35 protein-coding genes, 1 tRNA gene and 2 pseudogenes are annotated in these 57,671 nt (G+C 39.5%); 17 read left to right on the top strand and 21 right to left on the bottom strand.

All coding sequences use genetic code 11. The annotated features are described in order from the left end of the window. Window positions 1–263 precede the first annotated feature (263 nt). Both ABFV72_RS08705 and ABFV72_RS13105 read right to left on the bottom strand, forming a co-directional pair. Window positions 264–1,936: pseudogene (locus ABFV72_RS08705) on the bottom strand (DUF927 domain-containing protein). 297 nt (window positions 1,937–2,233) lie between these two features. Next, the gene (locus ABFV72_RS13105) at window positions 2,234–2,452 is read right to left on the bottom strand and encodes a helix-turn-helix domain-containing protein (RefSeq protein WP_431192093.1); all 219 of its coding nucleotides are present in this window, start codon (window positions 2,450–2,452) and stop codon (window positions 2,234–2,236) included. Between the two features lie 423 nt (window positions 2,453–2,875). On the opposite strand from ABFV72_RS13105, the gene ABFV72_RS08700 reads away from it, so the two are divergent. The 3 genes from ABFV72_RS08700 to ABFV72_RS08690 all read left to right on the top strand — a co-directional run bounded on the left by ABFV72_RS08700 (window position 2,876) and on the right by ABFV72_RS08690 (window position 4,798). Then, window positions 2,876–3,523: a hypothetical protein gene (locus ABFV72_RS08700; protein WP_347163206.1), complete on the top strand. Its 648-nt coding sequence runs from the start codon at window positions 2,876–2,878 to the stop codon at window positions 3,521–3,523. 118 nt (window positions 3,524–3,641) lie between these two features. Then, a complete protein-coding gene (locus ABFV72_RS08695) occupies window positions 3,642–4,088 on the top strand; it encodes a DUF1810 domain-containing protein (RefSeq protein WP_347163205.1) in 447 nt (148 codons plus the stop codon). A gap of 92 nt (window positions 4,089–4,180) precedes the next feature. Continuing rightward, window positions 4,181–4,798, top strand: coding sequence for a hypothetical protein (locus tag ABFV72_RS08690; protein ID WP_347163203.1), 618 nt, complete (start codon window positions 4,181–4,183; stop codon window positions 4,796–4,798). A gap of 335 nt (window positions 4,799–5,133) precedes the next feature. Here the strand turns inward: ABFV72_RS08690 and ABFV72_RS08685 are convergent, their stop codons facing one another. The 10 genes from ABFV72_RS08685 to ABFV72_RS08640 form a co-directional block, all read right to left on the bottom strand. Further along, window positions 5,134–6,432, bottom strand: a complete 1,299-nt coding sequence (locus ABFV72_RS08685; protein ID WP_347163202.1) for an McrC family protein — start codon at window positions 6,430–6,432, stop codon at window positions 5,134–5,136. After that, window positions 6,432–9,194, bottom strand: a complete 2,763-nt coding sequence (locus tag ABFV72_RS08680) for an AAA family ATPase (protein ID WP_347163201.1) — start codon at window positions 9,192–9,194, stop codon at window positions 6,432–6,434. Before ABFV72_RS08680 ends, ABFV72_RS08685 begins: the two co-directional genes overlap by 1 nt. 290 nt (window positions 9,195–9,484) lie before the next feature. Next, window positions 9,485–10,636: a PD-(D/E)XK nuclease family protein gene (locus ABFV72_RS08675; protein ID WP_347163200.1), complete on the bottom strand. Its 1,152-nt coding sequence runs from the start codon at window positions 10,634–10,636 to the stop codon at window positions 9,485–9,487. 118 nt (window positions 10,637–10,754) lie between these two features. Next, window positions 10,755–11,852: a PD-(D/E)XK nuclease family protein gene (locus ABFV72_RS08670; RefSeq protein WP_347163198.1), complete on the bottom strand. Its 1,098-nt coding sequence runs from the start codon at window positions 11,850–11,852 to the stop codon at window positions 10,755–10,757. Window positions 11,853–12,014: 162 nt separating this feature from the next. Further along, on the bottom strand, window positions 12,015–13,226 hold the full coding sequence (locus ABFV72_RS08665) for a hypothetical protein (protein WP_347163197.1): 1,212 nt from the start codon (window positions 13,224–13,226) through the stop codon (window positions 12,015–12,017). 174 nt (window positions 13,227–13,400) lie between these two features. After that, window positions 13,401–13,829: a DUF3293 domain-containing protein gene (locus ABFV72_RS08660; RefSeq protein ID WP_347163196.1), complete on the bottom strand. Its 429-nt coding sequence runs from the start codon at window positions 13,827–13,829 to the stop codon at window positions 13,401–13,403. 54 nt (window positions 13,830–13,883) lie between these two features. Beyond that, window positions 13,884–15,275, bottom strand: a complete 1,392-nt coding sequence (locus ABFV72_RS08655) for a GIY-YIG nuclease family protein (protein WP_347163194.1) — start codon at window positions 15,273–15,275, stop codon at window positions 13,884–13,886. After that, window positions 15,229–17,430: a DEAD/DEAH box helicase gene (locus tag ABFV72_RS08650; RefSeq protein ID WP_347163193.1), complete on the bottom strand. Its 2,202-nt coding sequence runs from the start codon at window positions 17,428–17,430 to the stop codon at window positions 15,229–15,231. The genes ABFV72_RS08655 and ABFV72_RS08650 overlap by 47 nt, the downstream gene beginning before the upstream one ends. Window positions 17,431–17,513: 83 nt before the next feature. Beyond that, window positions 17,514–18,131, bottom strand: a complete 618-nt coding sequence (locus tag ABFV72_RS08645) for a hypothetical protein (protein ID WP_347163191.1) — start codon at window positions 18,129–18,131, stop codon at window positions 17,514–17,516. Window positions 18,132–18,187: 56 nt separating this feature from the next. After that, a complete protein-coding gene (locus ABFV72_RS08640) occupies window positions 18,188–20,977 on the bottom strand; it encodes a DNA methyltransferase (protein WP_347163190.1) in 2,790 nt (929 codons plus the stop codon). Between the two features lie 159 nt (window positions 20,978–21,136). On the opposite strand from ABFV72_RS08640, the gene ABFV72_RS08635 reads away from it, so the two are divergent. The 11 genes from ABFV72_RS08635 to ABFV72_RS08585 all read left to right on the top strand — a co-directional run bounded on the left by ABFV72_RS08635 (window position 21,137) and on the right by ABFV72_RS08585 (window position 40,868). Next, on the top strand, window positions 21,137–22,252 hold the full coding sequence (locus tag ABFV72_RS08635) for a hypothetical protein (RefSeq protein ID WP_347163189.1): 1,116 nt from the start codon (window positions 21,137–21,139) through the stop codon (window positions 22,250–22,252). Between the two features lie 456 nt (window positions 22,253–22,708). After that, entirely contained in the window at window positions 22,709–24,769 is a 2,061-nt protein-coding gene (zorA, locus tag ABFV72_RS08630) for an anti-phage ZorAB system protein ZorA (RefSeq protein ID WP_347163188.1), read from the top strand. A gap of 18 nt (window positions 24,770–24,787) precedes the next feature. Continuing rightward, window positions 24,788–25,519, top strand: coding sequence for a type I Zorya anti-phage system protein ZorB1 (gene zorB1, locus ABFV72_RS08625; RefSeq protein ID WP_347163186.1), 732 nt, complete (start codon window positions 24,788–24,790; stop codon window positions 25,517–25,519). Window positions 25,520–25,524: 5 nt separating this feature from the next. Then, window positions 25,525–26,955 carry an EH signature domain-containing protein gene (locus ABFV72_RS08620; RefSeq protein WP_347163185.1) on the top strand — a complete coding sequence of 477 codons (1,431 nt, stop codon included), beginning with the start codon at window positions 25,525–25,527 and terminating at the stop codon, window positions 26,953–26,955. A gap of 9 nt (window positions 26,956–26,964) precedes the next feature. Then, the gene (locus ABFV72_RS08615; RefSeq protein ID WP_347163184.1) at window positions 26,965–30,201 is read left to right on the top strand and encodes a DEAD/DEAH box helicase; all 3,237 of its coding nucleotides are present in this window, start codon (window positions 26,965–26,967) and stop codon (window positions 30,199–30,201) included. Window positions 30,202–30,254: 53 nt separating this feature from the next. Next, the gene (locus ABFV72_RS08610) at window positions 30,255–31,454 is read left to right on the top strand and encodes a hypothetical protein (RefSeq protein ID WP_347163183.1); all 1,200 of its coding nucleotides are present in this window, start codon (window positions 30,255–30,257) and stop codon (window positions 31,452–31,454) included. A gap of 1,438 nt (window positions 31,455–32,892) precedes the next feature. Then, complete coding sequence (locus ABFV72_RS08605) at window positions 32,893–33,570, top strand: hypothetical protein (protein ID WP_347163181.1); 678 nt, start codon at window positions 32,893–32,895, stop codon at window positions 33,568–33,570. Window positions 33,571–33,727: 157 nt separating this feature from the next. After that, on the top strand, window positions 33,728–34,300 hold the full coding sequence (locus ABFV72_RS08600; RefSeq protein WP_347163180.1) for a hypothetical protein: 573 nt from the start codon (window positions 33,728–33,730) through the stop codon (window positions 34,298–34,300). 437 nt (window positions 34,301–34,737) lie between these two features. Beyond that, complete coding sequence (locus tag ABFV72_RS08595; RefSeq protein WP_347163179.1) at window positions 34,738–35,184, top strand: hypothetical protein; 447 nt, start codon at window positions 34,738–34,740, stop codon at window positions 35,182–35,184. A gap of 451 nt (window positions 35,185–35,635) precedes the next feature. Next, window positions 35,636–37,471: a hypothetical protein gene (locus tag ABFV72_RS08590; protein WP_347163178.1), complete on the top strand. Its 1,836-nt coding sequence runs from the start codon at window positions 35,636–35,638 to the stop codon at window positions 37,469–37,471. Window positions 37,472–37,613: 142 nt separating this feature from the next. Continuing rightward, on the top strand, window positions 37,614–40,868 hold the full coding sequence (locus ABFV72_RS08585; protein WP_347163176.1) for a site-specific integrase: 3,255 nt from the start codon (window positions 37,614–37,616) through the stop codon (window positions 40,866–40,868). A 122-nt stretch (window positions 40,869–40,990) separates the two neighbouring features. On the opposite strand, the pseudogene ABFV72_RS08580 reads toward ABFV72_RS08585, so the two are convergent. From ABFV72_RS08580 to ABFV72_RS08545, 8 genes and pseudogenes are all read right to left on the bottom strand, one after another. After that, window positions 40,991–41,950, bottom strand: a pseudogene (locus tag ABFV72_RS08580) (tyrosine-type recombinase/integrase). Between the two features lie 417 nt (window positions 41,951–42,367). Further along, a tRNA-Ile gene (locus ABFV72_RS08575) sits at window positions 42,368–42,444 on the bottom strand. Between the two features lie 96 nt (window positions 42,445–42,540). Then, the gene (locus ABFV72_RS08570; RefSeq protein WP_347163175.1) at window positions 42,541–43,353 is read right to left on the bottom strand and encodes a pteridine reductase; all 813 of its coding nucleotides are present in this window, start codon (window positions 43,351–43,353) and stop codon (window positions 42,541–42,543) included. A gap of 37 nt (window positions 43,354–43,390) precedes the next feature. Further along, complete coding sequence (locus tag ABFV72_RS08565; RefSeq protein ID WP_347163174.1) at window positions 43,391–44,572, bottom strand: tRNA nucleotidyltransferase; 1,182 nt, start codon at window positions 44,570–44,572, stop codon at window positions 43,391–43,393. Window positions 44,573–44,850: 278 nt separating this feature from the next. Further along, entirely contained in the window at window positions 44,851–47,169 is a 2,319-nt protein-coding gene (locus ABFV72_RS08560) for an NADP-dependent malic enzyme (RefSeq protein WP_160021186.1), read from the bottom strand. 366 nt (window positions 47,170–47,535) lie between these two features. Beyond that, window positions 47,536–49,002 carry a protein adenylyltransferase SelO gene (locus ABFV72_RS08555; protein WP_347163173.1) on the bottom strand — a complete coding sequence of 489 codons (1,467 nt, stop codon included), beginning with the start codon at window positions 49,000–49,002 and terminating at the stop codon, window positions 47,536–47,538. 335 nt (window positions 49,003–49,337) lie between these two features. Beyond that, window positions 49,338–50,516 carry an acyl-CoA desaturase gene (locus ABFV72_RS08550; protein ID WP_191115423.1) on the bottom strand — a complete coding sequence of 393 codons (1,179 nt, stop codon included), beginning with the start codon at window positions 50,514–50,516 and terminating at the stop codon, window positions 49,338–49,340. A 471-nt stretch (window positions 50,517–50,987) separates the two neighbouring features. Further along, the gene (locus tag ABFV72_RS08545; RefSeq protein WP_347163172.1) at window positions 50,988–51,716 is read right to left on the bottom strand and encodes a glycerophosphodiester phosphodiesterase; all 729 of its coding nucleotides are present in this window, start codon (window positions 51,714–51,716) and stop codon (window positions 50,988–50,990) included. A gap of 330 nt (window positions 51,717–52,046) precedes the next feature. Between ABFV72_RS08545 and ABFV72_RS08540 the strand changes: the two genes are divergently transcribed. Continuing rightward, window positions 52,047–52,985: a hypothetical protein gene (locus ABFV72_RS08540; RefSeq protein ID WP_347163170.1), complete on the top strand. Its 939-nt coding sequence runs from the start codon at window positions 52,047–52,049 to the stop codon at window positions 52,983–52,985. A gap of 140 nt (window positions 52,986–53,125) precedes the next feature. Here ABFV72_RS08540 and ABFV72_RS08535 read toward each other — a convergent pair whose 3' ends face one another. Continuing rightward, a complete protein-coding gene (locus tag ABFV72_RS08535; RefSeq protein ID WP_347163169.1) occupies window positions 53,126–53,722 on the bottom strand; it encodes a cob(I)yrinic acid a,c-diamide adenosyltransferase in 597 nt (198 codons plus the stop codon). A gap of 231 nt (window positions 53,723–53,953) precedes the next feature. On the opposite strand from ABFV72_RS08535, the gene cysS reads away from it, so the two are divergent. Beyond that, window positions 53,954–55,414: a cysteine--tRNA ligase gene (cysS, locus tag ABFV72_RS08530; RefSeq protein ID WP_347163255.1), complete on the top strand. Its 1,461-nt coding sequence runs from the start codon at window positions 53,954–53,956 to the stop codon at window positions 55,412–55,414. A gap of 153 nt (window positions 55,415–55,567) precedes the next feature. Then, a complete protein-coding gene (locus tag ABFV72_RS08525; RefSeq protein WP_347163168.1) occupies window positions 55,568–57,553 on the top strand; it encodes a mechanosensitive ion channel family protein in 1,986 nt (661 codons plus the stop codon). The last annotated feature ends 118 nt before the right edge of the window (window positions 57,554–57,671 follow it).

Genomic DNA, 57,671 nt, shown 5'->3' with positions numbered 1-57,671 from the left:
AATATTATGGTAGGTCATCATAGAAAAGTTTGGGTTACTGTAACAGGTAATGATGATAGAAAATATTATGGAATAAGAGTAGGGCAGAAGGTAAAGTGGTGATATTTAAATACAAAATATCTAAAATTAAAAAAATTACTTTAGATAGAAAAGATGATTCTCTGAGATATAATCTTAGAGAACCAAAAAATTAATTGCTTATACTGTATTAGTATTTACTAATGATTCACTTAGCAGTATATTGAACACTACCTTAAGATATATCAAATATCATAGCGCATGATTTGACCTCTAACAGCATGAGCGCGACCAATTTTAATATTTTTATTGTTGAGTTTTAAAGTTACTCGTTTTGGTTCATTGTAATGAACTAAGTCGTGGTCTTTTAGAACATTAAGGACTTGTTGTTTGCTATAAGGAAGGCATATTTCTTCAAATGTTTCGATGCCAAAAAGATAGAGATCATCATCCGATTTATAATAGCCAGATTGTTTATTGATTTTTTGCCTACAGTTACCAACAATCTGGAAACGACTACCTGCGTATTTTTCCAGATAACCAGCAATCTGACCAATTATCTTTCGGTCTTCTTGTTTGCCATCATGCCCATAATTATAAATCCAGTTGTTAAAGCATGTTTTTGCTGCAGTCGAAGCTTGTCCATCCTGCCAACCTGTAATGCCGGCTTTTGTAGCTAGCTCGCCAGCAGCAGCGACAACTGCAAGCCGTTTGCCAACTTTGTAAGCCTGAGATTTAACATGATTGTAACCATGCATAAATTTTTCAATTATATGGTTTGCTTCGGCGATTACTGAATCTTTATTTAGAGTAATATAATTTAGCCAACTAGTACCAGCAGTCCCATAATACTGATTCGTTAGTTTTGTTAATATATCTGCTTGTTTTTCAGGTGTAGTGGCTAAAACCAAACTATCGAAAATACCTAAATTTTTTCCTGCGTCAGCATCAATATGACATAACCGGACTTCCATACCAGGGTTATGTCGTTTACGAGAGTGCCTGAGCATAGACTGTAGTGTTTCTTCACCGCTTGATAAAAGTAAGATTCGCCAAGTTTGTACGACTCTATTACCTCCATCAGCTGTACTCCTGCTTTTACCCATCCCATTTGAAAGCATATAAAATATGTCCTCTAATGAGTTTTTCTCAGCCTGACTAATTTCATCCATAATTAAAATACCATCGTTGCACATAGCTGCTAAGTATTCAGCGGCATTTTTAGTTGCATTCCAGTTTTTAACATAGCCTCTTTTGCCCCAAACGCTAGCTGCGACGTATAAACTAAGTGATTTTCCAATACTAGATTTACCTAGCATATGAAAGCCACCGCCTTCGATATCTAAGATTTTGAGTAGTGGACCGTAAATGCACAGCTGATAGCAAAATTTAATCTACTTTGAGAACCTAGTGGAGAACACAAATTTTCTCGCCACTCTTCTAGAGTGCCCTTTTGACTATATCCGTGATTTAATGAACTATCTGGTTGATACATTATTTTTTCATTTGTTTTTCCATAGATTTTATTAGGCGTAACAAAAATGTTGTCATGCCATCCAACCTTATTAGTAAAAACCAACAATCTTTCAGTTGGATGATTGTTTAGGTAAAAGTCTAAAGCATCTTGTAGATACTTTTTCGTGGATACGACTAAACCTCTTCGAGCAAGCTCCCGACGATACTTACGACTATCGCTCTGTATAAGTTCTATCGGTACTGACCAATTGTGTAATGTATTTGATTTGTCTAACCACTCCAAAACTATACACCATTGTGTATTTTCAATATTTCGGCTGCGGGCTACAACTTTAATGGGGGAACAAATTCGTTCTCTCTTATACCCTGATCCAGTCTTATTATCAGCAATATAGTACAAACCATCGATACATTGCTTGATATATCCTTTATCATATTCCATGTCTAGTGCCGTCATACCATCGTCTGCTACAATAGCAGATGATGATGCACTCAGATCATCTATCAGTAAGGTTTGATTTACCTGCCCACTTTGCAGAGTGGGTAGGTTTTTTTTACAGTGTTAATGAGCTTAATATCTTTTTTAGTTTTCCCAAAACCTAACGCACTATCTCGATTGTTATTAATCATAATGATTTTTCCTTTAAAATAAAAACTACATAGTTCATCACTGCAACCTCCAATCCCTTTTAGAAAAAGTTGAAAGGTGATTGTTAATAATCTATTGAATTTGATAAAACTAATAACGAGCCGTGCGAGACTTCTCACATCTATCTAAATATTCATCAAGATGTTTTTTTCTATAAAGGATATGTCCTCCAATTTTGCTATAAGTAATACCGTCTGATTGGTGACAGCGCATATATTGTAAAGAGCTAGGAGACCGCCCGAGGTAGCTGGCAGCGTATTCGGGTGAAAAGGGAGTGTTCGCAGAGGCATTGGCTACGGTATTTTTCATTAAAGCTAGTTTATCATGGCTGTAGTCGGACCAACGTTTTTTCCTAGCAAGCATATTTTTCTCTTCTATTTATGAATGCTTTTTGAAGATATACTGGATAGCAACAAATAGATATAAGTAGCAAGAGAAAGAAATTATGACAAAACCTTAATATAAGTAAAAAGCAAGATTTTTACTTATATTAAGGTTTTTTGAATTAATAAACAGTTTAAGATTCTATAAGGGGGTAACGTAAAATAATTGTTATGCCTGGGTATCAAGACCTTTAACTCATACTGGTTAAAGACAATCATTACTACGGTAATGATTATCTCTATCGTAATAAACAGTTGAATTTCTAAGATAGTTATTCTGGAGCGCCTAGAAAGTGGGATGCAGCTTTATAACAGTAATTAACGATTTCACTTTAAAAAGGAGCCGAGTATGACAGTAGATAGTATTTTTAAAGATAAACAGACTATAAAAAACGATATAAATGAAAAATGTAAGGATGAGCTTCAGATAGAGCCCATACCTTTAGCTACTTTATATACGCCACAATCAGATAGCTACCTCTTGTCTGAGGTTGGGTTTATCGTTATCGAAGATGGCTGGGATGAACAGTCATTGCTAAATCTACAACAACAAGTCGGTTGCACATTGTTTGCGCTACAAACCACAGATAAGCAAATTGATAGATTCGAGGTTATAGACGGGATTATTATTTGCAAAGCGGATGAAGTTGCTCAGGTAATAACTGTATTTGAATCAGTATTATCTGATCGGGATAAGGTTGGTATAGATGTTAATGATATCAAAAGATCCTGCGGGGCTGAAAAGCCTGCTAAATTTATACAAGCTAGGGTAACGGGCATACCAGATGCAGAACAAATAAAGAGTACCGTTAATCATCTGCTCAATCAAATTCCTGAAGGTCTTAGTACCCAGTATATGATGCTTGATATTAAAAGCGATCATAAACTATCTCTTGATGAGTTTTTTAGTATCACAACTGCGGTTGAAAGTCGGATTTCTGACGATTCAGAAGTGTTTTACGGCAATAGGATGATTGATAAACCTGACCATTGCTGAATGGGGACGATATATGTGACAGGTTAGCCTAGCATTAAATACAAATATAGTTTGAGCTACGTTGTGAGTGTGGCAGGTAGGCAAATGATCATTAATTAAATCATAAGGAGTGTGAAAAATGACAACAATAGATAAAGATTTGTTTGATGATTTTATCCAAGCTCAAAATGCTATCTATTCACAAGTGATTGAAGAGCTGACCCAAGGTCGTAAGCGCACGCATTGGATGTGGTTTATCTTTCCACAGGTTAAAGGGTTAGGGCATAGTAAAATGTCTCGACGATTTGCAATAGGGAGTCTGGAGCAAGCGAAAGCGTATTTGCAGCATCAGGTCCTTGGAGCACGGTTAATAGAGTGCGCTGAATTACTACTATTGCACCCTGACAAAAGCGCTTTAGATATCTTTGGTTCACTGGACAATCTGAAGCTGCAGTCTTCGCTAACGTTGTTTGCCTTTGCAGCTGGTAATAAGTCTGTATTTGAGCAGCTTTTATACCAGTTCTTCGCTGGCAGTTACGATATAAACACTATCAAGATGCTAAAGCAAATCAATGGCCAGCAATAAAAATGAATATGATTTAACTAGTGCTAAAGTTTGATACTTCTAACCATACCAAGAAATATTAATTATCAGTGAGTATAGCAATGAAATATCATATGGACGAATCATATATAGATGACACACCTAATGCATTCCTCTACCAACGAATTATGGATCGTTACCCTAGGTCGGTTATTGGTTGCTTTATTATCAGCGAGGATTGGGATGAGCAGGCGCTACTAGAGCTAAAAGAGAAGTCAGAAGCTTGGTTTTTAGTGGGATTACAGATAGATGATATGGATTTTGATCGCTTAGATATTATCAAGGGTATTGTTAAATGTCAGCCTGATGAAGTAAAAGCTGTTACCGATCTACTCAATGTGAACGCTGCAAGTACCATCATCGGTATAGATGTTGTAGATATCAAAAACCTACTTGAATGTAGTAATTTATTCCAATTCGTTCAAGCAAGTGCCATAGGTAACTCTGAATCAAATTTAGTAAAAGTAACGACACATAAGCTTGTGAATCAATTATCAAAAGCACACCATACTAAAGGGTTGTTTATTGGAATGGAAAGCGTTCAAAGCTTACCAATAGAAGTTTTTGCCTACATAGCAGATGCTGTTGAAAGATTATTACCTAATATTGGTGAAAATATATATTACTGCTCAAGTATGACTGATGAGCCTAACTCTTTTCATTTAAAAGCAATATATGCTGAGGAGGAATAAATTTATATTATATTTAGGAAGCTCTCAGAAGGGCTAAACAACTTAAGCTGTCTTATTTTTTCGATCAATCCTAGTATGTATCAACTTTTATTCTGTAAAGTATGGACAGGCCACTAAAGTCTTGATTTAGCATAAACTTATAGTGGATTAGCTTTTCATCAAGTAGACGATTTGTTGATGTATCAGAAAGCATGTCGATTAGGTTTTGAACAAATATTGAGGTCTTTGTAGAATTAGAGAGCTTAGCCTAGGTTTTTATTCACTTTTGTCGCTAGCATACCTGCAGAGCATTACCGATTATTTTAAATGTACTAACAATACTTTTACTGAAAGAATTAAGATAAAGTTAATGTCAAAAAATGATTCATCCATTCTCCACTAATCAAATTATTAGACTCTACACAAAATGGAATTACCCAAAGTCGTAAATCACTATCTAGCTTAAAGTAAGGCATGGGTAAGGTAAACTTATCATGCTTAGGATAAATAAGCACCAAATCACCATTACCAGATAGATACTTATGGCCGTAGGCAAACATTTGATAAATATCACTTTGGCTCAGATCAAAGTTTTTTTGACTATTAGAGCTATTAATTAACTTCCATTTTGTGTCCATCACGTAGCGGTGCTCACCACGATGATCAATCAGTAAGTCTGGTTTTAAATAGAAGCGGTTTTTATCTGTATCAGACAGCTTGTCTCTTGCTTCAATCATGTGCTTACTAGAGGCTTGAGTTTTAAGCTGCCATGGAGACGTAACCATTTTTTTCAGACAAGCAGCAACGTGTTCTTCGAATAAACGTTCCATTGGAAACAGTAGAGAGATACCTCTATGTAAGCCTTTTTGGAAGTGAGGGTTCATTTTTTCCAGAATTATTTCACACCAGGGTTTTATATCCCTATAGTTATCCAATGTTTTGCTATTGGACCATCTAGGCATTAGATTCAAGGGATTGGTAAGGCTTTGAACAGGGTCTAATATATGTGATAGCTCATTTGCCAGACGCCAGTTTTCAGGACTACGACAGTTATCTTGGATGTAATCTAGTGCAGATTTCATAAGACGGTTTTCTAAACGATTAGGATGATAGATATCATGTCTTATATGAAAAAGGTGGGCACGCTCAGCAGGTTGACGCTGCTGAGCAGTAACGTTCAACTGACCACGTATGAATCGACTTTCTTCTTCTATTCTTAGATAGTCAAACCGCAAGCCTGAAGCAACTAATCCGTTTAGTTGAGCTAAGAATTGATGATAAATCCACTCATGTATAGGTAGGTTCATGCGGGTGAGCTGAGCTGCATGAGCTTCCTTGTAGGGAAGGTTCAAGGCTGAGCACAGCATCTTACACAATACAGTTCTGCCGTTTTGTAGGTTATACTCTGAATTACTTATCTTAGGTAAGACTTCTATACCTTCACCAGCAGGACTTTGTAGATACCCTACATAAGAATGCAGCCTCAGGCAGTCAGGTTTTTCAAAGCTAATAAATCTACCAGAATTTGGCTGTTCGCTTAAGCTCACTAGCCAGTTAAAAGTATCGGGTTTTATGACCGCTAAATCTGGGGTAGGACTAGCCGAGGTGTCAGTAGTGAGCCTAGCGTATTCTCTGACCTGAATATGTTTTAGCATTATTCAGCCTGTAGATTAGAAGAGACAATCCCTGCATATGCTTTGGCACGATTGAAAGCCTCATTATTGATACGATAACGTCTGTCCATAATTTGGTCGGTCACACTATCATGAAACAGCGATTTAACATCGGGTGTTAAGTTATCAACTTGAATGAATTTATCATTACTGTCTTTTGCAGGGTCGTTAAGCACCCAGCCAATACGCTCCCAATCTGAGAAGAAATACTCCTGTAGTAAAGGAATAATACGGTTCTCAAATATACTGGCGAGCTCTTCTTCTCTTTCTTCATCTGATTGTAGGCCCATAAGTGACCAGAAGTAAGCATGACCTATAGTGTGCTCTCGATCTAATAATACTTCGATACGTTGATTTATCACTTCAAGTAGTTCAGATACTGAAACGTTATAAATTCTTACTTTCTCCAAGCGCTTAGGTTCTGGTAGTAGCTCAATAAATTCAAACCTACGGCGTAGCGCGAAATCAATTTGCGCCAACGATTTATCCGCAGTGTTCATCGTACCAAGTACGTATAGGTTTGAAGGTACTGAGAATTTCTCCTTAGAGTAGGGCAACGTAACTTCGCGGGCATCGCTCCCGTCTTTGCGTTTATCAGCTTCTAATAATGTAATCAGCTCACCAAATATACGCGAAATATTACCTCTATTTATCTCATCGATTATGATTAAATGAGGTTTATTAACTGAGCTTTCAGTTGAATGTACAGTAAGTAGCTCTTTAAGTTTATCTCGGTTAATCGTACTGTCTTTAAGATTATACAAAGTCATTTGAGAGAGCGCTTTTTCAAATAGCTTTTCTTTCGGAAGGCTTGTTTCATACACTCGTAGCCATTTAACCTTTCTTGACTGTTGGTAGCCTATACGATCAGACAAGTCTAGAAATTCATAGTTTCCAGTTACCTCTGCTATTGCTCGAAATTTATGATTACCATCGGAGATGATTACTAGGTCGCCAGTTTTAATGACGTTCTTAAAGCTATTAACGGCAGTTGCTAGATAATTGTAAGGGTCATCCGAAAGAGAGATGTTACGGGTAGACTCAAACTTTGAAACGACCTGCTTTCTATTCTCACAACCCGTAAAGTTAATATCTTCGCCCCAGCCTAGAAGGATATAGTTATTCTCAATACACTCATTGAAAATATCTTCACCCTCGTCTTCTAGTGTATTACCAAGGGACAACTTCCAAATTTTCTTACCATCAATATTAACTGACTGCGTTGATCCAGTTCTTTCTTTCGCATTGGTATCGGCCAAACTGCATATACTCCTGAAGATACCTGGTATAACATCATAGCTGATTATTGATTGGTTATCAGGTCCTTTATTGACGGTAGGTCTAATGCCCTCAATAAAGTCTTCGTAGGCAAAGCTTTGATGAAAGGTTGTGAATGCAATGCGCCCTTTACTAGTTAGCTCATCATACTTTTGCTTCAGCAGGATACGCTTTTCATCATCTGCTAGGTCCTTAAGCACCAACGTTTGATACCATTCGGGCTCAACACACTCCACAGCAAGTTCTGTTGTTTTATAGGTTTTACCTGTACCAGGAGGGCCGTATAAGATTCTGTTTAGTGGCTGTGGTATATAATCGTCATCGATCCCATATTCAGTACTTTTGGATGAAACAGTATTAGAGGTTTTAGCTTTATTCTTATTTTTATTTAATAACCATGCTTCATACGAAATCTCATAGAAAGTCTGATCGGTTTTTGAGGCTACGTTATCCATGGTTTCTTGATAGTTAAGCCAACCGTCTTTAGGGGCATCAATGTTCTTAGAAATAAGCCAAGGACGAGTTTGACTATCAACAGGTAAATACTTTGATGGGTCTATGTAAAATAGATTTTGGGTAAGTTTGGTAAAAGCAGTACCTGGAATATCCATAGCAGAGTTGAATAAGTCATCATCAACATTATGAGCGCGCGCTTGATGAAATATCTGCCAAAGCATAGGGATGTACTCTGGCTTTCGTATATAACCGTATGGAAACATCCAGACCTTCTGTGGATTTGATCTAGGCAAACCATTTAAGTCAGTTGGTATAAGATTTTGTAGTTCTAGCTTAGTAAGTAATTTTGTAAGGATTTCAAGGCTTCGAGTTTCACCATACTTCATTATTAACGAAAAAAATGAGAAGGGATCCATGACCTTGACTTTGCTTTTTTCGTTTTTTATTGATTGATCCTGAAGCCCATTATCTATCCCAATCGCTATGAGAATGTCGACTAAATCTTCTTGCTTGTTTTCAAAATCAACCAGCCAATCCGAAATTGCTTTGAAGGCTGGTATCCAAGTAAATTCATATTGTTTGTTTTGACTCAATGTCATCTCCATATCTTTATAGTTATTGTCTACAAAGTTTAAGTCTTCCATTGCATCTACCAGCTCATCTCGCATTTTCCACTCAAATAAATTGCTAGAGTCATATCTACCTGTCATGACAATACGCCAATAAATTTGACCACCTTCATTGCTGACAATCTGAAATCTATTCAGTTCTTTTTGAACCTGTTTACCGAATTGAGTAATAGCACCATTGAACGTATTGTGGTGTAGATCGTACTTATCACCAAGAGCTTTACAGGTGGATTTATGACCAGGTTCTAAATAAAACGCTATTAAGACATCTAGATAGCTACGCTTCATTATATTTTTATTAGAAAGTAATTGCTTCCATTCATCTTTGGTAACAAAGGCTGGAGATACGTAGTCACCTTCTTTGACAGTTATTATTTCCATTGATAGTTCCGTTAGCATTTAATGATGCATGGTGAAAATTGATACTATTTATTAAGGATGTATCCTATTGGATTAGGTTGTTTAACTATCGCAGCTATCTTCCTGATAGCTGCTATTTTTTCAAATAAAACTTTTAGCCATGCTATCAAGTTGAGTCTTAACTTTTTTCTAATGTGGCATGATCTGAGTGAGCAAGTGCCAGAATCATTCACTATAGTTGTATTCAGCAATATGACACGGCTCATGCAATATCACGTAGTCGATGCTTAAAGTAGATACAACTAATATATTTATTTAACCAGTATTGGACGATGATTTAACTCTAGGTTGTTTAGGTGATCCATTAACTCAACCATTTTGGCTGACAGATCATCTAAATCAAAAGTTTTAAATGACCAAGATATACCCCAATAAGTATTGTTCACTTCATACCAGGTTTCATTAGGCAAGCTCAACCATGAATCACCAATGATAGTTTTGAACTCTTCTACCAACTCATCAGACTGCTTGGCAATATGCAAATTAATCTTATGCGATATATCATTATCGCTAGCCTTCATCCAGAGAACGATATCAGAGCCTGTTGTCCAATTAAGATTAGAGAATTTAATGACAGGCTCATAGTAATACCACTTAGCGTGTTTTACTTTACATTCAAAGTTTTGTAGGCCACTAGTATTTAAGTCTGATGAAATTCTTGCTCCAATCTTAGGCATTAGATTGTTGTAGATATAATCATTTAATTGGGCAAATTCATTTAAGTTTTCAGTTAAAAAAGAAATCTCATTTGTATTGATATCAGTCATTGTGTTTAAGCCTTTTAAATGTAATAGGAACTCTCTGGCAAACAAAGTCCATTTGTTATAAGGGTTGTCGAACATAGTTTTTGATAAGCGTTTTTCAATATGCTCAACCAGTTCGTTGTATGAGATACCATGCCAGCCATCTGCTGCCAGATCTGCACTGACGCTACCATTGAGGCAGAGAACCAATTTAACGAGTGCCTTTAGAGTTGAGCCTTCAGTTCCATTATTGATACGTTCATTACCAAAGGCTGTGTATTCATCAAAAGGGTTGTTTTGATGATGGTAGATTTTACATTCGATCACTATGACTGCTGTGTCGGTCTCTATGAGTAAGTCAATACGCTTGCCAGTTTGCGTAGATACTTCTGTTTCTACACTCTCAAAAGTACCTAAGTCAGATAGTATGTTCTTTTTAGCGATAGCAGATTCTAGACCTCTAAAGAAACTGTTACCTAAATTATGGTGGTTGGCTGAATTTAAAAAGAAGCTGAGTAGCTCAGTTGTTGGGTTCTCAAAATGCCCTCGTGTGCCAACATCAAATAGATTTAACTCCTCATCCGTAAAGTCTAGTGCTCTGAACTTATCTATAAGGGCTTGAAACCTGTCAAGGTCATAGAGGGCTTGCGCTGATGTCATTGTAATTCCTTTTATTGGTCGTTTTTATATTGTTGGCTTAGAGCTTCTTAGGGATACCCTTAAATTGATGCACAGCGTAGTGTACATCACTGCTAATGTTCACTACGACAATCCGAAACTACCATTGGCTACGTACTTGCGTTTCAAACTCATCAAGCAAACTTAGTTTTTCAATGAGAAACTCATGTGCAGTATCTTTGTCAAAAGACTCATAAGGTGATTTATAGCATTTAACTTTGCCTGAACCCTCACTCCAAGTTGAGCTACAATCTTCCTGCTTTAAAAAAGAATCTGCTATTTCACGTTGCTCTGGTGTGTTGATATCAAATGCATAGTAATTTATACAAAATTTATTATTTTTACGCCCATCAAGGAATAGAACAGCATCTGTCTTGGTTTCCCAAGATTCGAATGAGAAACGAAGGGCAGGATAACCATGCCAATGATGAAGCCTGGTGCGCACCTTCTCATTTGGGAAAGCCCCTTGTAGTTTTTCTAATAGTTCTTTCTGATAAGCATTAATGACCTTTTGTTTAATATCCTCTGCTTGTTTTATTTCAGCCAGATTGTCCAAGATGTACGATACAGTCTCATGAGGCATGGTTGAATCAGACATAATACCTTCCAAATGTAATATAAATTCACGAAGCAAGACCAACCATTTATTAAGTGGCTGAGTAATAAAGGCACGTGCTAACTTTTCTCTAATGCTATCAAGAAATATGGGGTAGCTTAAAGAAAGCCAATTATTAGGCGCTTTACCATTAGGCGATAGTACAACATAGATATGCTGTTTATTTTTGAACTTATTATTGGACTCTATATGTTTCTGATAAGTTGTAAATGGATTCACTTGCTGGTGATAGATTTTATTTTCAATCACCATCACCCAGTCATTACCCTCTAACAGTAAGTCAATTCTTTTATTACTCTTGGTGGTTACTTCACGCCCAGGCTCAGTGATGACAGAGAAATCGCCAAAGTCAAAATTTGCTGACTTTGGATTGGCAACAGTTAGAGCATCAAATAGAGCCTCCATCATCAGGTTGCCTAAGCCATGCGCACCTTCACTGTCACAGAAAAAGGCTAGCACATCAGAGGTTGGGTTTTCGTAGTAACCACGGCTACCAATGCTGAATATCGTCTGTTCAGATATTTCTGGAATAGGTAAGCTCTTGATATGTTCTATTAATTTTATTAACTGAATAATATTCATTAATTGACCTTAATTAGTTTATTGCTTTTTAATAATTGCGATGTAATAAAACATCCGCTATTGATATCAATTTTGAAACTATAACTATAGACTGGTTCAAACAATCACAATGGTCAAAGCTACTGATCGAGCAACTAATGCTTTTCGAGTTTTTTTGAGAGATTATTTCCTTTTTACTCTTTTTAAGTAATCAAGATATTGAGTTGTAGAATCTTCTTTGACCTTGAGGTTCTGAGCAGTATTATCTGTGCGTCGAGTTCTTATTGTTCGTGGTTTGGATTTGGTTCTTAATGTGTTTTCACTTATAGTATTAGCTGTGGCTATTCTTCCGTAGGTGTTCGATGGCACTTTATCTCTTGGGATGCGGACAAATTGTTCTTTAGTGACTGGTTCAACCTTACTTTGAGAGTTGGTTTTATCTTCATTAACGAGTTTTAATTCAGAGATAAGATGCTCATTACTTTGTTCTAAGATACTGATATGTGTCTGACCTCTTTTAATAACTTCTTTCAATCTGCTTATTTCATCATTTATCTCTACAAACGATTTACTCTTTTTAATTAGCTGATTCTCCAATTCAGTTTTTTCATAAGCTAGGTTATGGTAGATGGATAGAGTTACTGGTTTTCTTTTTTTGTTCTTTCCTATTCGTTGGTCTGTTGCTATCTCAACAGGTCGCTTTCCTTCCATATCAAGTTCTAACTCCAACATTTCGCACCATTCATTCAACATCATTAGTTCATTTTTGAGTTTATAAATCTTATTGTCTTTATTTTCAAGTATATTGAACGGTTCGAAATCAGGCTTTAACATTGAAGTTAAGGATAAGATTCTTTCATCTTTATCTGCTACTTCAGTAGTTAGTTGCTGGTTAATAAGAAGTTGGTTGTGAAAGACGCTTTCATAGTGACTGCGACTATTTTTAGCCGCGATCATCTCAGATTTAGTTTCTTCCATTCTGTATTCTAATTTTTCAATTATTTTATTTAAGTTCTCAATCTTTTTATCTCTGTCTTGAAGAGTCTCTAGCACATTAGTTGTTGTACCATGTATTGATTCAAACTCAGACCTGTACTTCGCAACTGCTTCACGCAACAAGTCTATGACTTTTTGCTTGTTTTTTAACCGCTTTTCCACCTTTAAATGTTCTTCATACAGCTCGACAATTTCATCAAAATTAGGATCGGTAACAATTTTAAGTACTTTCTCATACTCTACTTGGACTAGCTCTAACTCTTTGGAAACCTTAATTTTAATAAAACCTAAGTCTTTATTAGAGCTTTCCTCGTCAATAGCGTTCACCTGACGCTTAGATTCTTCTAGGCTTTCATATAACCGTTCTAGGTTGTCTTCTAAAAACTTTGCAAGACCCATGTATTAACTCCTCAAGTAACTAAGTCGATAGTAATCCAGTTGGTAAATAGGAGGGGTTATCAGAGTTTGATGACAGACTAGGTTGGATAGTGAAGCCTGACTAACGATAAGTTAATTTAGCTTAGCTTCAACATTTAATTATTCAAAGCGTCTTTTGGAATACTACAATTAATTCTACCCAAAGTATTTTTGACAAGAAAATTCAGGGTGTAGTAGTAATTCAGGCGCCCCCTCAAAGCTTACATATACCACAGCATTTTGATGGAAGTCGCAACATAACTTAAGACTGGTTTCTTTATTTACTGGATAAGCAAAGAAACTGTCTTCTCGCCACTTAGCATCTTTACTTTCACCGTAGCCGTCAATTACATTGAGACCTTGTTTAAGTAGTTCTGCTTTCAACTTTTGATTAGCTATCTTATTGTCTTTAACCGTAAGCTCTTTCCCCAGTGGATTCCAAGCTGTAATAAATAATCCACCATCAGGAGTAAATGGCTGTAAAAGAGAGACAGCTTTAGAGCATGGCTTATCAACATTAAGTAAGGTGTTATCAAAGCCATAATTGGTTTGACGATAAGCTTCTAAAAGGGAAGGGTCTAACATAAATCGCTCGCTATAGTAATGGTTTAAGGGGTTGATGAAAGTAGAAAGCGTTTGTCACTTCAGAACCACCTTGCCAGCCGCACCATCCATTCGATAGTCTTTAATATCCCCAGCGATAACCAAGTTAATGGCCTTTTCTATTTCAGCAAGAGGAACATTGAACCATTCAGTTGCTTTGTAGAGATTATCGTTTGCTGCTTTTAAGGATACTTTGACTCTTTGATCATAGAAGAAGGCATGTAGTACACCTTCCACGCTTCGGGCATTGGCGTCATACACTTGCCACTCAGCAATGATATCTACGGGCTGTTGCAGGAATGCGGTATCCCTAACTGAGTGTTTGGTTCGCGCCTCACCTGTAAGGGTTGAGAAACCAACTTTATGAAGGTCTCTATAGTGCGCCAAGGTGTTTGGGGTTTCAGTCAGCTTGGCAACATAAATGACCCCAGTAAGTTGCCGATTATCGCCAAAGTTTTTGGCCAGTTCATCATCCATCCAGTCGGGATCAGTAATTAATAGCTGGTAACTGTTTTCATATTTATACTGAGCGGTAGCCAATGAATAAGTGAGCATATTTGACTCTGTACCATTAGAGAATATTAAGCGTAGTCTCTCTTGGCTACGAGCATTCTTTCTAGCTTCTGCTTTATAAATATTAGCCACATAGCAAAGCATGCCATTTAAAACAAAGACACTGCCGATGTTGATTGCTTTCACTGATGAAAAGTTAGTTTTAGTAAAAGCACCCGTTTGAATAGCTTTAGATATGCGCTCAAACGTCGCTTCAAATTTATAAAAGTCCTTACATTCGAACCGGCTGGCTATATCTTCGTCATTATATTGATCGTAGCTGGCACGTGTATTGCTCTGATGGTCATTGACTAAGATTTCAGAGTGGATGTTGTCAAAAATCCCTAGGTCATCACTATCAAAAATATCGTCTAGACTATTAATAACAGCTGGCTCGCTAACAGCCTCGATGGCCGGCTCAGCTTCTTTACTGCTATCGCTGATCGCCTTTTCAGACCCATCACCCTTATTAATTATGCTCTTGCCTGAGAGTGTCGGTTTGTCGTCAGATAGGGTATAAGTATTGCTTTTCACGGCTAATAGGCCATGCTTATCTAAAGCTAGCAGTTCTTGCGAGTTTGCGTGGTTGGTTTGTATGGTAGCTAAGAGGCGAGCACTTATTTTTTCATTAATGTCGCTGGCACTACTACTAGGCACGCGTCCCTGTTGATCGATAAAAAGGTTGATAGTGTCAAACTGCTGCGCTAAAACGCTATTATTTGCCGAGCTTTTAGTAATAGGCTTTACATCATCTAATAGCCCCGTACTGTCATTAGAAAAAATATCTTCTAGCGTTTTGTACTCACGACTTTGATAGATCTCATCGAGTTTAATCATGACTATTGGCTTCTCGTTTGGCTTTTTGGTTCCTAACATAGGAGATAACTTCAGCCATACGCCGCTCGATAGCGTCTTCTGAGTTTCTGTTTGGCTGACGGCCTTTGTTTTTCATGAATGCAACTATTTTTGGCCACATCAGTACGGCTTCTGCTTCAGTTACGGTAGAACGGCCGGCATGTACAACATCATTTATGGTTTGCAGCACTTCTTTATCGACGGTTCTAGAGAGAACTTCATAAGCATCATGAAATGGGTTGACCGATTTCACAAGGTCAATGGGAAGGTTGTTCACATTGACGAACTTACTGCCCACCTTCACAAAGCCGTTGCTAGGGTTCGAGTCGTTGCTACTGCTTGATTGGGTTTTGGGATTATAAATTTTTGCATCAGCTGGCAGGTGGCGCTCTTTAATAATGTCACTTTCGTTGAGCTGATTTTTGCGCTCTGCATTTAGCGTATTAACATCTAGATACTCATGACCTTGCTTAACGAAAAATCGTTCATTTTCAATAACGGCATCTTCAGGAATATCTTTACCTTCAACCACACCGCCTTGACGGTTGATGGCCATATACTGCATGACACCTTCTTGCACTTGCCGTACTTCATTGGTATCCAGCGCTGGGTACTTACTACGAATAATACTTGGAATAACGTTATCTGACACGGCTTCGGTTTCTACGTTATTGGTTTCAGCGGCGATATACTTTTTGATGTTCTCTGTATTTTGGGCTAACTGTGCCAATATCTCATCACGGTCTTGGTTGAGTATCTTCATGACTTGATCAGAGGGAGGGTTTACTGTATCGTCAATGATAATGGTACCTGCCGGCAAGTCTGCCTTACCTAATATATCCAGCTCACTACGGCGTTTAAAGTTAATGTTAGGTTTGAGCACTTGCTCCATCAGTAGCGATAAAGTAATGGCTTTTAATAAATCATTAACAGAGCTTGTCACTTCAGATTTATCAGCTTCTGGCTCAGCGATTAGATTGGTAAATTGAGCATGGTGTTTGCCCGCGCTATCGCGTGTTGAACGTCCAATAATCTGTACCACCTCAGTCAGAGAGCCTCGATAGCCAATGGTCAATACGTGCTCACAATACTCCCAGTCAAAGCCTTCTTTTGCCATGCCAAGAGCAATAATGATATCCATCTGATCGCGAGAGGTAATATCAGCCAAATAAGCCTGAGTATTAGCCCGCATAGCGTCATCAGTCACTAGGTCTGCGAGTAGCAATTGCTTACCGTCATGTGTGCGTATTGTCATAACACCCGTAATATCATCACGAGACTCAACTTCACCAATGACATCTATGATACGGCCAACGGTCTCATATTTGTCTGTTTCAGCAGTGAGACTATTGACGTTAGGAATGTGGATGATGGTTTTTTTACTGGTATCCAAGCATTCATCTAAGGCGTCAAAGAATGATTTTTTATAAAAATGATAGCCGAGTCCCAATGATTTCAAGTGTTCATAACCATTAAGCTGTTCGTAGTAGGTGTAAGTTACCTTATCGAACTTTTCTTCGTCGCTATCTGACAAGATGGGCACTGAGTCACCACGGAAATATGAACCCGTCATTGCCACAATATGTGCGCTAGTCCGCGTCATAATGCCATCTAGTATGGCACCTAAGCGGTTTGATTCACCTGCTGATACGTGATGGAATTCATCAATACCAATAAGAATATCGTTAAATAGCTCAATACTACCGCCGTCCTCGATTATCTTATCAAAGCCATATCTAAAACTGTGATGAGTACAAACTAAAACCTGAGGTAGGGAGTTGTCATCTACGTTTGAAGTGAGAAACTCTGAAAATATAGCACTCTTGCTCGTGTCACTTTGAGCAATATTTAAGCATAAGTTATAGCGATCTGCTACTTGCCAATCTGCAAAGAAACCATAGTTACTGAGCGCTGTTGACTTAAAAGACTTGCCAATACTCATCTCTGGTACAGTAATAATAACTTTCTTGATACCTTGGTTAATAAGCTTATCCAAGGCCAAAAACATCATGGCGCGTGACTTACCAGAGGCAGGTGGTGATTTGATGAGCAAATACTGGCTATTACGCTTCTCAAATGCACGTGCCTGCATTTCACGCATGCCAAGCTCGTTATTTTTTTTACTTTGACCCGTGCGGGCGTAATTTTGATTTAGGATATTAACAGTGGCAGTCATAGTAGATTCATCATAGGTAGAGATGCTTGTAAGGCTGTAGCGTCGTAAAAATAAAACTCATTTGTCATAGCAATAGTGTGAAATCAATAGACACAAGTTATCGTATTATCATTACGGTCAAACCTAGCTTTTGAATCATACAAACCGTCACTCATATAGTCTGATGTTTGACGTGTTTTGAAGTGCTTCCACACACTTTGCATGTCTGCATTTTTAGCAAACTTCAGAACGTGTGCACCACCTTCTGACTCAGGCCTAAACTTATATTGATACTCTGTTATAGGTTGTTCGCGGTATTTGACACCATCTGCAAATTTAATATGGTATTCGGTATATTCATAATTAGTATGAATGCTGATATCCTTCATGAGTGCGCTATAACCAGGAGTCCATTGAGATCTGGGTGTTATAGAAAACTCATAAATATCATCATTTGCATTCGGTTTTGCAAGCGTCTTCATTTTCATCGTTTTATCAATGAATTTATTATGATGTTTATTGATAGAGCTATAAATAGGACCATCACCGATACAGCCATCTTCCATCCACGCAAACAATATAAACATATCGCCTTCAGGAAGGTCTTGACCATTTTTGCCTTTTAGCGATATGAGATCACTTTGTGACGCAGCTGATGCTTGACCTGCAGAAAACACGAGTAGGGCAGCAATTGCTACGCTTGGTAAGATTTTGGAAATCATAATAGAACGCTCTTTATAATGTGTTTGATGTTGTTTGTCATAAATACTAAAGGACGCTACTTACTTTTCTTTTGGGCTTTCTTGTTACCCTTACTCTGCTGCTCTGCCTCGATAAGCTGCTCATAACGTGCCAGCAAATGTGCCAATCGCTCTTCGGTATTGGCAAATCCTTGCGGACGATATAGCTTGTCCACCGCATCATCAAGCGTGCTATGCGCTTGTTTTAAATCCTCAGGCATCTTATCTGGATCGTATAGCTCAGCTAGGGTCATGCCAGCATTACTGGCGCGGGCAAGTAGGATTTCTTCCGCGAGGTTTTCAATACTCTTCTTCTGCTCATCAGTGGCATCAGGGAAAGGGAAGGTATTGTAGACGATAGTGCCAGAGTAGTTATAACGGCTTTCCAGCCTACCAGTTACTAAACGCATCCAGTCATTATGAATTAGCGAATTAAGTATTCCAAAGTCATATATATCCCCTTGAGGTATTATCTGATTTCTGTCTGTACAAATAGAATTTTCATTCATAAAGCCTATTGGTATATATCTTCTTCTCTCAGAAGACACCCTCGGAATTAAGAGATAATTTTTAGGATTATTGGTCTCACGAAACTCATGAGGGCGTTCTGCTAGTTTTCGAGTCCCTTTATCACTACTCTTTAATCGCATTTCTTTAACTTTATCAATTCTTTCTTTAACTAAAGGTGATTGCTTAATTTCATCTTCATTAACATTAACTAGCCACAAGCACCATCTATCTTTAGAATTAACGAATTCATCAGAACCAACTAGTTTTTTGATCCATTTTTTTGATATAGGGTTTTCCTTAATTAATTCATTTTTATCTTCTTCCGAAAGTATTAAATTACCACCATCTGTTGGTTGATTTCCTCTAAGAATAGGTTTTGTTTTTTCAGAAAAAGGTTTATTCCGGCTTTTTACTGCAAGGTTTGAACCGTCAACTAAGTAAGGACTTATATTTTTAACTGAGTTACTATGCCAAACTTTGTCAAAAAACGTGTATATAGTATTTCTATGGCTTAGCTTTGTAGATAGTCCTACTATGACTACATGAACACCTGCATTATGTTTAGCGCTATTTTTCCAAGGGAAACTTTGGTACGCAAAGCTAATATGGATACCTAAATCAAAAATATAGGGGAATAGCATTGCTACTTGCTCGCCTTGCGCAATCGAGTTCGTCGATACCAATGCAAGTTCAGCATTAGAATTAGTAATATACTGAGATCCTTTCCAAAACCATGAACTTACATAATCAAGAGATTTGAATTTTTTAAAACCTTTAAATACGCGCGTCATATCCTCCGTTTGTTCATCTGTACGATTACCAGTGCCTCCAAATGGAGGATTACCAATAATATAAATCTCATCACTGACATTATTCGGACAGACCTCATTCCAGTCGATACGTAAGCTATTGCCATAAACGATGTGCCCACTGTCTTTGAGTGGCAGCATTGGCTGAGATGCACCGAATTCTTGCTCGAACAACACATTCATTTGATGTTCAGCGAGCCAGAGTGACAAACGTGCAATTTGACTGGCAAAGTCGTCATACTCGATACCGTATAGATTATCCAAGCTGACCACACTATCAAAGCCTAGACCTAATAGATTGTCATTAGAGCCTAGTAAGTCGCGTTGTGCCTTTAATACATCAATCTCTAGCTTACGTAGCTCTTTATAAGCAATGATCAAAAAGTTACCTGATCCGCAAGCCGGGTCAAATACTTTGATTTTGCTGATACGCTTAAGCAGGGCATCTAGGCGTTCGGCTTTATTATTCTTATGGCGATTGTCATGACTCAATGCTATGACTGTATCTAGCTCTGTACGTAGCTCGTCTAAGAATAGCGGCTGTATGACCTTCATGATATTACTAACACTGGTGTAATGCTGTCCTAAGCTGCCGCGCTGTTCAGGGTCGATTACTGCTTGAAACATGGAACCGAAAATATCTGGGTTAATCTCGGCCCAGCTCAAACGTGCGCACTCTAGCAAGATACGGCGAGTACGCGCATCAAACTCAGGAATGGCGAACTGATATTCAAATAAGCTGCCGTTCACATAGGGGAATGCACTTAGGTGAGTGGGCTTGGCATCACGCTCTGGGCTAGACTCAGGTAAGTCTAGAACTTCAAATAGCTCATATAAGATGCTATCGACGTCACTGCCATCTATATTGGTAGTTCTGTCAATCACGTCATAGAACTGGTCTGCTTTAAAAATACCAGTGTCTTCTGCATAAAAGCAGAACAGTAGTCGCGTCAAAAATATATTGAGAGCATGTAAGTCATCAGCAGTATTAAACTCATTGAGCTTGCGGATGTGGTCAAACAAGCGCCCCATTTTCTCCGACGCTTGCACATCAGCCGGATGCTCTGAGTATTCGCGAGCACGCTCTAGGCCGGCAAGTGGCAATAGGAAGTGATAGTTCTTATAAAGATCAGCAAAATCGCAGTCAAGCGTCTCATCATACTTAGTATCGTTAATCAGTACGGTGTTGAAGTCTGTCACCATTACCATACGGATTTTGTGCTGATTGATGATTGGGCCGCTTACCACCTCACTTAGGGCTTTAGCAAGGTCTTGGCCTGCATCGATAGGCTTAAAGTAGATGCGATGCTTATTGGCAACCTCGCCAGCTTCAGGATTGGCTGCGACATTGAAACGACCGTCATTTTTTTTGAGTGATGTGATAGTAGACTTAGAGACATCTAGCAGCGTTAGGAAGTCAAAGATAAAGTCTTCTTTTTTATGCTTATCAATGACTTTGGTGGTTAATTTTTCTAAATCTTCAAAAAACTGGGTTTGGTTAAATGCCATGGTTGTCTCTATAGATGATTTACTAATGTAAAAAAGTAGGCTAATGTGCAATTATAGCGCTATCTTAGAATATTTAAAGGCTTAGTTGCTCTGAATAAGATGATTTTGATCTTATCAATTGCAATATTAAGGCTAGAATTTTGTTAATGAGGCTTAGCAATGATAGTTGGTAGTTATTTTCACGGTGACTCTACCCGTATTGGATTGATACAGCATAGTTGCTATGGAGAAGCATTACATATCATCGTTAATTTTGCTAGCGCTAAGCATCGTAAAGCTGAAAGGGTAGTTTCTGTTCGCACTGAACTGAGCGACTTGCGTGATGAGCTTATAAGTTTTGATCATAGAACTTTACAGTGGTTGCATGATCGTATAGCAGCCGCGTTCCGTATGGAGTATTGTCCTAATGCGGATTTTTTTACTTATAAGATACCAGACCCGCATACGCCCGACGAGACTGTGACACTTTGGTTTGACTTTCTTAGAAAAGAGCTTGAAAGAGTGTTTGCTGAGTACTTGCAGCTTCCTCGATTAATTCTTACTGCAGCTCTCTACCCAAATCCTGATCAAAAGGGTAAAGATGCAGAAGATGAGCTTTATGAAATGACAATGCAGTTATATCCCGATATAGAAATTAATCATACTGAGGGCGAGAAAGGTACAGTCGATCTGTATCAAAGCAAGACAATTGGTTGCGATTGCATAAAGCCCGAACAGAGCCAAACAGAATCTCAGTTCGATCATGAGCTATTGCTTGATGGTATGACTCTTGCCGGCGCGTATTTTGAGATTGGTGTTCATGACTTTAGTGATTACGCTGCAGCGATGATTAATGATTTGGGTACTGAAATAAAGCCCTACTTGCTTTCATTTTGGGAGGGTATTCGTGCTTGGGAAGACTTTGACACTCAGGAAATGACCAGTGTAGAGAGTAGTAAAAGAATGTATGAGAAACTACTATTAGAGCATGAGCATGGACTTAGCACACAAATGGTAGCTAATATTAGAAAAGAGCGCCAAAATTATGAGCGCGAGGAAGTAATGCATAACCAGTCTCTACACAAAGAGATACTGGAAACGTGGAGACAGGACAGCCCACAAATGACAGCACGATTAAACAAGCAAAACTTACTGGACGATCTAGCGTTCGTGGTACAGGAAAGAATGTGGCAAGCGAAGGAATTGTACCAAGCAAGCGGAATGCCACGGTCGGACGCAAAGGAACAAGCGTACAAGGATCATCTGATGCTAGAACCTGAAAATCTAAAACAGTAGATAAACTCTCGATATAGCGACAACTTCAACCCATCATTAACAAAGTTATTAGTACCTAATAAATGATTAGCCACCCTATGAATCTGCCATTACAGGTCAACATTCTTATTTAGATGAGCGTTTTAATTCTAAATCAAACCGAAAACCTCATCTATCCATCTAATATAATATAGCCGCAAACAGTCTATTATTTCTTTAATATCAGCTGTCAACAAGTTTCCAGCCATTTGTTTGTTATCTCCAGTCTGATTAATTTTGATAAACAATAATTGGTTTATGTTACTATTCTCTCTTTTAAGTTACAGCTTGTAATTAAGGGTATGTAATACCGTCATGAATACTTATTGACGTACCTATTTCCTATAAATTTAAGCTGACATTAATTTAGTAACATTTAGGATTGATAAGTTAAATAGTTAACTGTCAATCTCTTATTTGATAGGATAGGTGATATTGATGGATTGGTTCAAAACGGCGCAATTCGTGCAAGAGTTTTATATATTCCCTATATTGGTTTCTATCTTATTGATATTAATATTTTTAATTTTTATTTTCAGTTATTTGATACCTGCTGTACGATTAAATAAAAAACTATCACAATTGGTGGATAATTTAGAAAAAATAAATCGTGATGTCAATAAAGACTCATTAGACGACAAGTTTGATGGCAATCCTTCTTTGAAGCAAGCTTGGATAAGTTATAAACAAACCTTTCATAATACTTATGAAACAGTGGATGGCGAAGCTAAGGTAGCTTATTCACGGGCAACGGTGCCCAGTGAGGTGTTTTTTAGCGAAGCCATCATAGTCGATACCCCCCTAAAAGTAGAGTTTTATAGGCACTTACCCGGTATGATTACGGGTGTCGGTATTATCGTGACATTTGCGGGTCTGTTGATTGGATTGTTAGCGTTCGACCCTGCTGGCAACCCTGACAAGGTTCAAGACAGCTTGACATTATTGCTAAAAGGCGTGGGAGAAGCTTTTATGGCTTCTGGATTGGCTATTGCAGTCGCTATGCTGATTACACTTCTTGAGAAGTTTTGGTTAAGAAAATGTTATGAGCGGCTACAGCGCTTACATGCCGCCATTGATGATACCTTTACCTTTGATGACAGTGGTGAAGAGTATCTTGCAAAATTGCTTAAATCTTCGGAAGCCAATGAAACCAATGCGCGCCAGCTAAAAGATAGCTTAGTTAATGACTTAAAAGCCATGATGACTAACTTGGTTGAAGAAAATAAAAGAAATCAAGCTGCCTTCGCAACTCAGTTAACTGATTCTTATGTTCAAACAAGTCAATCGATGGCAACCCAGATTGGCGATTCGATTAAGGATAGCCTTCAAGATCCTTTAGATAAGATTGCCTCGAGCGTGCAACAGGTAAGCGGTGATCAAGGTTCAGCCGTACAAGAACTTATGACTGATGTATTAGCCGCTTTCATGAATAAGCTAGAAACAACATTCGGTGGTCAAATGGCAGGTATGAGCGAAATGATGACTCAATCTGTGACGGCCATGCGTGAAATGCAGTCAGGATTTTCTCAGCTAATCACAGATATGCAAACTAACAGTGAAGTGTCGACCAAAACGTTAGAGATCCAAATGGCAAAAATGATGGATGATATTCATCAAAAGCAAAATGAGATGTCTACCCAAATGAATGAAATGGTAGAAAATCTATCTGCAGGTTCGGCCAAAATTGGCGATCAAGGACTGCATGCTGTTGAGCAGCTGAATAGTAAAGTGTCAGAAATGGTGTCGGGTTTAGGTACTTCAATGTCAGGTCTGTTATCAAATGTGGCAGAGCAACGTATCGATCAGGATCGCCAAATATTAGACAATCAACGAAAATTGCATGAGCAGTCATCTGTATTGATTGATAACTTAGGTAGTGAAATTAAAGAGCTGATTGTTCATAGCCAAAATGCAGTTCAGAGTCATAAAGAAAATATCCAAAAACTGTCTCAAGTGACCACCGATAGTATTACTGGTATGAATACTGGCGCAGACAAGATGCGCTTAGCTTCTGAGCAGTTTACGACAGCTGGTAGCTCACTAGTCACAGTGACTGGTAAAACCTCAGAACTTATTGCAGAGGTGAATACCACTTCAACCAACATGACCAGTGCAAGTAGTAACCTTATTGAGTTGATACGAGATTATAAGAACTCTCAAAACAGCGTTAATATTGCTATTGAAACACTAGAGAATCTTATTCAGCAGTCAAAGTCTGAAGCTGGCATGAGTAGTAAAATGCTTAATGACATGCAGAATATGACCACAGCTTTAGACAAAGTGAAGATGGAAATGCAAGAGTATCTATCAGAGGTAAGTGATGTTTTGGTGAAGAGCTTTGATAGTTTTGGCACCTCCGTTGAAAGCAGTCTAAATCATTCGTTATTGTCTTTTGATAATACACTTGACCAAGCTGTCAAACGTCTGGCAACTGGTGTTGAAGGTCTAGGTGATGTAGTAGAAAACCTTGAAGATCTTACGCAAAAAACCAGACGCTAATTCGGGAGTGTATCGCTAATGATTGGTAATAGGTACGCTAAGAAGCATCGTTCAAAAGATGAGGGTGAAAAACCTTTTTGGATTTCATTTGCTGATTTGATGACAGCGCTAATGACACTCTTTTTGGTAGTGATGGCAGTATCTTTAATGGTTGTCACTAAGAAAATTAATGAAGCCACACAAGCAGAAAAAGAACGCAGTTCAGAGGTCTTAGATATCTGTACTAGTATTAAAGACGATCCTACTTTAAAGAATCAGTTGATCACCGTAGACTGCAAAGAAAACCGTATAAATTTTGGTGAAGCGGGTCGGTTTGGGTACAACAATTATCGATTGAATGAAGAGGGTATAAAAGCGCTAAGTGCCTTGGTGCCAGTTGTCTTAGAAGCTGCTAATAGTGAGAATGGCAAAAAATGGTTTAAGCAAATTGTGATTGAAGGTTTTACAGACACAGATGGATCGTATTTATATAACCTAAATTTAAGCTTGCGTCGTTCGGAGTGGGTGATGTGTAGCTTGTTGGATCCCACATTTAATCAAGATCTGGATTTAACTGACACGCAAAAAAATCAAATTAAACAGCTGTTTCTAGCGGGCGGTGTGTCATTTAATTCAGCAAAAGACAGTAAAGAAGCCTCGCGCCGTGTAGAGCTACGAATGCAGTTCTATGGTTTAAAAGAAAAAGACAGTGCTGAGGCGCAGCCTATTTTTGTTTCTGCTCCTATTGAAACCTGTCAGCTGGCAAGGTGAATGTGATGAGTATCGCTATATTAAAGCAGAGGCTGAATCAGAGTGTCGACAATTTTTCTGAAGCCGACCAAGTACATAATAAATTTGTCAAACCGACCAAATTAATGAAGACGTTAGCGCTCATTGAACGTAAGTTTGATGATATGGAAAATACGCAGCCTATCGAAGAAAAGATTGCCAAATCAATTTTAAAGTTAGAAGAGCATGGCACAGACTATTTGACAAAACGTGATTGGAAGAATCTAGCTTGGTCGCTCAGCAAAAAGCTTTTAAATTATGAGGATAAGATACTTTTCACCTTTATAGGTGGCCAACTCATTGAGCAGTTTAGCAAAATGGAGCCTGAGTCTCTAAAGTCTGTCTATTTTCCGCTGCTGTACAGTTATTTTGCAGTAGAACAAGATGAGATAAATAAACGGCCTAATAACTGGATTCAGCTTAGAAATATCTTAAATAACAATCGCTCTACGTTGTTTCAGGCCACTCTTAAGCCTAAAAAATGGCTTACCACGTTAACGGATCATCCTGAAGTACTCTCACTAGATCCTTCAAAACGATTTATTCGTGATTTTTTACAGAATAGCGATGACAGCAGAGTCAGTAAGCAGTTAGAAAGTTTGAGCATTGCACCAAACAGCTGGTTTTGGGACAGTTTGGTCAACTCATCTATCAAGTCTGTTAAGACAATGAAAGAAGAGGATTACTTTAAAGTAATTCCACGTTTCTTACTGCTATTGGAAAGAAATCCAATCTATACCACCGCTATTTTAACAGCTTTACTTGAACGTTATGCCTCTACCTCAAAACGCGCAGTCGTACATGAAGCATTAAAGCACACCTGTTTGACGCAATGGGATAATCCGCAATACGATTCATCAGCAGGCTGGCGGAATGTCAGTTTAGACACTAAAAAAATGGTAATTCAGTGGTTTGTCCGAGCTGACTTAGAAGCTTTCTTCAAATTATTTAGCCAAACAGCTGATGTCGACCGATTTGATTATTGGATTAAATTTATTGATAAAATCTCATTTTCTCAGATATTTTTAGGCCCAGCAGCCGTGCAATCTAGACATGCTGAGCATAGAAAGTTCAGAGAGCTAAACCGCGGCAGATTAAAAAATATTACGGGTTCTACTCCTAGTAATAATGCTTTTCTATTAAAAATTGATAACGTCCATATTGTTGATTTTTCAGATACTGGGAATGCCTGCTATGGATATAGTGACTTACCCTTTAATCTTAGTAAGAAAAACATCACGGTTCATGAGTTAAAGAATAAGCCTCACTCAATCTTTAGGAATGGGTTTGGTGATACGATAGGGTTAAGCCATGCAGGAAATTGGGAAGCGCGGTTTGACAAAACACTTGCTGAATTAGGAGTTTTCTCTGATCAGCCTAACGGCGGTTTGAGTAAGAGAAGACGTAATCGTTATTAAAGAGTCATTATGAAACTAGCATTTTGGAAAAGGAATAAAAGCAAGCAGACTCCAATGTCAGAAACTGTAGTCAATAGTGTCGAGCCTGAGCCACTACAATATGATGACATTGGTTTAAAGCATAGCTATAGCTCAGAATCTAAAATAGATGCCGACTTTTATTGGGAGAGCTTGGTGGATGAAGAGCTCGCTTATCAATCAGATGATGGCTATGTCTTGCCATGGGAAGCGATTTTTGAGATACAGCAAGACCCTGAACATACTATAGACAGTAATGCCATTGAATGGCTCAACCTGCCGTTATCAAATGATTTATGCCCGATTATTCGTAGTGAAAATGGTATAAGCGATTCGGATTTTCAAATTATTTTGGATGGCTGGTGTGATAACAACAAGGTTAAATTCAAAGGCTCAGTCAAGCGTACAGGGGCAATCATTACTCTTGCCGGTGAAGAGTATCTGTTGAGTGAGGCGACTTGGAAGCTATTAGAGAAAATCAAAGGATTTTCTCGTGTCACGGATAAAAACAAATCATTAAATCAAAAATATTGGGCGCAAATACGCAGTTTAGCGAATAAAAGTGAAGCGAACTTAGATGAGTTTCTGCGTAAAACCATCGTACTTGCTCCAGAGCAGCTGCAGCTTAATCTTCGTAAAAACTTAGTGAGCACAGAATCAATAGTTGAGGTGCAGCCTGACTTTAAAGACGCGCCTGCAAACTGGCTAAAAACTTTCGATAGCTATAATGACGTTCAAAGTGAATATACAATCAGCTTACCAGAAGGTGGTCTTGCGCACGTCATCATTGAGCCACAAGTCAAAAGCGTACTCAGTGAAATCAAAAAAATGCCCAATCGGCGTATCTCTGGCGAGCGTGCACAGACTTTTTTGCACAATCCTTATGCTCAGTTAGGAGAAGATGCCGTAGAGGTTATCTCTTCAGAGGGTTTCGAGCAATCGAAAGAAGAGGCAGAAATCTATAGCTATCGTATGAGTATAAATAAAGCTTACGATGAATCATCATATTTTATTTCAGCTCAGCTGACACTGCATGAAAACTCAGATCGAGAAACAGACCCTATTTTATTAGCGCTCTCCAATGTAGTGCAGGCTGAACATTTTATTGCTGCTTATGAGAAGCCATCTCCCGTTTTTCTATGGGCAGGCTATAACATCGATATAACCAGCTATTTAGATGAGCAAGTAGCCGCGCTTAAAAATGATCTAGAAAATATTAAGCAGTACGAAGATGATTTACAAGCTAAAAACGTACTGGACTTGAGCAATTATAGCTATAGGGTTATAGGAATTGGGGAAGCGGAGAAGCTTAGCCCTAGTATGATACAGAAATATAGTGGTGAATCCACATGGTTGCCACAGAACCTTATTGATGAGTCAGCCAATTTATCTCAGTTTACTTCCGAAAATATTGATGCCAGCACTGAACTGCTTGAGCAGCGTATCCAGAATGCAAAGGCAGAGGGGGAAAGTTTTGTTCTACATCCAGACAGCAATGTATCTATTGCATTAGAAGATGCAAAAAACTTACTTGATGAGCTTCGTGAGTCACGAGGTGAGAGCGCAGCTGAAAAAGATATTGAACAAGAGCAGCTAGATACTGATGAGAAAAAGAAAAAATCCACTTTGTTGATTGCCAACAATATCGATGAAACTAACTTTACGAAGAAGCGAACTGAAATTCTGAATTTTGATGAAAGTAATCAACCTCCGGCCAGATTGCCATCAAGTTTTAGAAGCCAAGAATTTAGTCTAAAAAAGCATCAAGAGTATGGTATCGCTTGGCTACAAAACCTATATCAGTATGCACCAACTCAAGTAAGTGGTTGCTTGTTAGCGGATGATATGGGGTTAGGAAAAACGCTGCAGTTACTTTGTTTTATTGGTGAGTATTTAGAAACTGCAGATTCTAAAAAACCTGCACTGGTCGTAGCGCCAGTTTCTTTACTAGAAAACTGGGAATCTGAAATCAATCGATTTTTTAGTGCCAAGTTTGGCAAAGTGTTGAGTCTATATGGTGATAATTTAAAACAGCGAAAAATACCTAAGCACTTAATATCTTCTCAATTAAGAGATGATTATGGCATTACAAAGCTACTTGAAGATCATTGGTTGGGCGGTGCAGATATTGTGCTCACCACTTATGAAACCATGCGAGATCTTGAGTTCTCCTTAGGGAGGGTGGACTGGAGCGTTATGGTCTGTGATGAGGCGCAAAAAATAAAAGCACCCACGGCGATGGTGACAAAAGCTGCTAAAGCGCAAAAAGCTGACTTTAAGATTGCTTGTACCGGCACACCTGTAGAAAACTCACTGGTAGATCTGTGGTGCTTATTTGACTTTATACAAGAGAACTTGCTCGGCTCTTTAACTGAGTTTAACAAAGAGTATCGTCGTCCTATTGAAAAGAAAGACGATGAAGATAGCGCAATAATAGATGATCTACGTCAATTGATTGAGCCACAAGTGTTAAGACGTATGAAGCATGATGTCGCTGAATTACCAGCGAAGCACGAGGTGGATGATTGTAAGGATATTGCAATCTCACAGTTACAACGTACGTTATATAAGCAAGTATCCAATGATACTCAGAGTTTATCTGAGCAAGGCAATAAAGGCGTGATGTTAACTGCATTACATAAAATGCGAATGATTTGCGCTCATCCACTCAAGCTACATCGGCAAGCAACGATCAATGACTCGCCTAAAGCTAAATGGCTAATAGATACTTTAGAGCTCATAAAACAAAAAAATGAGAAGGTTATTATCTTTACTGAGTTTAGAGACATTCAAGTATTTATAAAGCGTCTTTTACTTGAGCGATATGGTTTAAATGTGACGACTGTAAACGGCGACACAAATACCGACAGTAAAAAAGGGTTAACTCGGCAGGCGACTATTGATAAGTTTCAAGAAATAGAAGGGTTTAATGCGATTATCTTATCTACGGTAGCTGTTGGCTTCGGGGTGAATATCCAAAAGGCAAATCATGTGATTCACTATACAAGGAGCTGGAACCCCGCTAAAGAAGATCAGGCGACAGATAGGGCGTATCGCATTGGACAAGATAAGGAGGTCTATGTGTACTATCCGTCTATCTCAGCACAAGATTTTGAAACCTTTGAAATCAAACTGGACAAACTGTTATCTAGTAAGCGTCGACTTGCTGATGATATGTTAGAACCAAACACTGAGATCACACAAGAGCTGATTCAGTCAGTTTATTGAGTTGAGCGCTTATGAGGAAAATTGCTTAACCCCTATAATGAGAGATGTTAGCTATGCTAGACAATAGTACTGATATTTATGTTACCGACGATGAAAAGCAGCGTTATGCATATAATATGCTACCAACTTACTTATTGGTGAAAGGGTTGCCCGAGGGCAAACGTCTTATCAAACAAGCAGCTAAAAATATATCTAAAAAACCTTATAGGCAGAAAATTCATTTTGCTCATATTTTTAATGAATTGGCAACTACGCAGACATACTCACACATTGGTATGAATGATATCAAGCTTGAAAAAGGCGAGTTATCCAATCATCCTTATGAAGGTCTATTACGCTCATTTGGTGCTGAAACGGCAACTGAACTATTAAGACATACGAAGCTTATAGACGCATGCTTAAGTCAGAAACTACATGACCAGCTTATTACAAACTTTAAAGACTATATGTTTGAGACGTTTGGCTACGAAGATAATGAGCTAAATATTAACATGTCAGCAGAATCGTTTTATCTGCACTTAGTTTTGAGTTTTATCGCACATCTTGACGCTTGTGTTCATCATGCAGCCTATTCAGAAAAGGTTGCACCGATCAGTCTAGGCTGGTTATTTATGCAAAAGCTAGACCCAGATAAGTGGCAGTATAACCATGAACAAGACAATTATTACTTAGTCAATCATAACGGTAGCCCTTTTAGCTGTACCTCTCGATCATTTATTGACTTCATGCAAACGGTATTTTACTGGCAAATATATGGTGATATGCCTACAAGCTTATATGGTATCGATAATGAAATCATTCAAAAGGAATTTGAGCGTACTGATTCTAGATCAGATAGTTTTATCCGCCGCAAAAGAGAAGGGGGTTGGCTCACTCTGGAAGACGTTTTTTGGTTTGTTGGTATCCAAGGTTCTAAGGAAGATGAGGTCAATGAAACGCTGGCAAGCTGGCAAGAGTCGATGATCGCATATATCAAAACGGATAACGTTAATGACCTTGGAGGTCTGCCTCCTAGTGCGGAGGGCTTGATATGGCTAATTTATGCCTTTTATCAAAACATTTATGAGCATACGGATAAAAGCAACAAAGCAAATAAAGAGCAAAGTTGTGTGACCTATGACGATTATTATGGGCTATGGGAATCAATAACAGACTATTATGAGTTAAGAATAGATAAAAATGTAAAAGCGGAACGCGTTCAGTGGCCACAGTATTTAGTAAAGCAAGCCATGCCCGTTAAGCGCATGACTTGAAATGAAAAACGAGACTATATACTACTTAGACGTTTATTTATTGCTACGTCCTTTACCGGACTTCTTAGACGGTTGCATGCTAGGTTTGTTTTCTGGGTATTGAGGGCGAGATTTTGTATTCTTAGACATTGTAGTTGCCTTCTTGTTAATTGATTTACTTACTTGGTGGGTTGTTATCCCGACCACCGCCTGAGGGGTTGCCTGTTGTACTTGGCCAGCCAGCACCTTGTCCGCCATTGTTCATATAAATTCTCATAGTTGTTACTCCATTAAATATTAAGTTTAGATTCTATAGCCATTTACTTACTGACTATGATTAATAGAGTAACCTTCAAAAACAGTTTAATCTCCACCAAAAATGGGTGTTTTGGTTAAAAAACATACAAACCAGTTCAAACCCCAATATTGCCCATGCCACCTGCATATTTCTTAATAAGCAAAAAGATTCTCTAAACCATACTAAATAGTGTTTAGTATCGCTTTTTTATGCGAGGTTGTTTCAAATACTCGGTTTTCTGTTCTACTAAAATTGATAGTGACATACCCCAAAAAATGCTGCTAATTTCACCTGAGCAGTAGAGTTTGCATAGTAAAATCATTGGCAGTTTTAAGTATTATTTTTTAGATGAAGAGGCTGATAGATAGCTCAGCTAAAATGTGGCGTAAAAATTTAGGTATGTTGATTGGTCTTGATACTGAGTTGATACAAACGATTGATACTTAATGAATACGCTCAAACTTTTACAGAAGATAAGATCATTCCTATATGTTTACAAACGCATGATCAAAGCAATTATAAGGCTATTCTAAACGATGGCTTTTATCCAGTAATGAGAAGAGATTTATTAGAAGTTTTTGATGGTAAAAAATGCTGTATTGCAGAAGATTGATATATAGTGATTATCGTAACTACTTGCAATCTATTAAAAAAGCGATGCAAAACTTTAAATCGAAACTCGTTAAAGAGGGGAAAAGCGGGCTTGTATTGGCTTTTTCAATATTTGTAATTTTCTATAGGAGAAAGCAATTGAAGGTATGTAGCTAATAAGTCAGAAGGATTCTGGGTTTTCGGATACTCAAGAAAATGGTAAGTAATGTCTTTGTTCATTTACTACTAGAACAAGATAGATTTTGCTTTGAAGTCTCTGCTCCTAGTAGGAAAGGGCATAGCAAGATTAGGAATAACCTGCATAAACTGTTTCAGAATATAGGTTTTATTTATTTTATTATGAACTGACTATAGTACGTGGTTCAGTTAGTATTTATTTTTCAAGTATTTAGGTCAGAAACACTGATTAGTCACGCCACGATATTTTGGCTGCAAATAAAGCAGAGTTCGGTAAATGGGTGGCAATATTTGGTGCATTATCAAACTAATAATGACTATAATATATTACCAAACTAAAATTGGTAAATAACTAAATTTGGAGAGTATTTGATGAACCGTAAAATTATCGCTTTGAGTACTGCTTTGGGATTAAGTATGAGCATGAGCACGACAACTATAGCTGCAGACTACAATCAATTTTTATCGCCAAGCTCTTTAGGTAAAGATGTTAAAGCTTTAAGTAGTCAATATAAGCTCGGTCTTAAAAAGCAGAGCTGGGGTGGCTATAGTAATAGCGAAGCCTATGACTGTATGTTAAACGTTGAAGTCAATAGTCAGGGTAGAATTAATAGTATTAGAGCCGAACCGAACAACGAAAAGTGTAGATTTAAGACCGCGTCAAGCGGCGTAACCTACAACACCGAGTCTACAAAAATTATAGACATACTCAATCAGGCTAATATCGATAGCATTAAATTTCTACCCGGTTGTTTTAACTGTCCTTCTGGTCTTGAACTTGCAGACAACCTTGTTATCAGTAGACCTCAGGACAATTACTATACTGAGTTTGAGATAGAAGGTTACAACAATGAGTACCTGAGGTTCATGGGTACTAAACTCATTGGTAGTTTTAATCAAAATAACTATTACTCAATTATGGATAAGCTGGATGCTAAGCTTAATAGTGATTCTCCTGAATATAATCGTAAAGACTTTAAGCTAAAAGCTATAAAAAGTTATGATCTGCAGCAGCAGCCCTGGAGCTACTATAAGATTGGCTTAAAATAAACATTAATTGCCATACTATTTGAGAACTTATAGATAACAGCTAAAAGGATTTTTACTGATGATATTAAGAAAGATATCTAGCATACCCGTCAGAGCTATGACGTTGACACTTATAGTGAGCACGGTGTTAATGGGCTGCAGTGATATGAATACGTTTATGGATGATTTGCAGACGATGACTAGCTCGACAATGCCAAATCAAAATGCATCTAAAGTTAACAAAACATCGCCACCAGCTACTGAAAAACTAGATCTGGTCGGATTGCTTAAATGGTTTGAAAATAGTTGCGGATTTAATGAGGTGGCTTATACTCCGGGTACTGAAGAGAGTAAGAGACAGCAAGCTTTCAATGCTTTTGAAGAGAGTTTTATGGGCAAGCGCTATCAGGAGAATGGTGATTATACACCATATGTTAAACCTGATTATCGTCAAAATTTACCTGCTTTACTGACTAATGTTATCAAAGATATATCAGTAGTCCAAGATGATGAAGGCATCCACTACTACGTGAATTTCAACAATGCAACTTATCGTGGGTATGATTTATCACGCTTAGAGCTATTTAATCGGCCAGAGTCTGACTATGTCTACAAATCATTGTATTTCAAAAATAGTAACTTTATGGAACTAAAGCCAATTTTTAAAACCACTAGAGATGATCTAGACATCTCTCGAGGGGGTGAGTTTGATAGTAATAGTCGTTCGGTAATGTGTTATTTGGGGTTATAAGATGATCTTATAGTTTTAAGAATAAGAAGGAGTACGAAGATATTACGTTTTCGTGCTCCTTTTTTAATAAATACGAAGAAAACAAGGAGGATTTTAGGAGTAAACATGCCTCAATTTGAGCAAGCAAAATTAATCTAAATATACTATAACGACTCAAAGCTACAGTTATCAGTTTTAACCGTAATCACTACGATAGACACTAACTGTGCAATATCAAACCCCAACTCAGACCTTTTCACTTAATAAAAGTAGAAAAGGAAATAACCTCTTGAAGCTATATATCCTATAGTGTTAAGAGGTTTTTTTATGCCTAAAATAATACTAACTGCTTAATAATACTAATTATTTTACGATATTAATCCCCACAATACTAAAGCATTTGACACCTAAGTGATTATTGGATAACATGAATTATATTCACTATAAGATTATAAATAATGAAAAACAATAAACTTAGGGTTGGGCAAAAACTTGCCAACCCTAGTAAGGATGATCTGTATGTACATCCGTATGCTAGAACTGCTTTAGGTGTTTGGCAGAGAATGAGACCTAAAACTCCTTATATCGATATGAAGTTTTTGGATAATTTTTACCGTCCACCACTTCGGTTAGTTGATGGAGGGGATAACAATTTTTATTTCTTTAATGATTTCCAAAGAGTCGATCAGGTCTTAAGGTTCGAGAATAATAGGGATTATCCATGCTTGATAATCCCTGAAAGTATTAAAGACGTTCAGCAGCTCGCATGGAGGGATGTTATAGACTTAATTTTCTTGAAAGGTATTCACCATCCCGATTTGTTTAAAGCGCTTAAAAGTACGGCGCCTCAAAGTGTGATATGTCAGCTTATGGGGATTAGGCAACTGACTGTAAGGGAGTATTGACATTTTGCAGGTATTAGCCAGAGTAGTTATGAATATCGCCAATGTAAGTTTGCACTAGAAGAGTGAGTTCTAGGTATTCCTCAAAGTATGAGCTGGTTGAGTGGTGCACCCTAATGAATATAAAGCAGTTTGATAACAGCGAATTACAGAGGGTTTTAGATCATCTAGTACCACTGGATTCACCGTACTGTATAAAAGTACAAACCTTGATTATTAATACTCTTTATATTAATCCAAGCTTCTGCCTACATATTGGTGAGTATGCCAAGATAGATATGCCAGTATTTGCATCGTCTGAATGTGAAGCTATTGCCAGGAAGTCGTCAAAGAGAAAAAGATCGAGGCTTGGGCTGTGACTTATATGCTGGTCTTGTTTTACCAGAGGTATGGCCAAGCACGTAGGGATGATGAAGCATGGCAGTTTATGAGTGCATATCTGCAGATAATTATAATGATTGCTATACGTAAGGATGAGCACTCTGCCAAAGTCAGTCAGCTAAGTGTGCGTCTAAGGATGGGGTTAAAGGACAATAACCCACAGTCTGAGATTGTTAAAAAACTGATTGATATCCATGCTCAACGTGCTTCACTGACGAATGCACTAGCGGCGTTACGCGTATATGAAGCTAAGATAAGAAGTGATGAAGAGTCAGGCAAAGTGGTTAATCAAAAGCTGGCTGGAAAAATTGGTCAAATAAGACTTGCCTATGAAGTGGTTGCAGAGAACAAAGCGTTTGTAGGTAAAACCTATACCAACTCACAAAAAAATGAGCTTAGTAAAGAACACGCTAATAAGCGATACCTTGATAGTGCTGATGAGCCAATACGAGTCACAATATTTGGCAGACCCCATAAAGATGATAACGTGGCGGACGCTGAAAATATTACTGATGATGACCCACCTTCGCTTTTAGATAATGACTTTAAACCTTCTAGGATAACCGCTAAATCTTCAGAATTACAGCAATGGAAGCTAAAAAACAATTATCGACATGCCCGCCGTAATCAGTTTCATTTTCCTACCAATCTACGTCAACTAAGTCTACTAAGCTATCAAATGCTATTTGCTCGGGTGTGGCAGCTTTTTATTATTGTCAGTTATAAGCAGCGTCAGGTTTATGCGGTCATATTACTATCACTATTAAGTGGTCGGAAGATCCAAGAAGTGGTTTATGAGTTAGAACTAGATAAAAGTCAGCGCAAGTGGTTAAGTCATGAGAGCGGTTCGGTTGCTGATAGTTATGCTATGAGTAACGCTATTAACGTAACTTCGAATCGTAGAAGTCACTTATTGCCACATCGTCAAAGCCATGATAATGAATTTAAATTATCTCTGCCAGCTAGACTGCAAGCATTTATTGACAATAAGTTTTTGGTAGATAGTAATGAGGTCTCTAAAGTGTTGGCAAGCTTAAAAACGCAACTAGAGCTACCAGTGTTATCAAATCAGCATATTGACGCTTGTTTATATACAGTTATAAAGAATGAGCTGCAAGAGCCTTTACATGCCGACATGATTACTGGGGTTGATGTTAAACACAGCTCACCTTTGTATTACACCAGTATTGAAACGAGAAGCTTAGAGAAGACTTACTACAGCGCTATACAGCTATTGACCGAATACTGTACGGTAGACAGCCAAGATGAGCTGCGACAGCTTAGTATGTCTAGCACTAAAAGTAATCGTTATAAAAAATATATCGGTAGTGACATGACTTTGAATGCTGATATCTGCCAAAAGTTTTTTGATGAGCTTGCTGAGGCAGCTGAGAGTTATAACGGTCGATTAAAGCGGAACGTAAGCATACGTCAGGAACGTTATATTGAGCAGTTTAATACCTATGGTGTCTGGCTATGGCACATCATATTTATTCAGACTGGGATTAGACCCGTAAAGCATGCGCCTGGGCTTTTAAATCAATTTGACTTTAGACAGCGGCTTTTATGGATTTCTGATAAAGAAGAGCGTCATGGACAAGGGCAGGGAAGGCTTATTCCTCTTAGTAATTTCTTAATCATAGCCATTCAGAATTACATTGAATATATCAAGCAATTTGCGGTTATACATAATTCTATATATCCCAATGATCAATTTCCTATAAATAACATTTTGAACTCTAGTCAGCCACTCATTCAGCTATTTAGCCAAAACCCAAAAGGGTTTACCGGTATTACGCCTAGTAAGGTCCGTTACCAGATAAAACATTTTTTTAGTCACCAAGATAACTGGCTAAGACATCAATTACGCTCACTACTTACGAATAGGTCCCCCGAGCATTTGATCTGAGCCTTATATGGCCATGAACATCCAGATCAGGAGGTTATGCATCCAATGTCGTCATTATCCATTAATGAACTAAAAGAATTATCCTTCGACTTAGATAAAGTTGCAGTTGAGCTTAACCTACGACAAGTTGAGGTAAATATATATGGATAATGCCGTTGCCCATCAGTTAAGAGAAGAAAATAAAAGCAAGAGTCATGAAAGTATCAAAAATGAGGCGAAAGCTTTGATAGCTTCGTATATTGATGATAATCAGATACCCATAGGAAAAGACCTAACTGAATACTATCAAACCATTGGTAGCATACTTGAAATGCATTTTGATACGGCACATAGCTATTATTTAGCCAGACAAGGGTTTTTAGAATACATACGGAGTTACAACAAAGCTCATGAACTGAGTATGGATGAACCAGTTGTGCCAGTCATAGCAGAGCGTGATCATTTAACAATATCCTATGATTGGATGGTAAGTGGTACTCAAGTAAGCCTTGCTAGCCAGCAAATGATTGAGATATGGCAACGGAAAAGAAGGTTCTCAAACAATGATTTGATTGAGTCAGTGCTCTACTGTAGCGTGATGTATGGGGGATTGAATGACATAGATGTGTTAAAAGCTCTGTATCAATGGCTACTAGACGAACGTGAGATATATCAATTGCAGATACCAGCAACTGATGAGTTGCCAGGTTCATGTGCCAGTAGCGAGAGTTTGGCGCTAATCTTGCTCAGTATTGATGATGACAATTACGGTTGTTCTTATACGCAAAGTCATACCTCAGAGGATGTATCTGCTACAAGCTTACATCGCTATGTAGAGTACATACCTGATGATATGACACTTTGCTTTTTATACGCGCTAAAAGATAAAAAGTTAAAAAAAGAAGATGTGAAGTCGTTTGAAACCATTATCAGTGATATTTGTAAGAAGCTAAAACTACAAAATAAAGATAAAAGTAAACCGCATTTATCACAGTTAATAAAATACGCTGACTATCATTGGCGGCAGATGAAGGGAGGCGATATAGACACTGCACTGGCTATTGTTAGACAGGGCAAGATTAAAACGACGGGCTTAACCACAAATAAGCTTATTAATTATAATCAAGAGGTGATTAACTCAAATCTACAGCCGCTCACTTGGGAAGAGTCATTTGTAGCAAGCTTTTCAGAATCTGACGAAAAAGGTACCAATAGTAGGGAGTATCCAATTTTTAGTAAGAATCTCATTAAAGAGGTTCAAGATGCCCTTAAAGGCAGTAAAGCATCCGCTATTATACAAGTAGAGCTGTTACAGCAGGAGTTAACCCAACCCAACGCCATGCGTCTTTTAGGATGGGTAAAGAGTTTATTGAATGATAGCAATAACAGGTTAGATACCATCAGTAAATATCTGGGATGTATTGGTCGGGATTGGCTGATGCTAACGATGGATGAAAATCTTGATGAATGGTCTAATGAGGACTTTGAAGCTGTATATGAGGAAATCATTCAAAGTAAGATTAAGGATGGAAGAAAGCAATCTATTTTGCACAAGGATACAGGCTTTAATGAAGACAAATTAGGTAAGGATGACAATTTAGATATCTATGCAAACGATGTATCAAGTCAAAGTATTATTGACAGCTCAACTATTGAGATTGTAGAGAAAAACAAAGTTTCAAGTTTATATAAACTTAAAGATACTCAGAAGTTTACTTACGGTCGGTTGAAAGCGTTTCATGATTATCAAAAAGAGTTTTGTGATGCCCCATATGTATATTTTCCATGGGGTAATAAACGTCAGGTTGTGAAAGCGAACATGATATCACTTCGAATATATCATACGATGAAAGAGTATTTGGTCACCTCAGATTTAGACGATGAGCAGAAAAACCTGTGCTTAGTAGTTTTGAGTCTTGCGTACCGGACAGGAATGCGAATCAAAGAACTTATCGGTGTTAAAGTTCGTGATATAGCTGACATCTATATTGATGAGCATGGACAACGAATAGAGCAGCCACAAATATGGTTAAGACCAAATCGCTATCGGAGATTGAAAAGTAGCAGCGCAAGCCGCCTTATACCGATTAACTGCCTACTTATGAAAGATGAGCTAGAACAATTTACTCAGTTATATCGTCAGCAGAAAAGATTGAAGCGTCGTTACTTATTTTCTCAAGGTTCAGGCGATCAGCCATTACCCAGTGTGGTTTTTAGTAATCTAATGAAGTTAATTTGGGATAGATTGCTAGGAGAGCACGACTTCACATTTCACAGCTTTAGGCATACTGCGATTAGTCAGCTGGCGTTAGTACTAAGTAAGTCGCCTTTGGCACAGGTGATGACTGATTATGATAATGAGCAGTGTGAAAAAGTCATAAAAGGTATCCTGGGCTATCATAAAAAGCAGGGCGCTTGGTTTGGGCTGGCTAGCCTTTCAGGACATTTAACGTGCGACACAACCTTCGAGTATTATATTCATACTGCTCATTTGCTGGCAGGGGAACAGCTCAGTAACGCTTGCTTAGAGCTACCTATAACCGTTTTAGACTTAATAACAGGACTAGATTATTCTGCTATATATAGAAAAGATAAAACTGCTTATGATGCAACGACGAAGACAGTGCATCTAAATAAGATAAGACCATATTTACTTAAAAAAATAGCTATTAATAAAACACCATTATTTAAGAACGTAGATGAACCTGATAACAATGCTAGTCACCAACTGTTAAAAGGTAATTTGGATGAACTTGAAGAATCGAATACGAGTTCAATTTTCATTCATCCTAAATATGCGGACGTTATAGGTTTTTTAGAGGAGCTGCAGAGGTTAAATATAAATTCTCGAGATAAACTGTTATCTGAAGTTGCTATTAGACATGGTATAAGTCTAAATGAATCTAAATGTTTATATCTGCGCGCTAGTGAGCTGTTCGACGATGATAGGCTATTACTAGGCAGGCCTAAAGGTAGTAAAAACCAGGAGGTAATGATTAGAGCACTGGATAGAGCTTATCAAATGTCTATAAACAATCCTGAGCAATTGCAAAGGTTCGTTGAGATATTTGAAGATAAAAATAACTTTAGAATATCAACAATTCAATTTGGCATAAGGCCTAATCAGTTAGAGAGCCTGAAGGATTTCATGGCGGTAGGCTGTCAGCTTATTGATTCGTCCCAATGGCAGATTAGAGCATCGAATAAACAAGCCGTTATTGATCTAAAAAAGAAACTTAAAATTGATAAGCGAGTAAGAATAGGGTCTCGTCAGAATTTCCACGGGTATGATGTACGGGTTATAGAAAAGAAGCGCAAAAGATCTGATAAAAACATGGCTAAGACAGATCTATATGATGCTTCATCAGGTGTATTGAGATATATAGGTTATTTGGCGATAATATTAGTGAGACTTTAAAGGCTGTGGAATATATTTGTTCTATGTATAAATCTAATGATGGTTTTATCACTGTTCTATATAAGCTCTTCTATAAATTCACTTTGTGTCATGCCAGCATGCTGACAATAGAAAGACTCTATTCAATTTGAAGCGTCTCTTAGTTGCCGCTGTGACACTTGGATATACTGTAGGGTAACATCATCGCTTGATTTAGCTTCACGATGATTGAGCAAGCGTTTAAGGACTGGATAGCTGATGCTTGAGTTATTAGCTACCGTTCCAAAAGTGCGGCGCAAATCATGTGGTGTAATATATAAGTTTGTTTGATTACTTATGGCCTTATAACTACGGCTTAAATCTTTTATATGGTCATCGCTGTCTTTCAAGTGACTTGGGAATACCTATTGCTTGCCTGAACTCAACCTCCACCTTTCCTTAAGTATAGCCTGTAGAATATTACTAGTAGGCATATGATAATTAGAGCCATTTTTTGTGGCTTTGAATACTATCCTGCCAGCTTTAAGGTCGACGTCAGACCACTTTAAGGGCTGCGCTTCATTTAAACGCACACCAGTGAACATAAAAAGTAGCATGATATCTCGTGCATTATTGCTATGGGGCGCTTGCATGTGTGAGCTTCTATCAACATAATTCAAAAGTGTTTTGAGGTACATACCTAAATATTCTTCTTCAACATGTTTAGTACGCGGCTTAACTATATTCCAATCTTTCTTGGCGTTAAGTATGCGTACTGGTTGCTCTTTAATTAAAAAGTCTTCGTTATCATCTAAAAAGCTATCACGGCAATAATTCCAAACTGACCTTAGAGCTCTCATAGTTGCGTTAGCCTGAGCTTTACTATGCTTGCTTATCTCTTTATGTTTATCACTTATCATTGACTTAGATATATCGTTTAAGGATACATCTAGCCAGTCTTTCAGATTCTGTAGTATTTGACGATCATAATCAGTAATAGTACTTTCAGCTAATTCAGTCTTTACTGATTTAAAGTAGGTATAGGCATCTCTTAGTGTTGGTACATTATTAGTCTTATCTTTATGCTCTTCCAAGTTTTCATGAAGCCCGTCATAAACATGCATACCTTTTTTTATATTTACCATCATTATGCTGGCTTTTTCACGTGCTTCGGTTAGTGTAATCAAGTGTGTTTCTTCTACTTCATCTCGATATAGCTTTCCATTTATGCGCTTATGTAATATATAGCGTTTAGACTGCTTACCTACACGTAGTGCAAATCCAGTCAATACATCATCCATATAGATATCAGTACCTTTAGTGGTATAGTCTATTGAATCAATAAATTTTTTGGTAAGTTTAACCTTCATATATCACCCATGTAGCAGCAAATAACCATAGTGTTAGTAGTTATCATACTTTAATTACTGCACGGGTCAAAGTATCAAGATAGTATCAAAAAACTAATTACATCAACGCTTTCACATAGATTTTAGACAATAAAAAACCCTTACAAGTCAATGACTGTAAGGGTTTGAATTTGGTGGGCCCAGTAGGACTTGAACCTACGACCAAAGGATTATGAGTCCTCTGCTCTAACCAACTGAGCTATGGGCCCTAACGTTAGACGCACAATGATACCTGATTTTTCTAATTTTTCAAGTAAAAGATAGGCAGTAATCAAGATATTTTTTTATTGAGCCATATTTTTGTATTACAGGTGACCACCAGCTATGGTTAGACTACGGCCACCATCCACAGTGATAATTGCTCCTGTGACATAATTTGCCTGCACAAGATACAGCACGCTATGAGCAATCTCATCAGGTTGGCCTATTCGCCGCATAGGGATAGCATCGATGATACTTTTCTGTTGCTCGTTATCAATAGCTTGGTCGCTAGTAGGGTCAGGCAAAATGTTGACTCCAGGAGCAACCCCATTGACCCGTACTTCTGGTGCCATCTCTAGCGCTAGCGACTGTACCATCATTCGATGTGCAGCCTTTGCCATATTATAAACAGTATAGTTGTTAAACGGTCTATCATGCGCGTGTATGTCCAACAAACTGACAATACAGCCTTGCTGCTGCTTTAGATAAGGTAATAGGGCTTGGCTTAGTAATAAAGGGGCCTTGGCATTGGTCAAAAGCAACTCATCCCACTGTGCATGATTGATACTACCGAGTGGGCTAGGATAAAACCGTGAGGCATTATGCACCAGTACATCAAGCTGTCCAAACGCCTCTATAATACTTCCAACAAAGCTGTCTAAAGCCGCTCCATCGTTGACTATCATTAAATCAGCAACGATAACTTTTGCACTATTAGCACGGATGTCGTTCAGATGGTCACCCAAGTCATTAGCGTCTTGTTCACTACGATGACAATGAATAATGACGCGATAACCTTGCCTATGAGCCGCTTTAACAATAGCCGCCCCAATGCGCCTAGCACTACCTGTGACAAGCATCACTGGCGCTTGGTTATTTATATTTTCTGCTTGGTAGGCATGAAGTTCTTGGTCCATAGCAATACTACTTTTTTCTCTAGTGCACGTGTCTATATCATTGTTGCGCTTGCAAGTGTTCAATCCTGCTTTGGCGTAAGGCTGTACCAATAGCAGGGCCTTTAAGGTCTGGCGCAATGTCAGTCATGCTGACAGCGTGAAAGCTATTTAGTGCTAGCATCATTTGGCGATGCTGTGTTGCCAGCTGTAACACATGACTGCACACTAGCAGTTGAGAGAGCTTATCAGGCTCCTTATGCGCACCGCAGGCTTGGATTAGATCGATTTTTTCAGCCGCATTTAGACTGTTTATTGTGCTTAGTTTTTCAGCTTGCTGAGCGAATAAAGTTGCGAACTGAGTATGTGCTTTTGGGACTTTGGCTTTATTACCGATAGCGTTAATATTTTTTATAGCGGTTGATACGTTAGACGTAGACTCAGAGTTTTCGCTATTAAATAATGATGAGGTCAAGCTAGTCATTAGCAGTGCCCAGCGCTGTGATAAATTCAAATGCATCTGTCCTGCAAAGTATAATGCAGTCTGCACTGTTTCTCTTATTTGGACATTGTCCCAAGCATGATGCAAAGGCGTGAAATACTCTGTGAGTGCACCAATTTCAAACAGTTTTTTCCAATAGACTTGCGGTGATAGCTGCATAGTCGCACGGCTTGACTCTTGCCAGATGCGCTCGGCGCTCAAGTGAGCTAGCTCTCCTGTATCGACCAATTGACGCATCAGCGTTAAAGTGTCATCCGCGATGGTAAATCCCAAATCGTAGTAACGACTATAGAAACGTACTGTTCGAAGTACACGTAATGGGTCTTCATTAAAAGCATTAGACACATGACGCAATGTCTTACTTTTTAAGTCTTGTAGGCCGCCATAGTAGTCAATGACTTGTCCGTCAATAGAGGTGTCATCAGTTAAGCTGGTAACTTCGATTGCCATCGCGTTGATGGTTAAATCACGACGGCGCAAATCATCCTCTAGACTAACATCAGGGCTGGCATGTACGCTAAAACCTTTGTAGCCTGAGCCTTGCTTGCGCTCTGTGCGTGCCAATGCATACTCTTCATGACTGGTCGGATGCAAAAACACAGGAAAGTCAGCGCCCACTTGTTGAAACCCTGCATCAATCATTTCTGCCACAGTAGCGCCAACGACGACGAAGTCCTTGTCCTTGATAGGACGCTTGAGCAGTCGATCGCGTACAGCACCGCCTACGAGGTAAATTTGCATAGAAGCCTCTTATTATTATTGAGTTTTATATCGCTAGCTCAATTTTTATAAATCAAAAAAACAGCCAATGCTTTATAAGTTGCATTGACTGGTTTTAGTATAGCAGAAGGGCTCTGTCAATGGATGACAGAGCCCTTCTTAATATAGTCAATCCTCTATAAATTGGGTAGGGTGTCAGCCTCGCTCAGTCTACTATTTGTAGTACTTTCACTCGGCTTCCTTGTATCCAAATTATCTTGAACCGACTACAGTGCATTCATACTGGGTACGATATATGACTATTTTTCGTTTTCTAGGTCTTGCGCTTCAGTAACGGTCAATGCAGTCATGTTGACGATACCACGTGCTGTCGCTGATGGCGTCAAAATGTGTACCGGCTTGTTAGTACCTAATAGGATAGGGCCAATAGAAGCACTGCCGGTCGCTGTCTTAAGTAGGTTGAAAGCGATGTTTGATGCATCAAGGGTTGGCAAGATAAGCAAGTTCGCTGCACCTTTTAACGGGCTTGATGGCATATCGTTTAGACGAATATTTTCGTTAAGCGCGGCGTCACCTTGCATTTCGCCTTCAAATTCAAAGTCGACGTTCATATTCGTCAATAGCTCATGAACCTTACGCATTTTGACAGCGCTGGCACGATCTGAAGCACCAAAGTTAGAATGAGATACTAGCGCAACGCGTGGCGTGATACCAAAGCGACGTAATTGATCTGTTGCCAAGACAGTCATTTCAGCCAATTGCTCAGCTGTTGGGTCTTCATGGACATAAGTATCAGCGATAAAGATATTACGATCTTGCATGAGTACGGCATTCATCGCATAGAAGTCGTTCATACCTTGTTTTTTGCCAATGACGCTTTCAACGTATTTTAGATGCAATTGGTAATGGCCAAAGGTACCACATACCATGCCATCTGCCGCACCATTTTCAACCAGCAAAGAACCAATCAAAGTCGTCTTACGGCGAACATCACGACGAGCAAGCTCAATGCTTACACCGCGGCGTTTGTTCTTCTCGTAGTAGCCCTGCCAGTAGTCTTTGTAGCGAGGATCGTCGTCAACGTTGACGATGGTAATGTTCTCACCAGCTTTTAGACGTAGGCCTAGCTTTTTAATATTTGCTTCGATAACTGAAGGACGACCAACTAAGATAGGTTGTGCTAGCTTCTCATCAACGACCACTTGTACAGCAAGCAAGATGTTGTTGTCTTCACCTTCACAGTACACAATACGTTTTGGATCGGCTTTAGCACGAGCAAAGATTGGCTTCATCACAAACGCTGAGTTATAAACAAACTCAGACAGACGCTGACGATAGGCTTGCATGTCATCGATCGGTAGCGTGGCAACGCCCGAATCCATCGCTGCTTTGGCAACAGCAGATGCGATCTCAATGATTAGATTTGGCTCTAGAGGGCCTGGGATTAAGTAGTCACGACCAAAGCTCTGCATCTTTTCGATGTTTCTAGCGCTGGTAGTTGGAGTGGCTTCGACGTGTGCCATCGCAGCGATTGCTTTTACGCAAGCGACTTTCATCTCTTCGTTAACAGTGGTTGCACCAACATCCAATGCGCCGCGGAAGATATATGGGAAGCATAGCGCGTTGTTTACTTGGTTTGGATAGTCTGAACGACCAGTTGCCATGATGACGTCTGGACGTACCGCATGTGCCAATTCTGGCATGATTTCAGGTGTTGGATTGGCAAGTGCAAAGACGATAGGGTCTTTTGCCATACGGCGAACCATATCTTCTGATAGTGTACCTGGCATTGATAGGCCTAGGAACATATCGACATCGTCCATGACTTCTTCGATAGAAGTAGCTGTAATATCACGAGCATAACGCTGTTTGGTTTCGTCAAGGTTTTCACGGCTAGTACTGATGATACCGCGTGAGTCTGAAACAATAATGTTGTTCTTATTAACGCCAAGCGCGCAAATGATATCTAGGCAAGAAATGGCTGCTGCGCCTGCACCTGAACAAACAATTTTAATCTCTTCGATTTTTTTGCCAGTAATCAACAAAGCATTTAGCATGGCTGCGGCAACGATGATTGACGTACCATGTTGGTCATCATGGAACACAGGAATGTTCATGCGCTCACGTAGTACGCGTTCAATTTTGAAACATTCTGGTGCTTTGATGTCTTCTAGGTTGATACCACCAAAAGTAGGCTCAAGCGAGGCAACCGCTTCGATGAACTTATCTGGATCATTTTGAGCAATTTCAATATCAAAAACGTCGATACCCGCGAACTTCTTAAATAGAACGCCTTTACCTTCCATAACTGGCTTCGACGCCAATGGACCGATATTACCCAGACCCAATACAGCAGTACCGTTAGTGATAACACCAACTAGGTTGTTACGTGCCGTGTATTTAGACGCAAGTTTTGGATCTCTTTGGATCTCAAGACAAGGTACAGCAACGCCTGGAGAGTAGGCGAGTGCTAAATCACGTTGGTTGGCTAGCTGCTTAGTAGGGGTTACCGAAATTTTACCTGGGCGTGGAAACTCATGGTAATGTAAGGCAGCTTGTTCAAACTGCTCTTTTTCTGTACTGAGGTTATCCGTATTCGAAGTGGTATCGTCATTCATAATAATTGCCATGGTTGGAATAAATTGGAATAAATTAAATGGTGATAAAAAACAACGTCTAACCCTCCAAAAATCATTGAATGATAATAATTGAAAGGTATAAAAACGTTAAACGACTCACGACCATCAGAATCATGGTCGACGATCAAAGATCAGGTCAAAAAAGCAAACTAGCTAAAATATTCATTCTAGCATTATTGCCAATTCACTGCCTAGTCAACAACAGTGAATTGTGCGAATAATATAATAAAATGATATTCATTATTTATCTTGTTGATAATGCCAAAAAACGCGGTTAGATATCAACCTTAATTTCATAATGTTTCAAAATATTACAGAATTGAAAGGTGTTAAGATGGGCAACTACTAAGATGAGCAACTAATAGGCATCTGCGGTGTATCCGGCGCAGGCGCACTGCTATCTAAATCATTAGCGATATCTTGCACACTGTAAGGATTGGCTAGTAAACGGAATACCCGATCAACCTCTTCAAACTGACCTTGTTCTGCGGCAGTAATCGCACGCTGCGCCATGCTATTACGAAGGACATAGACAGGATTGTTGGTCTGCATGGCGTTAACTGCCTGCTCAAGTGGCAGCTGCTCGATCTGTGCCAGATAACGTGCTGACCAGTCTTGCCATACTTGCTGCGCATCACTGCTTAATTCAGTGGTCATGGTAGCCAGTAGCTTTTGCTCATAAGGATGATCTGCTGGTGCGACCAGACCGAGTAGGGCGCGGAAGCTATTGGTGTAGTCGAGCAAATTGTCTTCTAATAGTGTCAACCATTCAAAAGCCAAGCTGAGGCTTTCTCTTTGATGCGGTAGGCCAAGCTTGCGGCACAGACCTTGCTGATAGTGCTGCATAAAGGTTGCTTCGTAAGGCGCTAAACACTCAGCAAGAGTCTCACGAGTGACGCCTTCTAAACGCATAAAATGTGGTAGCCAAACGTTTAGGTTCCAATGCCCGATAGCAGGCTGATTCTGATAAGCGTATCGACCCGTATGGTCTGAGTGATTATTAATCCATGCAGGATTGAAGCGCTCCATAAAGCCAAACGGCCCGAAGTCCAAAGTACTGCCTGTGATAGATAAGTTATCTGTGTTCATCACACCATGAGCAAAGCCAATCAATTGCCAATCAGCAATCATACGAGCCGTACGCTCAACCACTGCGGTCAAAAACGCCAATACAGGCGCTTCGCTATCGCGGCACTCTGGATAGTAAGTGTCAATCATATAATCAGTGAACTCGCCCAGTACATCAGGGGCAAAGCTGGCAATCCATTCGACATGACCGAGACGAATATGACTGTCTGCCACACGCATCAACGCTGCACCTGCTTCGATACGCTCACGGCGCACTCTCGTATCAGATACCACAAACCCCAACGCGTTAGACGAGGGGATGTCAAGCTGGGTCAATGCATGACCGCACAGGTACTCGCGAATAGTACTACGTAAGACTGCGCGTCCATCACCCATGCGTGAGTAGGGCGTCAAACCAGCACCTTTAAGATGCAAGTCTTGTGGCTGCCCATTATTATCGAGTACCTGCGCCATCAGTAAACCGCGCCCATCACCCAATTGCCCAGCCCACTGTCCAAACTGGTGACCAGCATAGGCCATCGATAATGGTTTGAAATCAGCTGGCACGTATTGACCGCCCAATATCTCAACCCAATTGGTCATCAGGTCCTCGTCGTTTGCCCAGCCTAACTGCTGAGCAACTTGAGTATTGAAGTGACCGGCACGAGGATTGTCTAGTGGCGTCGGTGGCTGCTCATGATAAAGGCGCGTGTCTAGGTTGACGTAAGTGTTTTGATAACGCATACAGGCCGTTTCCATTAAAATATAAAAGTGAGAATGTCACTATAGCATAGCTCTCATATGGCATCGTTGCACTCTGTCCGTCTCTTGTAATATCTGACCAAAAAGTAAATTTTTCGGTCTTTAATTAACTGAATGTGATGAACGAGATTGTTATTGTTTTTGGATTAGAGAAAGCAATAGTTCAGCCAAGGTATTTAACCATTTATTATGATAATAAGGTCGTTAGAAGTAGCTGGAATGACATAAGCGATAAATTATAAGCAAAAAAATCCCCCTATCTAGGACGGATAGGGGGATGGAGAAGCTTCAAAATTATAAAATAAATCAGAGGCTAATTAAGCCGCTTTTTCGTTCGCACCGATAGAGCGGAAGGCGGTTTTTAGATTGCTGTTATGCTCAAGGATTTTTTGTTCGATTTTGGCATAATCATGCTTTAACTTATCATCAACTTCATGCAAACGATCAGCAAACTCTGTTTTCTTAAGCTCGATAGTTTTTGCTTTTAGCGCTTGCCATTCTTCAACAGTCTGCGTAAAGGCATCATATTCAAACTTAATACGGTCTTGGAAGCTCTTCATCGCATGAGGAAGATCAATTCCGCTTACTGCTGCTGTATCGATTTGTTGCTGAGCTTTCTTAAACTGCATTTGCACTTCTGCATGCTTGATAGTCGTATCATCAACAGTACGCAGCTCAGAAGTCAAACCAAGTTTTGATAAACCAGCAATTAACCATTTGGTTGGGTCATATTGCCACCATTTCACGCCATTACGATAGTCGTATTGGAAGAAGTGATGGTAGTTATGGTAACCCTCACCCCACGTAAAGATAGCCAAGAAGAAGTTATCACGAGCACTGTTGGTATCCGTATAAGGACGTGTACCAAACATATGGCAGAACGAGTTGATAAAGAACGTAAAGTGATGCGTCAATACCAAACGTAGTAGGCCTGCAATAACCAATGTACCCCAAACATCACCAAGCAACCAACCGATAGCGGCAACCATACCGACGTTCATGGCAACTACCCATAGACCGTAGTATTTATGCTGAATCTGTAAGACTCTATCTTTAGTCAAATCAGGAATGTTTTTGTAGTCGAACTTGCCGCTAGGGTAGTTACGTAGCATCCAACCAATATGACTGAACCAGAATCCACGCTGTGCTGAATACGGATCATCCAAACGATCATCTACATGACGATGATGAGTACGGTGACCAGAAACCCAGTCAAACGCAGAACCCTGTACCGCTAGGGTAGAACCAAGCAATAAAAAGTTTCTGACAATTGGATGCGCTTTATAAGCACGATGCGCCATCAGACGATGGTAACCTGCCGTGATACTGATACCAGTCCATACCATAAAGGCACCAAATACACCCCAAACAGGCGCGCTCACTTGATGAGTGAACAAATACCATGGCGTAATGATAGCAGCAGCAATCGGTGTTGCTACCAAAATAGTCGCCGGAATCCAGTTAATCGGTGCTTTGGTAAATTCAAACTCGCGCATATCAATGCTTTGCTCTTGCGCAGAAAGATCCGCTTGTTCAGAAGCTTTAGCATAATTGCGTTTGGCAACAGGCTGCTCATCAAGCGCCATTTGCGCTTTTTTCTCATCAAAACGAGTCTTAAAACGCGTTACTTGAGTGCTGGCGGTCTTTACAAGCGTGTCACCAGATTTGATAGCGAAACGTAAGCCTTTAAGCGGTAAGCCAAGTGCTTTTTTTGCAATCATATAATATCCCTAACGGTATTAATTTAAGCCACCATAGTACCTTAAAAAGCGTGTAAAGTGAACACTTATACACTATAAAAATATTGCTAAATAACAATAACTTGTATGGATTATAGAATGTATTGGTCAAAAATACGAGTGACTTATCAGACATGAAGGAGAAGTGTAACAAGGAGGGTAGATATGTAGGAAAGAATGCGTTTGACGAAAAATCGATTAAATATCAAAAAAGTACGGACAACTCGGTCAAGGCAACAGCAAATGACTTGGAAAATCCGTAATGATGACATCGGTCTGCCATTTGATGAGCTGCTCAATGGTGGGAATATCATTAACCGTCCAAGCACTTACGGGCAATCCATAACGGTGGCTATGCTTGATGACGGCTTGGGTCAAAAGCGGATAATGAATGCCCAGTTGAATACAGCCGAGTTGCAATGCAGTATTGGTCGCGCTTGCCAACGCTTCTGGCGTACGAATGAGCAAGCCGCGAGGCACATGAGATAATAGTTTGTGACGTTGCAAACGGTTGTGTAACTCGACATCGAAGCTCGTCAACACAACTGGTAAGTTGGCAAGAGGTGTATTAATAAATGCCTGCCGAAGCGCTGCAATCAATACTGCATAATTGGTACGGCTATGCGTCTTAATTTCCAGCTCAATAACGTTAAATCCACTAAGCGCAGGTGCCATGCTCGCCAATGTCATAATAGGTTGGCCAAACTGCAATTGGCATTGAATCTCAGTCAGTTTTAACTGGTCAATACGTGATTGCCGACCGCACATACGCTCTAGATCGTCATCATGGAATACGATTAAGTGACCGTCAGCGTTTAGTTGTATATCAAATTCTACGCCTGCTAAGCCTCTTGACTTGAGGTTTTGAGAGTATTGAAAGCCTGAAAAGGTATTTTCTAACGCCTCACCGCGTGCGCCTCGATGACCTAGTAATAACGTATCTCTAAAATTTATCATATGCACCAATTATCGATGATTTTTATGCCCAATCATATAGCGTCATATCCATGACGTCTAACAAAAACTGCGATGCAATCCGTACTTTTTTAAATATGACTTCTTAGGGACCAAATCTGCGAATGTTTGTTATGTTTTTGCAACCAAACGCATGTTTTTTCCACAATGAGGGGAACTATTTGTGTATCCATGGGCTACACTAATGACCATTTGATTTAAACACCGTATAATGATGTGGTTTTCATATCTGTAGCAGCTAGCGTTGCATTTGAATGTTGAACACTGTCAGTCAGTGGCGGTACGAACCTGTAAATTGGGAGTAGAGTTAGTATGAGCGTAGCAAATATAAGTTTGAGCAAGTGGCATAAAGTTGCTGGGATTGGATTGGTATGTGGTTTAGCGCTTGCAGGCTGTGATCGCTCAGATAAAGAAGACACTACTGAGCAGGCAGAGCTAACAGAACAAGAGACAGTCGATGCTGAAAATAGCGTTGCGCCTGCGATCAGTTGTGATGATCCTATGGTACAAGATCGCCTTAAGTCAGCTCTGAAAAATACGCTCAATCAACAAGCACAGTCATTGGCTGCCAATTATGCAAATGATGCTGAAATCAGTTTAGCAAATGGTGTGGTTAGCGAAAAAATCAATGGCGTGGTCATTGACGTTCAAAACGCTGCTATCTTGCAACAAGCCAATGAGAACGGCATGACCACTTGCCAAGCCAGTGTCAGCATGACGCTACCAAGTGAAGACTTGTATCAAGCCAGTCAGGTACAAGCAGCCAATAATCAGCCAAGCTTACAATCGCGTTTAGCGCAAGACAATATCCGCATCAATAACAATATGCTTGTTGATGACGCGTTTACTTACATCGTTGGTACTCAAGGCGGTCAAGTGCGTACGCGTATTGCAGGTCAGCCTGCTTTGATTACTGTTGTTGCAGATGTGATGGCAGGTTCTGTATTCAAAACTGCAATGGATGAGCAACGCGCCCAACGTGCTGCTGAGCGCCGTGCAACACAGAACAACGATACGACTCAAACAGCGCCAATCCGTCAGCCAAGAACCGTAACGCCAGTCGAGCCAATTCGCCCCACTGAACCAACGCCTCCACCAACCATCAATAAGCCTGCTGAAAGTCAGAGCAGTTCGACTGCAAACACCCAAGCAACTGCTGCCGAGCCTAGTAAGCCTGCCACACCAAAAGCAGTGCCTAAAGATGAAACCATCGATATGGTCATCATTGAAGACAACAGCGCGACTTATTAATTTATCATTGTAATAAGAGATAGTGATTTCCAGTAGAGCGAATTGTTATCGCTGAATAATAAAAACCCCGCAACAATCATGTCGCGGGGTTTTTAGTGTTTAAGTGTTTAAGCTATTTATTGTCAAATACTTAGTTTGTCTTATTGATTTTCAGTGAACTTTTTCAATGCTTGATTGTCCCACAACACCTCAGAGACTTTTTCTGGGTCTGTACAGAAGCGTGCAGCGACAAACAGCCAATCGGATAAGCGATTGATAAAGCTGACAGCAGTACTTCGAATCGCTTGTGGACGCTGCTGTTGCAATATCACAGCTTGACGTTCAGCGCGGCGACATACACTACGCGCCACGTGTAATTGACTGACCAATATAGAACCTGTTGGCAAAATAAAGTCTTTTAGCGGTGGCAATGTGGTATTCATCATATCTATTTGCTGCTCTAACCATTCAATATGAGTGGCATTAACTCCTTCATACTCTGGCATAGCAAGCTCGCCGCCTATATTGAATAACAAGTGCTGAATGATGACCAAGGCTTCAGAGAACTCTTTCTCTATAGATTGCCCTTTATTGTGCTTTAGTTGCGCACGTACCAAGCCGATATGTGAGTTGAGCTCGTCGATGTCACCCATGACGCTAAATAGATCGTCCGCTTTACTAAGGCGGCTGCCATCAGCCATACCAGTGCTGCCGTCATCTCCAGTACGTGTGTATATTTTGCTTAAGCGATTGCCCATCTTTACATCCTTAACGGTTTTTATGATTGAATAGCGTTAGTTGCACGCTCATTGTAGTATTTTACGCCTGTTTTCGCTAAGATAACGGGTTACGTTTTATGTCACGACGTTTTTGGTCTGAATTTTTTATTTTCTTGATTTATAGTCATGGTCGTTGGTATGGCTTATTCATACATGGCGGCTGAGATTTCCCATTTCTCTATTTTATTTACGTTACAAGGCTTTTTTACTATGACCACACCACTTGCAGATGCGATGTCCCAACTTGCCATTTACGATTCATTGACTGGCAGCAAGCGTCAGTTTGTACCACTAAAAGCAGGGCAGGTTGGTATGTATGTGTGCGGCATGACCGTTTATGACTATTGTCATATTGGTCATGCGCGAGTGATGGTCGGTTTTGATATGGCTTCTCGTTGGTTGGCACGTTTGGGTTACGACGTGAACTACGTACGTAATATCACTGATATCGATGATAAAATCATTGCCCGTGCTGCTGAAAACGGTGAAGAGATTGGTACATTGACGCAGCGTTTTATTGAAGCGATGCATGAAGACGCGACTGCGCTTGGTTGTGAGATGCCAAATGCTGAGCCACGTGCGACCGATCATATCGATGATATGCAGGATATGATTGAGACGTTAGTCACTGGTAACTACGCGTATGCAGGCGATAACGGTGATGTCTACTATGCCGTCGATAGCTTTGACGGTTATGGCAAATTATCTAAGCGCAATCTGGACGATATGCAGGCAGGTTCGCGAGTCGAAGTTGAGAATGATAAACGCAATCCATTTGACTTTGTACTATGGAAAGCGGCAAAACCTGATGAGCCACAGTGGGCATCACCATGGGGTCAAGGGCGTCCAGGCTGGCATATTGAATGTTCAGCGATGTCGACTAAGTGCTTAGGTAGCACCTTTGATATTCACGGCGGTGGTCATGACTTACAGTTCCCGCATCACGAAAACGAAATCGCCCAGTCTGAGGCAGCGACTGGTTGTGAGTATGCACGCAACTGGATGCATGTTGGTTTTATCAATGTCGATGGCGAAAAAATGTCTAAATCACTGGGCAACTTTTTTACCATTCGTGATGTCATGGCAAAATACCTACCTGAGACGGTGCGTTTTTTCTTATTATCGAGCCATTATCGCAGCCAAGTTAACTTCTCTGATAGTGCTTTAGATGAAGCGCATAATAGCCTAAGCAGATTATATAATGCACTAAAGTTGGCTGAGCAACAAAAAGGACAGTCAATCGTAATTAATGAAGACTTAGTGGCTGAAGCTTACAATAGCGCGGTTGGTCAAAACTTCATCAAGGCGATGAATGACGACTTCAATAGCTCAACCGCCATCAGCGTCTTATTCGGATTGGCTCGTGATATCAATAAAGCTATCAAGGCGGAAGACGTCGATACGGCATGGCAATTAGCCCAGCAACTAAAAGCATTGGCTCAGGTATTGAATATTTTACAGCAGCCAGTGCAGCAGTTTTTGCAAGCAGTGACTGGTGATCAGGCAGAAGATGGTCTAACGGATGCGGTTATTGATAACTTAATTATCGAACGTGCAGAGTCTAAAGCCAACAAAAACTTTGCCCGTGCTGATGAGATACGTGAGCAACTAAAAGAGGCGGGTATTGAGCTCGAAGATAGCCGTGCTGGCACGACATGGCGCCGCGCTTAAAACAACTCTTGCCGTTTATAGGGTAAATAGCTACAAATCTCGTAATAAATCAAGTCAGCTTTAGGCTGGCTTTTTTTTGCTTACTGAATTAAGTTAAAGCAGCAGCGATATATTTTTTATACTTTCCTTTTGTAGACTGATGGCTTTGAAAACATGAATACACTTAAAGACAATCCTATGAACCATCATTGTGCCGTTTTGCGCTCAGATGATAATCATCAAGTAGATGTAGAGAAAAGTCGTTTTAAAAGCCACATGCTGCAAGTATTGTTGGGCTTTTTGATTGTCGCTATAAGTGTCATCTATGTGCCTGTTTATGCAGCAAATAGTGAGAGCGGGCAGAGTACAAGCGAGCCAGAAAAACAAACACCTAGTAAACCTGATAGTTTTACTGAATATGCAGCTCAGCAAGTCAATGCGCTTAAAGATGAGAGTGTTAGTATTTCTGGTATTACTGAAGAGATCTTCGATCCTACTGAGCGTAACGCAGTGGAGCAGGCAGGCAGGCTACAAGGTGATACGGCACTGACCGGAGAATACAGTGAGAGCTACTATATACTCGATAAATTAAATGCTGGGTTGCCGCCGTTATCTGAGCCAGCTAACTTAGAAACACCGCTTGCAGCTTTAGAGTTTTTTCAATCAGCGTTAATGAAACAGCAGTATGATTTGGCCGCTTACGCGCTAAACATGAATTTGATTGATGAGAAAAGCCAACGGAGCCGTGCGCTTGATCTCACAAAACGACTGGATTTTTTATTGTCTGAAAAAGAGCTCTATGTATTCGACGATATGCCAGATCGTCCCGATGGCTTAATTGAACCACCGCTTGGTAATAATAGCAGTGTCATGGGTATTGCCAGACGTTCTATTCAGCTTGGCTATGTTGATTATCGCGAGCGCCGTGTTCCTATTTATTTGCAGCGAGTGCGAGTAGGAGATCAAGCACCTGTTTGGGTGTTTTCGGCGCAGACAGTAGGCAATATTGATAATCTCTATGAGCAGTATCATCCAGCCGAGTTCGAACGTTATTTGCCTACTTGGTTAAAGCTAAAGTTTTTTGGGATTGCGCTATGGGAATTCTCAGCGCTGATATTGTTCTTTTTATTAACCATGGGTATGGGTTGGCTACTGAGTAAAGGTACTGCAAAAATCATCAATCATTATATTGATGAAGAAAAATACAGCATGTATGTTGGCAGTACCAACGGCGTCGCCGATTTGGTTAGCAAGCTAACAGTACCATTAACCTTTACCATCAGTTTTTCACTCGTTTTCACCTTAGTTTCTGGTGGTTTTCCTTATTTAGATGCAGTTGCCTCATCTACGCGTCCACTCATTTGGATTGGACTGGTATTTAGTACCATGTGGTTGGGTATTCGTATCATTAACTTTTTTGCCAATCGTTATCAAGATATGCAGATTGAAAATTTGGCTGCAGAGCATTTTGATAAAGAACGTCGTCGCCGTACCTATGTATCGATATTCCGTCGTGTGTTTATTTTCGCGATGATTTTGGGAAGTTTCTGGATAGGTCTTAGTGAATTTGCCAATATGGAAGGCCTTGGCAAGACGTTACTGACTTCAGCGGGTATTGCAGGTGTGGTTATCGGCATTGCAGCACAGCCAATATTAGGGAATATCATCGCTGGTGTGCAGGTAGCAGTGACGCAGCCAGTACGGATTGGCGATAGTGTGATAATGGATGGTAATTTTAGTACGGTTGAAGACCTGCGTTACACGTATGCCGTGTTAAAAACATGGGATGAGCGTCGCTTGCTCGTGCCGATGCGTGAGCTAATCACTGAACGAGTGGAAAACTGGTCGCATACAGAAGTTCATCAGACCTGTCCTGTGTTTTTATATATCGATTATGGCGCAGATATCGACGCTATCCGAGAGGCATTTATATCGATGGTCAAGGACAATAAGCTTTGGGATAATAAAACGGAACCCGAAATGTATGTGGTTGATGTGACCGAAAATACCATTCAACTGCGCGGCGCTGTTTCATCAGTAGGGCCTATAGAAGCATGGACGCTGGCCTGTGAGATACGGGAGCAAATGCTTGGTTATTTGCATGCGCAGCAAAACAAATATCTACCTACAGAGCGCTTTACATTAACAAAAGACGACTAGAAATTGGGAGTAGCGATGAGCTTTGCGAACTTGAATAGCTTTAAAAGCGAAGTATTCATGGTTTGAAGCACAATTACCATCGATAAAGACGCACTCGTGTAAAATAATCTGACAAATA

It is taken from the genome of Psychrobacter proteolyticus (assembly GCF_039762275.1).
Lineage (GTDB): Bacteria > Pseudomonadota > Gammaproteobacteria > Pseudomonadales > Moraxellaceae > Psychrobacter > Psychrobacter proteolyticus_C.
This window is presented reverse-complemented; position numbering and strand designations above follow the sequence as displayed.

Excerpts from the sequence above, each read along its gene's own strand:
- ABFV72_RS13105 (WP_431192093.1), bottom strand. The coding sequence starts at position 2,452 with ATGAAAAATACCGTAGCCAATGCCTCTGCGAACACTCCCTTTTCACCC.
- ABFV72_RS08700 (WP_347163206.1), top strand. The coding sequence starts at position 2,876 with ATGACAGTAGATAGTATTTTTAAAGATAAACAGACTATAAAAAACGAT.
- ABFV72_RS08695 (WP_347163205.1), top strand. The coding sequence starts at position 3,642 with ATGACAACAATAGATAAAGATTTGTTTGATGATTTTATCCAAGCTCAA.
- ABFV72_RS08690 (WP_347163203.1), top strand. The coding sequence starts at position 4,181 with ATGGACGAATCATATATAGATGACACACCTAATGCATTCCTCTACCAA.
- ABFV72_RS08685 (WP_347163202.1), bottom strand. The coding sequence starts at position 6,432 with ATGCTAAAACATATTCAGGTCAGAGAATACGCTAGGCTCACTACTGAC.
- ABFV72_RS08680 (WP_347163201.1), bottom strand. The coding sequence starts at position 9,194 with ATGGAAATAATAACTGTCAAAGAAGGTGACTACGTATCTCCAGCCTTT.
- ABFV72_RS08675 (WP_347163200.1), bottom strand. The coding sequence starts at position 10,636 with ATGACATCAGCGCAAGCCCTCTATGACCTTGACAGGTTTCAAGCCCTT.
- ABFV72_RS08670 (WP_347163198.1), bottom strand. The coding sequence starts at position 11,852 with ATGAATATTATTCAGTTAATAAAATTAATAGAACATATCAAGAGCTTA.
- ABFV72_RS08665 (WP_347163197.1), bottom strand. The coding sequence starts at position 13,226 with ATGGGTCTTGCAAAGTTTTTAGAAGACAACCTAGAACGGTTATATGAA.
- ABFV72_RS08660 (WP_347163196.1), bottom strand. The coding sequence starts at position 13,829 with ATGTTAGACCCTTCCCTTTTAGAAGCTTATCGTCAAACCAATTATGGC.
- ABFV72_RS08655 (WP_347163194.1), bottom strand. The coding sequence starts at position 15,275 with ATGTTAGGAACCAAAAAGCCAAACGAGAAGCCAATAGTCATGATTAAA.
- ABFV72_RS08650 (WP_347163193.1), bottom strand. The coding sequence starts at position 17,430 with ATGACTGCCACTGTTAATATCCTAAATCAAAATTACGCCCGCACGGGT.
- ABFV72_RS08645 (WP_347163191.1), bottom strand. The coding sequence starts at position 18,131 with ATGATTTCCAAAATCTTACCAAGCGTAGCAATTGCTGCCCTACTCGTG.
- ABFV72_RS08640 (WP_347163190.1), bottom strand. The coding sequence starts at position 20,977 with ATGGCATTTAACCAAACCCAGTTTTTTGAAGATTTAGAAAAATTAACC.
- ABFV72_RS08635 (WP_347163189.1), top strand. The coding sequence starts at position 21,137 with ATGATAGTTGGTAGTTATTTTCACGGTGACTCTACCCGTATTGGATTG.
- zorA (WP_347163188.1), top strand. The coding sequence starts at position 22,709 with ATGGATTGGTTCAAAACGGCGCAATTCGTGCAAGAGTTTTATATATTC.
- zorB1 (WP_347163186.1), top strand. The coding sequence starts at position 24,788 with ATGATTGGTAATAGGTACGCTAAGAAGCATCGTTCAAAAGATGAGGGT.
- ABFV72_RS08620 (WP_347163185.1), top strand. The coding sequence starts at position 25,525 with ATGAGTATCGCTATATTAAAGCAGAGGCTGAATCAGAGTGTCGACAAT.
- ABFV72_RS08615 (WP_347163184.1), top strand. The coding sequence starts at position 26,965 with ATGAAACTAGCATTTTGGAAAAGGAATAAAAGCAAGCAGACTCCAATG.
- ABFV72_RS08610 (WP_347163183.1), top strand. The coding sequence starts at position 30,255 with ATGCTAGACAATAGTACTGATATTTATGTTACCGACGATGAAAAGCAG.
- ABFV72_RS08605 (WP_347163181.1), top strand. The coding sequence starts at position 32,893 with ATGAACCGTAAAATTATCGCTTTGAGTACTGCTTTGGGATTAAGTATG.
- ABFV72_RS08600 (WP_347163180.1), top strand. The coding sequence starts at position 33,728 with ATGGATGATTTGCAGACGATGACTAGCTCGACAATGCCAAATCAAAAT.
- ABFV72_RS08595 (WP_347163179.1), top strand. The coding sequence starts at position 34,738 with ATGAAAAACAATAAACTTAGGGTTGGGCAAAAACTTGCCAACCCTAGT.
- ABFV72_RS08590 (WP_347163178.1), top strand. The coding sequence starts at position 35,636 with ATGATTGCTATACGTAAGGATGAGCACTCTGCCAAAGTCAGTCAGCTA.
- ABFV72_RS08585 (WP_347163176.1), top strand. The coding sequence starts at position 37,614 with ATGGATAATGCCGTTGCCCATCAGTTAAGAGAAGAAAATAAAAGCAAG.
- ABFV72_RS08570 (WP_347163175.1), bottom strand. The coding sequence starts at position 43,353 with ATGGACCAAGAACTTCATGCCTACCAAGCAGAAAATATAAATAACCAA.
- ABFV72_RS08565 (WP_347163174.1), bottom strand. The coding sequence starts at position 44,572 with ATGCAAATTTACCTCGTAGGCGGTGCTGTACGCGATCGACTGCTCAAG.
- ABFV72_RS08560 (WP_160021186.1), bottom strand. The coding sequence starts at position 47,169 with ATGAATGACGATACCACTTCGAATACGGATAACCTCAGTACAGAAAAA.
- ABFV72_RS08555 (WP_347163173.1), bottom strand. The coding sequence starts at position 49,002 with ATGCGTTATCAAAACACTTACGTCAACCTAGACACGCGCCTTTATCAT.
- ABFV72_RS08550 (WP_191115423.1), bottom strand. The coding sequence starts at position 50,516 with ATGCGCGAGTTTGAATTTACCAAAGCACCGATTAACTGGATTCCGGCG.
- ABFV72_RS08545 (WP_347163172.1), bottom strand. The coding sequence starts at position 51,716 with ATGATAAATTTTAGAGATACGTTATTACTAGGTCATCGAGGCGCACGC.
- ABFV72_RS08540 (WP_347163170.1), top strand. The coding sequence starts at position 52,047 with ATGAGCGTAGCAAATATAAGTTTGAGCAAGTGGCATAAAGTTGCTGGG.
- ABFV72_RS08535 (WP_347163169.1), bottom strand. The coding sequence starts at position 53,722 with ATGGGCAATCGCTTAAGCAAAATATACACACGTACTGGAGATGACGGC.
- cysS (WP_347163255.1), top strand. The coding sequence starts at position 53,954 with ATGACCACACCACTTGCAGATGCGATGTCCCAACTTGCCATTTACGAT.
- ABFV72_RS08525 (WP_347163168.1), top strand. The coding sequence starts at position 55,568 with ATGAATACACTTAAAGACAATCCTATGAACCATCATTGTGCCGTTTTG.